Genomic DNA, 57,671 nt, shown 5'->3' on the forward strand with positions numbered 1-57,671 from the left:
GCGAGTTCCGTGCTTGTAGTGAAGTGCCCGAAGTGAACAGGAAACAGGCAGCAGCGCAGAACAGCTGCATCAAGCCAGACTCTGGAAGGGAAGTGGTGCAAGATGGCGACTTACAGAAAACACCGTAAGAGAACAAAGGAGTGAAACGTCAAAAACATCGCTCCACTCCGGAAGGGAAGTAGTGTAGACCACCTGCCTTCAGAAAAGCTCGTCAGAGCGCAGATGTGTACCATCAAGCCTCAGATTATTTCCGAATAAGAGCCTTTGTTAAGTGAACGTAAAAATCCGGGCTGTTTGAGCCGTAGGCGAGTTCCCGGATTTTAGTGAACGAAGCAAAGGCTCCGGAAATAAGCGAAAGCGCAGATGGTACACATCAAGCGATAGGAATAGAAATTTTATGTCAGCAGCAGGAATACACTGCGACCACCCGAGTTCGATGTTTTTAGTGAAACGACTGCAGTGAACAGGCATTTTCTGTCAGGCGCAAGATTGCACCACGACCACCCTGAAACTCTCGTGGCGAAGCAGCGCCCTTCCGCGGCCTTCAGAAAATTCCTTTGAGTGGTAAAGCGCTTTGAAGCGAAGCGTAAATGTTTCAAGCCTCAGCGTTTTTTTGAAAAAAGCCCGAAGACGTGCAGCGTAAAAATTTTTGCTGTCTGAGCCGCAGGCGAGTTCAAAAATTTTAGCGGAACGACTGAGGGCGCAAAAAAACGAGAAAGCGCAGAAACATTAACGCAAGCGCAAGTCATCATCACCAAACAGGAATTTTATGTCCGCCGCAAAATGGCGCTACGAGTAGCGCCATTGACCAGCCGCCTTATACATCGCCATCACATTCTCCACCGGCGTCTCCACCTTAATCTTATGCGAGGGACCCAAAATAAAACCACCACCCGGTGCCATCACCTCCAGCAAATCCTTCACCCCCTGCTCCACACGCCGCGGCGTAGCCTGCCGCAACAACAACTCCTCATCCAAAGCACCACAGAAAGTAATCATCGGACCAAAATCTTTTTTCAGCCCCTCCGGCGCCATACCCGCAGCCCGCGTTTGAATCGGATCCAACACATCCGCCCCCAGGGAAATAAATTCCGGCAGCAACTTACGCACCCCGCCACAAGAATGCAGGTACAAGTGCGTACCATGCTTGCGGGGTATTTCCAGGTAGCGCTCAAAGACCGGCTTCACCACCTCTTCCCAAATCTCATTGCTCACAATCAGTCCATCGTGCCCGCCAAAATCGTCAGCCACCCGAATAAAATCGAGCCGGTCGCCGGCTGCAGCAAAAAAGCGTTCTATAAACTCGAGGTAAAAATCGGCCACCCTTTGCGTCAAAGCCTTGAAAAACTTAGGATGATACATCAACACATCCAAAAAACCTTCACGACCAATCAAACGCTGAACAATACGGAATAAACCCGGGGAAGAAAAACCGGGCGCCGTCATGGTAGCGTGCTCCTTGTATTTGGCAAACTGGGCATCCAGCACCGAGAAGTCAAACAAATCCACCGTAGGCCAGGGGTAATCGTTCAGTACAGCCAAATCCGTTACCCCGTGCAGCGGAAAGTGACAAGCCTCCCAGTACTTGAGGTCGCCATGCCCCACCTGACGATAGCCTACACCCCAAATATCCTTTTTAACGGCTTCGCCATTGGTACCGGTAATTAAGTCGGGACCCACATAAGCGGGTTCTACGGTTCTGAAGTCAACATCCAGATAATCCAAAAGAGCGTCGCGGTCGCTCAGACCAAGATGGTGCATCATTTTTTCGGTAAACTCGGGTACCGCCCAATAGAAAAAAGGAACCCGGTCTACCTGCTCATGATTGAGTGTCTTGAGCACTCTTTCTTTGTTTTGCATCTGTCTACAATTTGATTTAACACAGTACTCTCGTGCCCCAAATTTCCAACAACAAAAACACTCGAATTTAACCAATATTTAAACCGATAAGCAAGTTTTAAACGACAAAAGCGGCCTTATTGTACAATAAGCCGCCTTTGTTCAAAAGGTCCTCAGTCCACCAACATCAATCAACCAACTGTAAATCAATCACTTAATTGTTAAAATCCCAAAACCGTACAGTAAAACACTTTTTAACAATGCTTTACTTTATTTCAATTTCTCGCTGACGCAGAATTTCGTAAACCAAAACGCCGGCGGCCACACTTACATTCAAAGAAGCAATTTCGCCCTTCACCGGCAAGGCCACAAAAGTATCCACCATCTTATGCACCTGTGAAGATATGCCTTTGTCCTCAGCCCCCATCACCAGGGCCACGGGTCCGCGATAATCGCCTTTGTAGTAGGCAGTCTCGCTTTTTTCACTGGCCCCGTAAATGGTAAAACCCTTCTCTTTAAGGTATTTGAGACTGTACCAGATTTTGGGCACGCGACAAACAGGCAGGTTAAACAGCGCCCCTGCGGAGGTCTTGATGGCATCGGCATTGATGGGGGCACTCCCCTTCTCGGGCAACACCAGCGCATCTACCCCGGCACACTCTGCGCTGCGGGCAATGGCGCCCAAATTGCGGACATCGGTAATGCCGTCGAGAATCAGAATCAGGGGCGTACGACCCTCGGCCAGGGCAGCCTCTACCACCGGTTCGAGATCGGTATAGCTGAGGGGCGACACCAGGGCGACGACGCCCTGATGGTTTTTGCCGGCCAGTTTAAAGAGCTTTTCCTGGGGGACTTTCTGCCAGTTGATTTTGTGGGTTTTGAGGGTGGCCATCAGTTCGTTGAACAGCTCTCCCTGCAAACCGGGCTTTATCAGCACCTTGTCGATGTCTTTACCGCTTTCAACGGCTTCAATAACGGCACGTATGCCGTAAATGGTGTCTTTTTCCTGCATAATTTGTGCTTATTATAAGGCCGCTCTACAGCTGATCCTCCAGTTCTTCCATTTCGTTGTGCAGCACCTCCCATTGGTGCATCAGTTCACCGAGACGCTGGTTGGTACTTTCGTATTCTTCAAAGACTTTTTGCATTTGGTCGGCGCTACCGGGCGCGCTCATCAGCTGGTCCATTTCGGTCTTTCGCGCTTCGAGCTCTTCCACTTCCTTTTCGCAAGCCTCCACCTCACGCTGCACCTTTCTGATGCGTTTGTTGATTTCCTTGCGCGCCTCAAAATCCGCCTTGCCCTTTGAAGGGGCCTCCTCCTCGGCCCGCTCCTGTCGCGGCGAACCCGGAGCCTGCTCCAAATCCTGCAGCGATTCCATTTTCTTGGCCTCCAAAAAGCTGTAAATGCCCCCCAGGTGCTCCTTCATCTTACGGTCGCGAAACTCGTAAGTCTTGGTAATGAGCCCGTCCAGAAAATCCCGGTCGTGCGACACCACCAGCACCGTTCCTTCAAAATCGGCCAGGGCCTGCTTGAGCAGCTCCTTGGAGCGGATGTCGAGGTGATTGGTCGGCTCATCGAGGATGAGGAAGTTCACCGGCTCCAGCAGCAGCAACACCATGGCGAGTCGCGTCCGCTCCCCGCCACTGAGCACCGACACCTTTTTATCTACCGCCTCGCCACTAAACAGAAAAGCCCCCAGCAAATCACGTATTTTGGTGCGAATATCGCCCACGGCCACCTGGTCCACAGTATCCAACACGGTCAGGTTGTCGTCGAGCTGATCGGCCTGGTTCTGGGCAAAATACCCGATTTTCACCTGATGCCCCAATTCCAGTTTCCCGCTGTACTCCAGCTCGTTGAGAATCATACGGGCCATGGTGGTCTTACCCTCACCGTTTTTACCCACAAAAGCCACCTTGTCGCCCCGCTCAATCATAAAATCCACATCGCTGAGCACCAGATGATCGCCGTAGCTCTTACTCAGTCCCTGCCCCTTAACGGTAATGGCCCCGCTGTGGGGAGCGGGTGGAAACTTGATGCGCAGGGCACTGTTGTCGAACTCATCGACTTCGATGCGGTCGATTTTTTCGAGCTGTTTGATGCGCGATTGCACCTGAACGGCCTTGGTGGCCTGGTAACGGAAGCGTTCGATGAAGGCTTCGGTATCTTCAATTTTCTTTTGCTGATTGCGATAGGCCGCAAGCTGCTGCTCGCGGCGCTCCTTGCGCAGTTCTACAAAACGGGTGTAGGCCGCTTTGTAATCGTGCAACTGCCCCAGAGACAGTTCGGCGGTGCGATTGGTGATGTGGTCCAGAAAGGCCCTATCGTGCGAAATCAACACGAGGGCGCCGGGATAGTTGCGCAGGTAGTCCTCCAGCCATTGTATGGATTCAATATCGAGGTGGTTGGTAGGTTCATCGAGCAAAAACACATCGGGCTTGCGCAGCAGTATCTTGGCCAGCTCAATGCGCATGCGCCAGCCACCGCTGAACTCCGAAGTGAGCCGCTCAAAATCGCTGCGCTTAAAACCCAGTCCCTTCAGCGTCTGCTCCACCTGCGAATGGTAATTATGTCCCCCCAGCATGTTGTAGCGCTCGGTCAGGTCGGTCAGCTCCTCAATGGTCTTGAGGTAGTGGTCGGACTCGTGATCATTGCGTTCGGCCACTTCGTTGGTGAGGACTTCGATGCGGCGTTCCATAGCAATGAGCTCTGAGAAGGCCGTTTCGGCCTCCTGCCGCACCGTTTGTGTGTCGTCGTACTCGAGGTGCTGGGGCAAATAACCCAGGGTGAGTGCCTTAGGCAGCGAAACAGTGCCTGCCGAGGGCTGAAGCTGACCGGCTATGATTTTGAGCAGGGTCGATTTTCCGGCACCGTTTTTTCCCACCAGACCAATGCGGTCGCGGGGATTGATCAAAAACGATATCTCATCGAACAAACGAAAGCCCCCAAAATCGACGGTGAGCTGGTTGACTGAAATCATGTAAGCATGCTTTTTTTATGGGAGCACCGGCAGGCGCTCCATTTTCCAATCGGGTCGGAAACGGAACATATACAGTCCCGCATTGTAAAATCCGCCCCAGTTCGACACCCTTTCAAACTCAAAACGAAACTGCACCTGATCGGGCTCCAGTTGATCCATACACAGATCAAAGTCGCGACCAAAGGCAGCAATGGCCCCCACAAAGTAATGGGCTACGTCGTAGCCCCAAATGCCGTACCGCGAATAGGAGGCGTTGGCGTCGGAACTTTGGAAAAAGGGCGAAATGGCATGGGGTTCGGTATGGTACCAACGCCGGTACTTGTCGATAAAGGCCTTGGTGTGCGGTGTACTGTAATCGAGTCCAAACGAACGGTAAAAAGTACCGTTGAGTGCATGCACCTGCTCGGGGTCCACCGTCTGAAAACGCAGCACGTCGGAGAGTCCTATAAAGTTGATGCGCGCCTTGGTCTTTTCACGTACCCCGTACAAAATGGGCACCAGACGGGATACGGTTGAGGTCTTGACCGAAGGGACCACCACGTAGTAATCGCCTTCGCCGCTGAGGAGACTCTGCAGCTCCATCAAGTCGTTGGCGGAGGATTTGTACTCCATGTAGCGCAGATTGGCCGTGCGGGCTTCTTCCTTAATCAGAGCCACCAGCTCATCGGCTTGCGGCTCCTCTTCCTCGGGCAGCACCACCAAAAGCCGTCCACCGGAAGCCTGACGCACCACCGAAGCAGCAATCTTATCGAGCACCAGTGCGTCGGGGGTATTCACATGGAAGAGCCAGGGGTTGTACGCCAACTCGGGGTTGGTGTTGGAAAGCGGAAAAACCAAGGGTATGCGGTGCTCGCGACTAAAAGCCGAGACCATGGGCAATTGCCCCGCCAGGGCCGGGCCAATCATCAGGTGGGCCTCCTTCAGCGAAGGATCACGCAGCACCCGTTGCAGAGTCAGGGTGTCGGGCGCAATGTCGTACACCGATAAATCCACACTGATGCCGCGTTGCTTTAAAGTATCCAGGGCCAGCAAAACGCCGCTGTAAAACTCGTTGAACAAACGGGCCCGGTTCGCAACCATACGTGCCTCACGTACCTGCTGAAGAGAGTCCCTGCCGGCAGGAACTACCTGGGCGGCGTTGGCATTAAAAGGCAACAACAAAGCCACCTTAATGGGCTCACTGTAACCCAGGGTGCGGTTGCGACTGCAATCGTACACCGGTTTAAAACGCTCATCCACCCTTCCCCTTGCCGGAGGAACCGCCGATCGCTGCGCCTCCATGGCACGAGCAGTCTCCCGGGCAAACCACTCGTCGGTGGGAATGCGCAGGCGGGTTCCGTTGCTCAAATTTTGAAAATCCACCTCCGGATTTACCCGGCGCAGCACCTCCATGTCGATATGGTACTCCCGCGAAATGCCGTAAAGCGTTTCGCGACGACGAACACGGTGACTGCGAAAAAGTTTGTCCTCATCCACCTCGGCCAGAGCATCCGCCTCATCCATTTGGGGACGAGGCACCCGAAGCATATAACCGACCTTTAAATCGTCCTGCGTTACCCCCGGATTGGCAGCACGCAAATCGTCCAGCTCTACCTGGTAAAGACGACCGATCGAATAGAAAGTTTGTCCCGGTACTATGGCATGATACAAATACTCGCCACTGTCGATGAATCCGGGGGCAACGCCCTGTTTCACCGTGTCCGTTTCCTGCACCTCCTCATCAGAAGCCACTGCCGCACGAGGAATACGTACCTCTGTCCCCACCCGCAACTCGCCGGAGCGCAATGCGGGATTGGCCTCTACCAACTCGTCCTGAGTAATCTCAAAGCTGCGCGAAAGTCCATAAATCGTTTCACCCGGCTTCACCACATGATAGTCGTAACCATCTTCCTGAAGGATGGACGCTGCACCCGAGGCTGCGGCAGGACGACCTGCCGCAGCAGCTGCTGAAGAAGGCGCACTTCCGGCTACCGGAATGCGCAAAATAGCACCTACCACCAGACCGTTCTCCGTACCGGGATTATTCTGGTACAAATCGTCCAGAGCAATGTTGTATTTCCTTGAAATAAAATAAGCTGTTTGTCCCCGCTCCACCGTATGGTACAAAAACTCCCTGGAACGGCCGAGCTCTCCTTCGGTGGTGTTGCGACCGCTGATTACCGGGATGCGCAAAATCTGTCCCACCTTCAAGCTCTCACTGATGTCGTCGTTGGCATCCAAAATCTCCTGTACCGAAACGCCATAATTGAGGCTGATGCGGTACAAACCCTCCCCTTTTTGAATGATGTGCAAATAGTACTCCTTGCCGTTAAGCAAAATCTTTTGCACCTCACGACCGTTGGTCTGCGTCACCTGGGCCTGCGACACACCAACGCCAGCAAACCATACTGCCCATAATACTACAGCAAAAAAACGTAGGTTCATCTAATCAAAATTTTAATTGCCGTCCAATAAACAAACAACGTACCAAAGATATGCTTTTTTCCGCGCACCACCCGCCTCCCCGCACCCTTTTCTACCCCTTCCCCTCCCAACCCTCCCCAGGCACTGCACAGCAGCGACCCTCCGCACAACTCGTCAGAGCGAAGATGCAGCTGTTCAAGCCTCTGAATGTTTCCGTAAGTGAACAAAGAAACGCAGCGTAACAAGCACTCCATAACTCTGGAAGGGAAGTGGTGCAAGATGGCGACCTACAGAAAACAACTCGTCAGAGCGCAGATGCCTGCTGTTAAGCATCTGATTATTTCCGATTAAGAACCATTGAGAAAGACGCGTAAAAATTCTTGCTGTTTGAGCCGAAGGCGAGTTCAAGAATTTTAGCGACTTGAGCGATGGTTCCGGAAATAAGCAGCAGCGCAAACAGCAAGCATCAAGCGAAATGAACAGGTGTTTCCTGTCAGGCGCAAGATTGCACCACGACCACCCGAGTTTCGATGCTTGTAGCGGAGTGAATGAAGTGAACAGGAAACAGGCAGCAGCGACCCTCCGCACAACTCGTCAGAGCGCAGATGCAGCTGTTCAAGCCTCTGAATGTTTCCGTAAATGAACAAAGGAACGCAGCGTGACAAGCATCGCTGTTTGAGCCGCAGGCGAGTTCCGATGCTTGTAGCAGAGTGACTGCAGTGAATAGGAAACAGGCAGCAGCGCAGAACAGCTGCATCAAGCGTAAGGAATAGAAATTTTATCCTTAACTTTGCACAAAACCATACGGTTATGGGCACCACAGAATTAAGACAATCAATACATCGCATCATCGAACAGGCAGATGAGCGCTTCTTACGAATGATTAATTCTTTAGCAGCAGAATATGCTAAAGAAGACACAACAGTCGCCTACCGAGCAGGCACAGCCATCACTAAAGCAGAATTACATCAAGAGTTAAAGGAAGCTGAAGAAGAAATCGAAAGAGGAGGAGGCATGACCATTGAAGATTTTGCCAAAGCATCATCAAAATGGGACTAAAAAACAAAGAAGTTATAATTTCACACCTTGCCAGGAATTCCGTTCGGGAAATCTACGAGTACATTAAGACCAGAGAAAAATCATCAAGCACCGCCCACGCTGTCAGACAAGCAATAATCGAAAAATGTCTTAGCCTCAAAGAATTTTCAGGCTACTCAAAAGAGCCCTATCTGGAGGACTATCCTGAAAACTACCGCTCAGTCAGCTTATGGAGTTATGTCATTATTTTCACGGTCAAAGACAAAAAACAGATACGCGTCTTAAATGTCGTTCATGGCCATCAGCACCCTGAATCCAGAAAACCCACCGAGTAAAGCCTCCGCTCATTCATCCAACAAACAAAAGTACCCAGCACAACACGCACAATTACACTCCGTAAGGGAAGTAGTGTAGAACAGCGGCCTTCAGAAAAACTCGTCAGAGCGCAGATGCAGCTGTTCAAGCCTCTGAATGTTTCCGTAAGTGAACAAAGAAACGCAGCGTAACAAGCATCGCTGTTTGAGCCAAAGGCGAGTTTCGATGCTTGTAGCGGAGTGAATGAAGTGAACAGGAAACAGGCAGCAGCGCAGAACAGCTGCATCAAGCAAAACTCCGGAAGATAGGTGGTGTATAACAGCTGCCTTCAGAAAAACTCGTCAGAGCGCAGATGCCTGCTGTTAAGCATCTGATTATTTCCGATTAAGAACCATTGAGAAAGACGCGTAAAAATTCTTGCTGTTTGAGCCGAAGGCGAGTTCAAGAATTTTAGCGTCTTGAGCCATGGTTCCGGAAATAAGCAGTAGCGCCAACAACAGGCATCAAGCCAGACTCTGGAAGGGAAGTAGTGCAAGATAGCGACCTTCAGAAAAACTCGTCCAAGCGCAGATGCCTGCTGTTAAGCATCTGATTATTTCCGATTAAGAACCATTGAGAAAGACGCGTAAAAATTCTTGCTGTTTGAGCCGAAGGCGAGTTCAAGAATTTTAGCGTCTTGAGCCATGGTTCCGGAAATAAGCAGTAGCGCCAACAACAGGCATCAAGCCAGACTCTGGAAGGGAAGTAGTGCAAGATAGCGACCTTCAGAAAAACTCGTCCAAGCGCAGATGCCTGCTGTTAAGCATCTGATTATTTCCGATTAAGAACCATTGAGAAAGACGCGTAAAAATTCTTGCTGTTTGAGCCGAAGGCGAGTTCAAGAATTTTAGCGACTTGAGCCATGGTTCCGGAAATAAGCAGTAGCGCAAACAGCAGGCATCAAGCGAAATGAACAGGTATTTTCTGTCAGACGCAAAATTGCACTACGACCACCATTAGGACTTCAGCTGCGCCTCAATCTCCCGGATCTGCATCTTAAAATCCCGATCCGTCTCAATCAGATTCGAAATCGTTTTACAAGCATGCAAAACCGTAGCATGATCCTTCTTCCCAATCTTCGCCCCAATCGCCGAGAGACTCGAAGAAGTCATATTCTTAGAGAAATACATCGCAATCTGCCGCGCCTGCACAATCTCCCGCTTCCGCGTTTTAGATTGCAGCGTCTCTATCTCCAGCCCATAGTACTGGCACACCGTCTCCTGAATGTAATCCACCGAAACCTCCCGAACCGTTCGACGCACCAGCTTATCCACCACACTCATCGCCGTTTCCAGCGTAATCTCTCCCTTCTGCACCGTAGATAAAAAGAGCAACGAAATCAAAGCCCCCTCCAACTCACGAACATTGCTGTTGATGTGACTCGCCAGATAGTGAATCACCTCATCCGACACCTTAATGCCGTCCTTACGGATTTTGTGACGCAGAATATCCATTCGGGTTTCAAAATCAGGCGCCTGAATATCGGCAGGCAAGCCCCATTTAAAACGCGACAACAAACGCTCCTCCATCTCCTGCAAATCGGCAGGTGCCTTGTCCGAAGTCAAAATCAACTGCTTACCACTCTGCTGCAAGTGATTAAACAAATGGAAGAAAGTATTTTGCGTACCCACCTTACCGGCCAGTTCCTGAATATCGTCCACAATCAACACATCAATCATCTGATAAAAATTCAGAAAATCGTTCATCGTATTGCTGCGAATCGCCTCCATGTACTGCGTCATGAACTTATTGGTGCTCACGTAAAGGACCGTCTTTTCAGGAAAACTGGTTTTCACCTCAATACCAATGGCCTGCGCCAAATGCGTTTTGCCCAAACCGGAGCCCCCGTACAAAAAGAGGGGATTAAAAGCCGTTTTACCGGGGTTTTTGGCAACGGCCTGACTGGCAGAGCGGGCCAGGCGATTGCAATCGCCCTCTACAAAATTATCAAAAGTATAGGCCGAATTCAGCTGAGGATCAACGTTCAGCTTCTTGATGCCGGGAATAACAAAGGGATTTTTAATGCCTTTCTGATCCTGACCACCCGTTCCCGAAACAGCACGGTTCCGAAGGTCGGTCTTGTTGGCGGTAGGAAAATTCACAGAAAAATCGCCGGCAGCAGGCTTGCGCCCCTTTTCCATCACCACACTGTACTCCAGACGCGCCTGCTCTCCCACATATTTACGCAGGGCGGCACGCAAATGATCAATGTACTGTTCTTCGATGATTTCATAGAAATACAAACTGGGTACCTGGATGGTCAAAACCACCTGCTCCAATTTCAGTGGAACAATGGGTTCGAACCAGGTTTGAAAAGCCATAGGGTCAATGGCTTTTTGAATAAAATCGAGGCAGAGCCGCCAGACTTCTTCGTGATCCAGTTTCATTTTTAAGTTCTTTATAATCAGCTGGTTACGTTTTGAACAGCGACACGTAGACAGGCTTTGCCTTGCCGCAATCTGCTCATTTTCTCCCCTGCTGATAGGCTGTTTGTAATCTAGTATTTGATGGTCGGGAATCCGACAATGACAAAATTTGTGAAAAAATTCTGTATAAAAAAATGGCGGGATGCTTGCAAATGTCCCACCGCAAACAACCCGCTATATTTCAATGACTTAAGATTAAAACCGACAAGTATTTGTAGTCCAAACACTTAATGCTTATCCAAAACTTTCACTCCTTCCCTTAAAGCCCCTGTCATCAAAGTCCTTGCACCCGAATTCAAAAAAAAATAATTTTTTTTTGACCCTCATTTTAGGCCGGTCGCCAACCAAAATTCAACCTTATTCCACCTTTCGCAGAGCCCGCTTGAGCGACACTGCTTCCCCATCTTCCAAAGGGTAGACTTCGGCCGCAGGAAAGTCTTCCAACAAACTCCGACGCAATTCTTCTGCCTGCTGATACGAAGTCGTTTCACCCACCAAATAAAGATAGCTCTTCTCACCCTGTATTTCTTCCACCAACAAACCAGGTCCTACTGCCTGATTACGTATAGCAAGCGGTTCAGCCGACTCGGCCAGCTTCACACGAAAAACGAGGCCCTTTTCCGCAGCGCGACTGCTCTCATCGGTAATATAAACCTTACGGCCAAAGTTAATGGCCGAGAAACTCAGGTACCGCGAAGGATTTTGACGTACATCCACCACCAGACGATCCATATTGGCCACCGCATCGTTCATATTCAGATACAGGGTTTCATCGCGCATAAGCTGCCCCAAAGAACCCTCTCCTTCGTTAAGTGCGCTCAGGAGACTGTCGGCCTTGTTTCCAATAGCACCCAAAGGCAATTGCCCCAATTCCTCACTGAAGGCCGCCAGATTTTCCAGACTTGTTCCTACATTGTCGCCCTGCTGTTGCAGCACCTCCGTAAAGTTCTCGAGGTTAGACAAGCTCCGGTTAATGCTCCCCCCATCGGCCAGTGCCTGATTAATAGCCCCGGTGGTGCGTTGTAAGTTATACATACTCGCATTAAAGTCCTTCACCGCCTGCTCCAGTCCCGCCTTGTTTTCGTCGGTAAAAAGCACCGAAACACCCGCCAATACCGTATCCATGCGGGCCATCAGAAGTTCCGCCTTCTCCTTAAGCGGTATAATCTCCTCGGTCACCTGATCCTTTAAATCACTGGCTGTCCCCGATTTGATCCGACTGCCCGAACTCAGCACTTCACTGTCCTTCCCGGGCATTATTTGAATGGCCTTACTGCCCAAAAGGTCGGTACTGTAAATCTGCGCCACCGCATCCACCGCAACCGGCAAGGCCCGCTGAACACCAAAAGTAACCGCAAAAGCGCCGGGCTCCTCCTCACTCAGCGAAATATCATAAATACTACCCACCTTATAACCCCGGTAAAACACGGGGCCTCCCTCGTTCAACCCTTCCACACTGGAATAAACACCATAATACGTGTTGCCCGAGTTAAAAATATTGGACCCCCGCAAAAAGTTATAGCCCCAAAACAAAAAAACCAGGGCCACAATCACCAGCAACCCAATCTTAACTTCTTTCCTAATTTGCATACCTATATAATTATATACTCAGTTTTCACCTTCAGCGGACCGACGAAACCGGAACACGCTCCCCATTTTCAAAAGCAATAATAAAACTGTCGGGCACCTTCCGCCGAACCTCTTCGAGCAAAACGCTGATTTCCTCGTACGAAGGCGACCGACCCGTGGTATATTTAAACCATTCTCCCTCACGGTACACATCTATTTGGGGGAAGAGGCTATAGGGCCCCTTGCCCTTTTCAATTTCGCGACTTGCCGAAGCAACTTGAATGCGGAATTCGATGTCCTTACCGTGCTGTGTCGCTTCGGGCGCCACAGCCTCACCCTTATCCTCCACCTCCTGCAAGTCCTGAGACCCTGCTGCAGTAAGCGGTTCCACCTCAGGCACCTCAGCCATCTGTAAGTGGTTGCGTACCTCAAAGCGTTCCTTATAATCACGAATGGCCCGAAAGATGGCTGAAGCCAGGTACACCTGTCCCTCCTCCGATGCCATAAAGCGCTCCTCATTGCGGTTACTCATAAAGCCCAATTCCACCAGTACCCCGGGCATAGAAGTCTTACGCAGCACCAAAAAACCAGCCTGCTTCACCCCTCTGTTGCGCCGGCCAACCCGCTGCTCAAACTGATTCTGAATAATCGAAGCAGCAGAAATGCTTTGGTCAAGGTAAACATTCTGCATCAATTCAAAAATGATGTACGACTCCGGGGAGTTGGGATCAAAGCCCTCGTATTTGGTGCTGTAATCATCCTCCAGAATAATCACCGAGTTTTCTTTCTTCGCTACTTCGAGGTTCTCCTGCGAACGGTGCAAACCCAGCACAAAAGTCTCCGCACCATAAATACGCGGATTACTGATGGCGTTGGCGTGAATGGAGACAAAAAGGTCGGCCTTGGCCCTATTGGCTATTTCGGCCCTTTCGTCGAGTGGCACAAAAACATCATTGGTACGGGTATAAACCACATTCAGCTCCGGCAGCTCGCGCTTCAGATATTCGCCAACTTTCAAGGCCACCGCCAATACAATGTCCTTTTCCTTATTATCTGCACCGATGGCACCAGGGTCGCGTCCACCGTGACCGGCATCGAGCACCACGGTGCGAAACCGCGCCTCATTTTTCTCCTGCGCCACCAAAGGCGTCAGCACATAAAACAACAACAACAGTCCGGTACTAAAAATGCGCATATTCCTGAACTTTGGCATAAGTATTGATAATGGCTCCGGGGCTTATCCACCACAAATCCTGCCAAAATTAAGAAATATCTGAGACAAATACCTAAAGACCGAATTTTACCTTATTTTTGTGGCACATCAATTCAAAGCGAGCAGTACCTTGACGAATATAAGACGACGGAAAACCACGGCGCTACTCACCAGGCCCTTATTTTGGGTGATGGCGATTTTGGTGTGGTGTGCGGCAGGAAACACGGCAGGGCAGTCCGCCCCTACAGGGACCAGCACCCAGGCAGCAGCCGACAGTCTGCAGGAAACCCTGACTCCTTTGCCCTTCCAAGGCCGTGCAGCTGGCGACAGCGTAGCTGAGCGCAGTTCTCCCCCGGACTTGGGTCCGGACAGCCTCCCCGAACATGACCACGACCACGAGAACGAAGATCCTGAGCAACAGACGACCGCCGACAGCACCCGCACAAAAAAAGGCTCAGCCCTGCTCGATGCCGAAGTGCAGTACAGCTCCGAAGACTCCACCCTGTTCGACAAAGGCAAGGTTTATCTTTTTGGCAATGCCCGCGTCAGTTACCAGGATGTGGAACTCACCGCCCATTACATTGAGCTGGACATCGACAGCAGTCTGGCCTATGCCCACGGCACCGTCGATTCATTAGGCGTGGAACAAGGTCTGCCGGTATTTAAGGACAAAAGTGGGGAGTACACCATGCGGCGGATGCGTTACAACTTCGAAACCGAAAAAGCCATCATTGAACACGTAGTGACCACCCAGGGCGAAGGCTTTGTGGTAAGCGACCGCGCCAAGAAAAACGCCGACAATACCTATTTTTTGCAGGATGGGCGCTACACCACCTGCGACCACCACGACTGTCCCCACTTTTACATCAACATGACCAAGGCCAAAGTTATGCCGGGCGACAAAATTGTGGCTGGTCCGGCCTATCTCGTCCTCGAAGATGTTAAGATTTTCCCGCTGTTCATTCCTTTTGCCTTTGTACCCACAACCAGCTCTTACAGCTCGGGGATTTTAATGCCCTCCTATGGAGAAGAAAGCAACCGGGGCTTTTTCCTGCGCGACGGGGGCTATTACTGGGCAGCCAGCGACATTTTTGATTTGGCCCTGACGGGCGACATTTACGCCAACGGCTCCTGGGGCGTACGTGCCAGCTCCAACTACCGCAAGCGCTATAAGTACAGCGGAAGTTTCAACGCCCAGCGCATCACCAACCTGACCAGCGAAAGAGACCTGCCCGATTTCAGCAAGAGCAACGACTTCTCACTCACTTGGTCGCACCGTCAGGACGCCAAAGCCAATCCCCTGCAAAACTTTTCGGCCAGCGTCAACTACTCCACCAGCTCGTTCGACCGCAACAACGTGGGCAGCATCATCAATCCCGAAATTTTGGCCACCAACACCAAGCGCTCGAGCATCTCCTATTCGCGCCAGTTTCCGGGTACCCCTTTTAACCTCTCGGCCAACGCCCTGCACTCGCAAAACAGCCGGGACACCACCATCAACTTAACGCTGCCCGACCTAACGGTAACCATGAACCGGATCTACCCGTTCAAAAGAAAAAACCGCATAGGTCGTGAAAAATGGTACGAAACGCTCAGCATGAGCTACACGGGTAACTTTAAAAACGACATTCACACCAAGGAAAGTGATTTAAGCTTCGGTCGCAATGCGCTGGCCAACGACTGGCGCAACGGTGCCCGCCACAGCATTCCCCTTTCCATGAACCTCAAACTCTTCAATTTTTTCACCCTTACGCCCAACTTCAATTACAACGAACGCTGGTATTTTAAATCGATCGAAAAAGACTACGACGAAGAGCAGGGCCGGGTAGTGGTCAGCGATACCATTCAAGGTTTCAACCGGGCATACGAATACAGCATGGGCGTGAGCACCAGCACCAAGGTTTATACCTTTTTCAGACCCAGCCGGGCTTTGTTTGGCGACAAGATTGACGCCATACGCCACGTGATGACCCCCAGTGTAAGTTTCAGTTACAGCCCCGATTTCGGCGCTGAAAAATACGGCTATTACGATTGGGTGGAGTACTACAACGAAACCAGCGACCGCATTGAACGGCACGACTACAGCCGCTTCGAAGGCTCCCTCTACGGAGCCCCCAGTCGTGGAGAATCCGGCTCCCTGGGCTTTGGTCTGGGCAACCAGGTAGAGATGAAGGTGAGGAGTGACCGCGACTCTACCGGCTTCAGAAAAATCCCCATTTTGGAATCGCTCAACTTCAGTTCTTCGTACAACTTTTTGGCCGACGAATTTAAGATGACACCCATCAGCATGAGTGGTCGCACCAAAGTATTGGGGACCAACATCAGCTTCGGTGCCCGTTTCGACCCCTACGCCCTGGATACCTCCTACAATGCCGCCGGCTCAAGAGTGGTAACGCGGGTCGACCGCTTCGAATTGACCGAGAACAAACGCCTGGCCCGTTTGGACAACGCCAACCTCAGCTTTGGCTACAGTTTTGGTTCGGATACTTTCAAAAAGAAGAAGGGTGAAGAAGAGGCGGAAGAGGAAGTACCCCCGGTGGATGAAGAGGAAGACAATCCTTTTCTGGATCCGATGAACGATGTCATGGACGACCGAGATCCGATGAATGAAGAACCCCTGCGCGAGATTGAAGAAGGGGACGACGGCTACGTAAAATTTGACATTCCCTGGAACATCTCCCTCAACTACAATATGCGTCTGGTGCCCGACCAGACCAATTTCAGCGAAGACCGTATGGCTTATGGCCATAAGGTGACGGCCGACATTGGCCTTTCGGGACGCATTTCCCTTACGCAAAAGTGGGATTTGAACATGAGTACCGGCTACAACCTTGAGCGTGGTGAAATTGCCCATACCAACCTGCGGGTAAATCGTAACCTGCACTGCTGGAACATGAGCTTCAACATTTCTCCCTTTGGTCAGTACAAATCCTTCTTTTTCTCCATTGCCATCAACAGCAGCCTGCTGCGCGACCTCAAATACGAGAAAAGGAGTCACCCCCGCGACAACCCAGGCTGGTTTTAATTTAAAACTTAAACACCATGCGTAAAGTCATCAGTACTGCAGCTGCTCCGGCAGCCATCGGCCCCTACAGTCAGGCCATCGAAGCCAACGGTTTTCTCTACATTTCGGGACAGGTACCCCTTGACCCCGCTACCGGTCAACTCGTAGCAGGCGGCATTGCCGAGCAAACCCGGCAGGTTATGAAAAACATCGGTGCCATTCTCGAATCCGCCGGCTACACTTACGCCAACATCGTTAAAACCACCTGCCTGCTGTCGACCATGGACCACTTCAAGGCCATGAACGAGGTTTATGCCACCTTCTTTCCCGAGAACCCTCCGGCCCGTGCCGCCTTCGCCGTACAGGGCCTCCCCCTCTCCGCCCTCATCGAAATCGAGGTCATCGCCAGCCGTTAGGCTGGCGCATAAGGCCACCCAGGACTGAAGTCCTGGGCAATGATTGGGACAGGTCGGAGTGCCCTAAAGGGCACGTATAAAAAAGGGGACTGAAGTCCCCTCGAGGCTACGCCTCGATCTGTCTGGTCATAACCATCTCCTTCTTTGACGCCCCACAGCCCGGGGCACGGGTGCCCCGAGGCCGCGGGTTTCAACCCGCTTTCCAGAACAGCCCGTAGGGCTGACCTATCCCTCCCAATCATAACCCAGGGTTTCAACCCTGGGGGTTGGGGTGGCCACACGGGGCCGCACGGGGCCGCACGGGGCCACACGTGGCAGCACGTGGCCGCACGTGGCAGCGCCCACCCCAACCTAGGCCCCCAAAAAAAAGCGCCCCCATCGGGGCGCTCTCTTCTGTTTGTTTGAAAAACGTAGTATGTTATAAACTTCTTTATTCAGCTACAACCTCAAAGTCGATGCTTACTTTCACATCGCGGTGCAGTTTAACGGTAGCGGTATAGCTGCCCAGTTCTTTAACTGCATCTTTAATAACGATGTTCTTGCGCTCAATTTTGAAACCGTCTTTTTCCAGAGCTTCGGCAATCTGAATGTTGTTCACCGAACCAAAGATTTTACCGGTTGAGCTGGCCTTAGCACCAATGGTCAGCTTCTTGCCTTCCAACTGAGTAGCTACTGCAGCAGCTTCCTGACGCATTTTCTCTTCCTTGTGCGCACGCTGCTTTTGGTTTTCAGCATGTACTTTACGGGCGGAGGCCGTGGCCAAAACTGCAATTCCCTGAGGAATCAGGTAGTTTCTGCCATAACCGGGCTTCACCTTAACGATATCGTCCTTGTGACCCAAATTAGTCACATCTTCTTTCAAGATAATTTCCATCATGGTCTATTCCCTCCTTAATTTATTTCATCAAATCGGTTACATAAGGCAACAAGGCCAAATGACGGGCTCTCTTAATTGCCTGAGCCACTTTACGCTGATACTTCAAAGAGGTACCGGTCAGTCGACGGGGCAAAATTTTTCCCTGCTCGTTCAAAAACTTCTTCAAGAACTCAGGATCTTTGTAATCCACGTACTTGATTTTGTTTTTCTTGAAGCGGCAGTACTTTTTCTTTTTAATCTCTACCGACGGAGGAGTAAGATATCTGATTTCGCTTTGATTCTGTGCCATGGCTTAGTTCTCCTTTTTTTCTTTTTTGTTGGTTCTTCTTTTCTCACTGTACTGAAGCGCGTATTTGTCCAATTTGAAGGTCAGGAAGCGAATCACTCGCTCGTCGCGACGATACATTACTTCCAGCTTCTCAATGAACGAAGGCTCAGCTTTGAACTCCAGCAGGTTGTAAAAACCGGTTGACTTTTTCTGAATCGGATAAGCCAGTTTGCGGAGGCCCCAATTCTCTTCATTGACGATCTCGCCTCCACTCTCCAGGATCAAGTTCCTGAACTTTTCTACCGTCTCCTTCATCTGAACATCAGACAAAACGGGAGTTAAAATGAAAACGGTTTCATAACTGTTCAACATAGAAACTAGTTTTTAATTATAAAAATGTAAATAGCGCCGCAAAAGTAGCACAAATTTTCCGAACAAACAACAGGCATAAGCCCTGTCTTTCACTTCACTTATTCACTAAGCGCTCAAAGGGTCTGAGTGGAAGTCCCCATACATTATAAAGGCGTCCCGGCGGATTATCAAACCAGTTGTAGCGGACGCTGCAAGGCCGCGGCACCCGGGGCGACTCCAGGCGGAGCTGCGCCCCACTGCGCTGCACGCTGGCTGTATGGTAACAGCCATCGGCCCCGGCCAGCTCAAAACCCTCTAGCCTGTCCTCCGGCCTTACCAAAGAACACGCAGATGCTGGCGTCCCCATGCCCTCCAGAGTCAGCTCTACCACCGAACCCTGCACTTCCAATGTGCCTGGTCGCGGTCCACCGGCCTGCAACTCCTCGCCATACAACAATTCTCGCATCTGCAACAACATACGACGGGCCACCTCTTGCTTATTGAGGGGGTGAATGTTATGGGGATTACCGACATCGGTACTGACCACCATTCCGGCAGCGGGCAAGTGCAGAGCGCGTTCCTGGGCGGCCCTCAGGGGCGCCCAGCTGCTCTCGTCAGGCTCTTCCTGTTCAGGCAGGAAGTTGGCCAGTTGCACAAAAACAAAGGGCAGATCGTCCTTCCCAAACAAGGTCCTCCATTGGCTGATGAGCAAGGGAAACAGCTCGGCATAAGCCTCAGGCGACGCCACATTGTCCTCCCCCTGATACCATAAAAATCCGGCCAGCCCGTAAGGCACCAGGGGAGCTATCATTCCATTGTACAAAAAGGCAGGGTAACGATGGTAATTTCGTATCAGTGGCAGACTCGGCTCCAAATCTTCCCGATATTTCCAACGACCACTCAGGGCCAGGGAACCGCTGTTGCCCCGGAGCTGCATGGGACCGTGGCGGGGTGAAAAACCGCCGCCTCCCCACAAAAAGGCCATGCGGACGGTCAGCAAATTTTTTCCGGGAAGCAAAAATTCCGGGGGCAGTGTGTAACGGTGTTGCTCCTCAGCATTCCACACATTGCGTGCCAGCAGGTGACCATTAACAAATACGCTGTAGTTCAGCTCCGGGCGCCCCAACTCCAATTCCAGCGAATCGCTCAGCAAGGACTCCGGCAACACAAAAGTCTTCCGCAACCAAACGATGCCTTCATAGGCGTCCCGGTCCCAATCCGCCATTGTTACAGGCATTTCCACTTCCTCCCAGTGGCTGTCGTCGTAATCCGGAGCACTCAAACGGGCTTCCAGCTGAGTCGGCTCTTGGTAAACCAGTTCCCAAAAGCGGAGGAGGTCCAGACTGTCTTGTTTAAAATGCGCAACGGTGATGCTGTCGGCAGCCTGAGCTGCGGGGGCCGACCACGAATTGGCTAACAGGGCCTCACGGGGCATCCAGGCTTCGACCGGTGTGCCTCCCCAGGTGGCCTGCAATATACCTACCGGAATATTCTTAAGCCTATGCAAATCCCGCGCAAAAAAGTAAGCCAAAGCAGAAAACTCCGCCACTGTGGCGGGAGAGCCTACTTGCCATTGGCCCCCTGCCACATCCTCCTGCACGGCGGGTTGCTTGTTGTGGGGCACTTTAAAAAAACGGACTAAAGGGAAATGGGCGGCGGCGATTTCTTCCTGACCATGGAGGGCTTGCTGTACCTGCCACTCCATATTCGATTGACCGCCTGCCAAAAACACCTCCCCAAACCAGACGTCCTCCAGCAGCAGCGTGTCCTGTTGTGCCCTGACTTCGAGCCGGAAGGGCCCCCCTGCAGCCCGGGCCTGTAATTTCACCCGCCAGCTGCCGTCGTCGGCAGCCGGCACTGCTGTCTGCTCCAGAAGCAAATCCTCCTTGTATAAAGCAATTCGCACCTCCGTTCCCGGCATGGCCCTGCCCCACAATGGCACTGCCATGTTGCGCTGCAGCACCATGTGGGTTCCAAACACTTTGGGCATCCAAAGGGGGCACGGATCAGCTGCAGTCGCCACAAAGCCCAACAACCAGCTGAGCGCAAGCAGCAGCATCGGCATCTGCCCCATGAACTTTCGTCTGTTACACATCTTTTATAATCTTTAGTCCTACCCGCCAGAAGCCTCTTTAAAACCACCAAACGGGAATCGTAATTTTTACTAATTTTACCGGAGCGACACCCCGGCCAGGGATTTTATAAAAATACACAAAATGCCTGGCTGCAGCGCGTGTTGCGCAACAAAAAGCATTTTCACAAGCGCAAAAAACCTTAGGTATGGAAAAACTCTCGGGCATTGTACAAAGGGTCACCTACCACAACAGCGAAAACGGCTGGTCGGTACTCCGGGTGAGTCCCCTCGACAAGCCCTACGAGCTGAAAACCGTAACGGTACACCAGGCCAATGTTTTTGCGGGAGCCACCATGGAATTTGAGGGCGAATGGGTGCAGCATCCCAAATACGGCGAACAATTCAAATCGAGCATTACCACCGAACGCAAACCGGCCAGCGCTTCGGCACTGGAAAAGTATCTGGGGTCGGGACTCATTTATGGGGTGGGACCCAAAATTGCGCGGCGCATAGTCAAACATTTCGGAAAGGATACCCTGGAGGTGTTCGAAAACAACATGGAGCGCCTGAAAGAGGTGAGCGGCATTGCCCAGACCAAGCTCGAGCAGATTGAGGCTTCGTGGACCGAGCACCGGGAGATCAGAAATGTGATGTTGTTTTTGCAGGAGTATGGGGTAAGCACCCTCTTTGCGGTGAAGATTTTCAAGACCTATGGCAATGACGCCATTGCCATAGTCAAAAACAACCCCTACCAGTTGGCCAAAGACATCTACGGCATTGGCTTTTTCTCAGCCGATAAAATTGCGCTGAGCATGGGCATGGAAAAAGACAGCGAGCAACGTTTGCGTGCAGCCGTGGCCCACGTGCTATCGGCTGCGCGGGAACAGGGACATTGCTACCTCGAGCTGGAAAACATCTTAACGGAGGTGGAGGCTTTACTTAAGGAGGAGCATGGCGGGCGACTGGTGGGACTGGTGGCGCTGATGGAGCAGGAGCAGGATTTAAAGGTGCGGTGGCGCAGGGAGGCGGATACTACGGAGCCGGTGAAATGTTATTATTCCAAATCGCTGTATTACGATGAGCAGGAAACGGCGGCCTGCATCTCTGCCTTTTTGCAGCGCAAGGTGAATGTAGACCAGCAGCGGGTACACGACTGGCTGCAGCGCTTTAACCAACAGCAGTCGTACCCCCTGAGTGAAGAACAGTTTGCAGCGGTGGCGGGCATTTGTGGACAGTCGTTTTCGATATTGACGGGGGGACCGGGATGTGGAAAGACGACGACGACGAGGGCGCTGGTGCGTCTCTTGCAGGCTATGAAAAAGCACATTACGCTGGCGGCACCTACAGGCAGAGCCGCCCAGCGCATGGGCGAAGTCATTGGTCGCGAGGCCCAGACCATTCACCGCCTGCTGGTGTGGCAGCCCCACAGCGGACAATTCAAAAAGAACAGAGAGGAGCCTTTGGCGACCGACTTCGTGATCATCGACGAGTGTTCCATGCTGGACATTTCCATTGCGGCCTCCCTGCTGCAGGCCATTCCCCCCACGGCCCAGGTACTGTTCATTGGCGACCCCAACCAGTTGCCGTCGGTGGGCCCCGGCAACGTGCTTAAGGACCTGATCGAAGGGGGTCAGGTGCCCTGCTACCACCTGCGGAAGGTGTTCCGTCAGGCCAGTGAGAGTCACATCATAAAATTTGCCCACCAAATGATTCAACGGCGCATCCCGCCCATCGAATCGCCCCTGCATGTGCCCGACATCTGGGAGAAAAAGGTCGATTGCCTTTTCATCGACTCCGAGGAGGCCACCAAAGAGCAGTCGCTCTTCATTCAAAAAATACGCGGTGCCATGCGCTACGTCATCGACAGTCAGGGCCAGGCTTTTGTCAGAGAACAAGGCCCGGAAGGCGCGAGTGAACAATACAAGTCGGTGGTCCAGGAAGACGACATCTACATTGCCGACACCAGCGAGGCCGAAATTGAAGAACTGCGCAAAACGGGCGCCCGCTCCTATGTCTTCAACATTCCCCGGCACTTTATTCAGGCCGACCTGTCGGCCCTCCTGAAATCAAAAAGCGATGCCGAGGCCCTCCGCAACCTGGTACAGGGCATCCATCCGTGGTCGAGTCTCCACTACGGCCTTACCGCTGCCGAAATGGTGGTGCACCTCTACGTCAAAACCCTGAAAGAAAAAATGGGCACCGGCACCGAAGTCCAGGTGCTGACCCCAATGACCGTAGGCAGCATGGGCACACGCAACCTGAATCTGTTGCTGCAACAAGCCGCCAATCCCGCCCGCATTGACCAACCCGAGGTGCAGGTAGGCGACCGGCTGTTCCGAAAGGACGACCGGGTAATTCAGCGGCGAAACAATTACGACCTGGAGGTGTTTAATGGAGACATCGGTCGCATTTCGGCCATCGACAACCAGTCCATGACCCTCGAAGTGAGTTTTCCCTCCGCGACCGATACCCGTCGCGTACAGTACCGAAAGGAAGACTTGCTGGATTTGGACCTGGCCTACGCCATAACCATTCATAAGTCGCAGGGCAGTGAGTTCGATGCCGTAATCCTACCGGTGGTGATGCAGCACTTTAATATGCTGTTTCAAAACCTGATTTACACCGGCCTTACCCGCGCCAAAAAAATGGCTCTTTTTGTCGGCAGCCGAAAGGCCCTGGGTATTTCCATAAAAAACATCGATATGCGCACACGAAAAACCATGCTGAAAACACTGGTGGGGACAGGCATCCCAAAAATTTAGAACACCCACCTCCCTATCCCCAAAAACAATCTCCTTTCAACAGCACTTTTCAAAATTTGATAAATGAGCAACAGCAAAAAAATTTCCTATTCCCTTTTAGAACTTGCCGTGGCGGCAGAAGGCGAAAACATGACAAGTACCCTGAAAAACGTCCTGGCCCTGGCCCGGGAAGCCGAAGACTGCGGCTACCGCCGCATCTGGCTGGCCGAGCACCACAATGCCGAACACATTGGCAGCAGTGCCACCTCCGTTCTGATGGGCTATGTGGCAGGCAATACCCAACGCATAAGCGTGGGCTCGGGCGGCGTCATGCTCCCCAACCACTCGCCCCTGATCATTGCCGAACAATTCGGCACCCTGGCCCAACTGTATCCGGGACGCATTGAACTGGGACTGGGTAGGGCACCGGGAACCGATCCGCAAACGGCCCAGGCCATCCGTTCCGACTTTATGCAAGCCGCCCACTCCTTTCCCGCCGAAGTCGCCAAAATACAAGCCTACTTCTCGCCCTACAACAAAGAAGCCAAAGTGCGGGCCCCCATTGCCGAAGGCACAGAGGTGCCCCTCTACATCCTGGGCTCGAGTACCGACAGCGCCCACCTGGCCGCAGCAAAGGGCCTCCCCTACGCCTTTGCCAGTCACTTTGCCTCCACCCATCTTCTCCCCGCCCTAAAAATTTACCGCGACGAGTTTCAAGCCTCCGAACAACTGTCTGCCCCCTACACCATGGCCGGGGTAAACATTTGCGTGGCCGACAGCGACGAAGAAGCTGAAGCCCTCTTCACCAGCATCATTCGCATGTTTGTGGGCGTAATAACCGGAGCCCGCACCCCCTTGCAGGCACCAAGCGCAATGACCAACGAGTTGCGCGACCTGCTGCAGCATCCCACCCTGCACCAAATGCTCAAATACTCCTTTGTAGGCAGCAAATCCACCGTTAAAAAACAAGTGCTCGACTTTCTCGCCCAAACCCAGGTCAACGAGCTCATCGTCACCACCCCCCTCTACGCCCTCCAGGCCCGAAAGACCAGCATCCGCCTCTTTTCCGAAATCATGCACGAAATCAACAACGACCAATAAAAAAACCGGAGGCACAGGCCCCCGGTTCCGGACTAAAACCGGTGTTCTCGTCCAACTATTTTTCCAAAGACTTAAATGAAAACCCTGAAGCGCGGTCTGCACTGGCTTCATAAAATCCATCATCGCTAAAGTCGAAGTAGCTGAGCTTACCTTCATAGTGAATGACTACAACCTCTTCCTCTTCAGTTAAGCCTGCAAATTCGATAATGTACTTATCTCCTTCCTTCTCCAGGCTGAGAGTTCCATACATTTCACCTTCTACCCAAGGCCTATCCTCTATATCTACCTCGTCATTATCCCAAGCCTCATAAAACTCTTCGGCAGTTTCCAAATCAATATTCAAGGCGTAAACGGAAGATACATATATCATAGTCTCTGGCTCTAACCAGCTTCCTGAAGTGTATTCACCTGCATCCAAATCGCCTTCAGTCCCCGTATAAAGCTCAAAAGCGACATAATTGCCCTTCCCATAATACTCCTCCATTTCGCTGTTGTAGCGAATACCGGAGGAATGCAACACCAAATCAAGGTTAAAAATACCCTCCTCGCCAATGTTCCCATAATCTTCTAACAGGCCGCCATTAAGCGCATAGGTTTTCTCACCGATCTTAACAAAATTCGGCGATTCATCGTCGTCATCATCACTACAAGACGCAAAGCCCAGACCCAAGACTAAAACAAGGGACAAAAGTTTCCAAAGATTTTTCATAAAAATAAAGGTTAAAATTTATATGTAAAACAAAAAATATACGTCAAAATAACCCGAAAGGTTTCACCGGCCCCACTCCGGAAGGGAAGTAGTGCAAGACAACGGCCTACAAAAAAGGCCGTAAGTGAACAAAGAAACGCAGCGTAACAAGCACAACCCCACTCCGGAAGGGAAGTAGTGCAAGACAACGGCCTACAAAAAATTTTGTAATGAACAAGGATGCGTAACGTAGCAAGCACGGCACCACTCTGGAAGGGAAGTGGTGCAAGATGGCGACCTACAGAAAACACCGTAAGTGAACAAAGAAGTGAAACGTCAAAAACATCGCTGTTTGAGCCGCAGGCGAGTTCGATGTTTTTAGTGAAACGACTGCAGTGAACAGGTGTTTTATGTCAGGCGCAAAATTGCACCACGACCACCCGAGTTCCGTGCTTGTAGTGAAGCATCCGTAGTGAATAGAAATTTTATGTCAGACGCAAGATTGCACCACGACCACCCGAGTTCGATGCTTGTAGCGGAGAGACTGAAGTGAACAGGAAACAGACAGCAGCGCAGAACAGCTGCATCAAGCCAGACTCTGGAAGGGAAGTAGTGCAAGACATCGACCTACAGAAAACAACTCGTCAGAGCGCAGATGCCTGCTGTTAAGCCTCTGATTATTTCCGATTAAGAACCATTGAGAAAGACGCGTAAAAATTCTTGCTGTTTGAGCCGAAGGCGAGTTCAAGAATTTTAGCGACTTGAGCGATGGTTCCGGAAATAAGCAGTAGCGCAAACAGCAGGCATCAAGCGAAATGAACAGCTGTTTTCTGTCAGCCGCAAGACGACACTACACCTCCCCAAAATACTTCATAAACTGCACCCGCTCAAACAACTCCGGATTCTCCGGCATCATAGCCCGGCCATAGGCCCTGAGCGCCGCCATATCCTGAAGGCCCTTCTTATCCATCCACCGATCCAAACCATGCTGCAAATCCAGTAAATAATCCGGTCCGTTCTTATACACCGAAGAAACCACCTGAATGGCAGCAGCACCCGCCACCAACATCTTCAGCGCAGTATCGGCCGTATGCACCCCGTTGCTGGCCGCCAAATCGAGCGCCACCTTCGGCGACAAAATAGAAACCCAACGCAAAGGCCAGGTGTAGTCGTTCGGATTCGAGTAAACCTGTCCCCCCACAACCCGATTGTTCTCCAAATCGATATCGGGCTGGTAAAAACGATTGAACAAAACCAGTCCCTTGACCCCCAACTGCGCATAACGCTGCGCGGTGTAAGCCACATCGGTGGTGTAGGCACTCATTTTCACGGAGACCGGGATGCGTACATGCTTCATCACCTTCTCAACAATGCGCTCATTGCCCTCCGCAATTTCAGCAGCACTCACCTCCAGAGACGAAGGCAAACGATAGATGTTCAGCTCCAAAGCATCGGCACCGGCCTCCTGCAATTTGGCGGCATAAGCAAACCACTCGCCCACCGAGCGACAGTGAATGCTGGCGATCACCTTCAGATCGAAATCGGCCTTTACGCGTCGAATCAATTCCGTGGTTTTGCTCAACACGTCGGCCTTAATCTGATAGTCGAGATAGTCCAGAAAATCGAGGTTGTTGTCTTGAGGCCCCAGTTGATTCTTGAGCGCCTCACGAAATTCCATTTGGATTTCCTCCTCAAAAATGGATTTCAACACCACCGCAGCAGCGCCGTTTTTTGCCAGTCGGGCAATGCCCTCATAAGTAGCCGTTAAACCAGAACTCCCCACAATAAAAGGATTTTTAAGTTCCAGTCCGAGATATGTCGTTGATAAATTAGCCATAACAAAAGGATTTTGGTTGTTGGTAGATCAGCGGGCGTTTTGCAGATGTTGGTGCATGCCGGCGGCAGCCTTGCGGCCGTCGCCCATTGCCAGAATTACGGTAGCGCCACCACGTACAATGTCGCCGCCCGCAAAAATGTCGGGAATGGAGCTTTGCAGGGTTTCGGGATCCACCTCAATGGTTCCCCAGCGGCTCACCTTCAAGTCGGGGAGCGACTGCGGAATAAGGGGATTGGGCGAAACGCCCACACTCACCACCACGGTATCGGCATCGATCAGATACTCCGAGCCTTCAACGGGTTGTGGCGAACGGCGTCCGCTGGCATCGGGTTCGCCCAACTCCATTTTCTGGAGACGGATCTGTTTCACCTTGCCTTTGTCGTCGCCCAAATACTCAATGGGATTATTGAGGGTCAAAAACTCCACGCCTTCTTCCTGGGCGTGCTTTACTTCCTCTACCCGGGCGGGCATTTCTTCCAGCGAACGGCGGTAAATGATGGTGGCCTTTTCGGCCCCCAGACGCAGGGCGGTACGCACGGAGTCCATGGCGGTATTGCCACCACCAATCACCGCTACACGCTTGCCACGCATCACGGGGGTATCCATACCCTGACGAGAGGCGCCCATCAGGTTCACGCGGGTGAGGTACTCGTTGGAGCTCAATATGCCCACCAGGTTTTCACCGGGGATGTTCATGAAACGGGGCAGACCGGCGCCGCTGCTGACGAAGAAACCCTTGAAACCTTCCTCGCGCAAATCGTCGATGGTGGCGGTTTTACCCACAATGAAGTTGGTCTCGAATTGCACCCCCATTTTACGGAGACTCTCAATTTCTACGTCCACCATTTTGTTGGGCAGGCGAAACTCGGGGATGCCGTATTTCAATACACCACCAATCTCGTGCAGGGCTTCGAGTATGTGCACCTCATAACCCAACTTAGCCATATCTCCCGCAAAAGCCAGTCCGGCCGGACCCGAGCCCACTACGGCAATCTTCATGCCGTTGGCGGGGGCTACTTCCGGTATGGAAATGGCGCCGCTGTTCTGCTCATAATCGGCCGCAAAGCGCTCCAGGTAGCCAATGGCTACGGGCTCAGCATTTAGTTTAATGGTGTAAAAACAGTTGGCTTCGCACTGCTTTTCCTGGGGACAAACCCGTCCGCATACGGCGGGCAAGGCGTTGGTTTCTTTGAGGGTACGGGCGGCCTCTAAAAACTCGCCACGCTCAATATTTTTTACAAACTTGGGAATGTTGATGTTGACCGGACAGCCACTGATGCATGTGGGGTCGGGACAGTCGATGCACCGGGAGGCTTCTTTCATGGCGATGGGCGCAGTCAGTCCCGAATTAACCTCGACATAGGAACGGGCACGCTCCTGAGCAGGTGCTTCGGGCATATGAACGCGCAGCTGGGCTGTGCGTTCCTTGTTTTTCATGGTTTTACGCAGGGCTTCACGCCATTCGGCACTTCTTTCTGCTTTCAGATAGTCAGCTCTATTGTCCATACTTTACTTTTTATCAACTTGGCAGGAATACTCCTGATCGGCTTTTTGTTCTTCGTCCTTGTAGCCATTGAGGCGACTCAGCATCTCATCGAAGTCCACCTCATGGGCATCGAACTCGGGTCCGTCCACACACACAAAGCGGGTTTTCCCACCCACGGTAACGCGACAGGCGCCGCACATGCCGGTACCGTCTACCATTATGGTGTTCAGACTGGCAATGGAGGGGATGTTGTGCTTTTTGGTGGTGAGCGAAGCAAACTTCATCATGATACCGGGACCGATGATTACAGCCTGGTCTATTTTCTCCCGCTCAATGATGCTTTCCATGCCTTCGGTTATGAGGCCCTTACGCCCGTAAGAACCGTCGTCGGTCATCACCAGCACCTCATCGGAATGGGCCCTGATTTGGTCTTCGAGTATTACCAGCTCCTTGTTGCGTGCAGCAATCACCGAAATTACCCGGTTGCCGGCTGCCTTCATGGCTTCGACGATGGGCAGAAGGGGCGCAACGCCCACCCCGCCACCGCAACACAACACGGTTCCGTATTTTTTTACTTCAGTAGCATGCCCGAGGGGTCCCACCAGGTCGTGCACCATATCGCCGGGCTCCAGCGCGGTGAGTTTGCGGGAGGTCACCCCCACTTTTTGAATCACCAGGGTAATGGTGCCTCTTTGCACATCGGCCGAAGAGATGGTGAGCGGAATGCGCTCGCCTTTTTCATCGACCCTTACCATTACAAAGTGACCGGCCTTTCGGGCTTTGGCTATGCGTGGCGCCTCTATGTCGAGACCAACCACATTTTCAGAAAACTGGCGTTTGCTTACAACTTTATTCATTACAACCTGGTATTATTGATATTTTATTGCTCTGGCCGCTAAAGTTTCAGATTAACGGTCAAACACAACAAACAATGATAAATTTCACAAAACCCTGCAAAATTAAGGATTATATCACAGCAAGGCGCATGGAAAGCAGCCAATCGCCCTTATTTACAAGCAGTCTAAATAAATAGCTGCAAAGCCCCTTGGTCAAACCCCAACTAAGCCTTATTTTTGGAGCGTAAAACGATAGACAAGTCAACCAACACGCAACACATGGCCAAGAAGAACAACAAAGGCGGCATTATTTTCAGCACCAATCCCGATTTCGAATACGAGGCAGAGGAGGACGAACAGGAAACCCTGGCGCCGGCCCAACAACAACTAAAGGTCTGGCTCGATAAAAAGCAACGCAAGGGCAAGGTCGTGACACTGGTGACCGGCTTTGTGGGCAGCAGTACCGATTTGCGCGAGCTGGAAAAGCAATTGAAGAACCTTTGCGGTACGGGTGGCAGCAGCAAGGATGGGGAGATTCTGATTCAGGGCGACCACCGTGAAAAAATTCTGGCCCACCTGACGGCAAAAAATTACAAGGCCAAAAAGGCCGGGGGATGAGCGCTTTAAGCAGCCGCCCCAAAAATGCCCATTTATGGGGATTTCTCCCCTGAAATAAAAATCCCACTTTTGCTGTGTGAAAAGTTACCAGACTACATCGAAACAGGGTTTGTACCGAACAATTCGGGCAACGGCGCTTCCGCTCGGAGGCTTCCTGTTGTTGCTGCACTTTTTCATCACCCTTTCTTTTACCTTCTTTTTACATACCCATACGCTCGAAAACGGCGAAAAGGTGGTACACTCCCACCCTTTTGGGGCGACCGACCCGGATGGGGACCCGCTGCACCAGCATCCGGGCAGTGTGTATCAATTGGTGCCCGACTTCGAGCACTATCTGCAAACGGCACCGGGGGTAGATGAGGCACACTTGTCTTTTAACCGGATGCTGTACCCCGACACCCGGCACCGGCTTTGTGCCGTGCAGGTGGAACTACCGGGACTACGAGGGCCGCCCCTTTCGGCTTGATTTCCTTTATATCTTACGAATAAACAGCAGACGGATGCCCTGCGGCCCTTACCACAAAGGCCGACAAATGGGGCGTTGCGGTCCGACTGTTTGCCATTGAACCACACAACATTCATAGTTTAAAGACAATGCAAAAACATTTCATACTGACCCTTTTCCTGGGGCTGCTGGCCTTTGGTCTGCCCACCCTGGCCAACAAGCCGCCCATGATTACACTTAACGGCCATGTAAAGGCCAAGGGCGAACCACTGCCCTTTGCCTCCGTACAAATCAAATCGACCTCCATTGGAACGGCCTCCGACGCCGATGGAGATTATCAACTCGAAGTGCCCGAAGGCACGCACCAGTTGCGCATTCAGGCCCTGGGCTACAAACCGGCTGAAATCACCCTCGACGCTGCAGTTTTGGCGGCTGGGAGACTGGTGGTGGAACTGGAGGAGGACGCCCTGCGCCTGGAACAGGTGGTGGTGACGGCCGACCGCGACGCGCGTTCGCGCAAGGGATCGTCGGTTATAGTTAATGCACTGAGTAACGACTTGCTGACCAGTCTGCAGAGCACTTCGCTGAGCGAGGGACTGTCGTACTGTCCGGGACTGCGCATGGAAAACACTTGTGGCAACTGTGGATCGAACCAGTTGCGCATGAACGGACTCGATGGACCTTACTCCCAGGTGCTGATTAATGGTCGCGCGGTATTCAGCGGATTGGCCTCGGTATATGGACTGGAGTTGCTGCCGGCGAATATGATCGACCGGGTGGAGGTGGTGCGTGGCGGAGGCTCGGCGCTTTACGGCAGCAATGCCATTGCGGGGACTGTGAACGTGATTACCCGCGAGCCGGTGAGCAACCGTTACGAGGTGCAGATGCAAACGGCCATGGTGGGCGTGGGCGGGAATGCCCAACCCGACCACACGCTCCAGTTCAATACAACCCTGGCCTCAGAAAACAGCAAACACGGACTGGCCCTCTACGGCTTTCACAGACAAAGGTCGCCCTACGATGCCAACGACGATGGGTTTTCGGAGCTGTCCCAAATCGACAATACCACCATGGGGATGCACTACTCGGTAAAACCGGGCTACAAAAGTAAAATAACGGCCGATTTCTTTCACATCAGCGAACAGCGCAGAGGGGGCGATGCCTTTGACCAGCCCCTGCATGAGAGTCAGATTGCCGAAGCCACCGAACACCTGATCAATTCGGGCAACCTGGCCTGGCACTGGTTTACGGCACCCGACCAGGAACTTTCGGTTTATGCAGCGGGACAGTCGGTGAACCGCGACTCCTACTACGGGGCGTCCAGGGCGCTGGATGCCTACGGACGCACCAGCGACTTTTCGTACTCGGCAGGCAGTCAGTACAAAATACTGCAGGGCAGCAACAACCTGATTTTTGGCGCCGAGGTCAATGGCGGTCGCCTCGAAGATGCCAAATTGGGCTACCGTAATTTTGTGTACGATGCGGCCACCGAAGAGGTGGTGGAAGAGGTGGTGCCCGGCACAGCCGTGTCGGACCAGCTGTCAACGGTGGGGGGACTCTTTGCGCAGTGGGAACGGCGCATGGGTAATTTTTCTTTGTCGGCCGGCTTGCGCGGCGATTATTACAGCATCAGGGACGAGCTGTCGGGTTCGGACCTTAGTAACGGCGTACTGAGTCCCCGTTTAAATCTGCTGTACGGACTCAACAACGATGTGCAGGCGCGCATCTCCTACGCGAAGGGTTACCGGGCGCCGCAGGTCTTTGATGAGGACCTGCATATTGAAACCTCGCAGGCGCGGCAGGTGGTGCACCTCAACGATCCCAATCTGGAGCAGGAAACGAGCCACAGTTACATGGCCTCATTAAGCTACCAGTTGCAGCGGGGGACATCTAGTCTGGAGCTGTTGTCGGAGTTTTTCTACACCGACCTGCAAAACCCCTTTGCCAATGAAATTGGTGCTCCGGATGCCAACGGCCGGGTAGCATATACCAGGGTGAATGAGGAAGAAGGCGCTAAAGTACAGGGGGTCAACCTGGAAGCCACCTGGCTGCCCTCAGCCAAGTGGCGCCTTAACGGCAGCTTTACGCTGCAGCAAAGCACTTACGGAGCGGCGCAGGATTTCGACGAAAAGCGCTTTTTACGGACGCCCGACCACTACGGCTATGCGGCCATACAGTGGAATCCGCTGGAGCAGCTGACGCTGAACACCAACGCCACCTATACCGGCAGTATGCTGGTCCCCTATTTTGGTCCCCTGGCAAGTGAAGATGGGGAGTTGCGCAGCTCGGAAGATTTTTTCGACTGGTCGCTGAACCTCAAGTACCACATCCGCACCAGGGTAGGCAACTTCCACATTTTTGCAGGTGTAAAGAACTTCCTGAACAGCTATCAGAGCGATTTTGACCGGGGTGGCGAACGCGACCCGGGCTACATTTACGGTCCCACCGCCCCGCGTACGATACAGGTGGGCCTCAAAATCAACAATTTTTTGTAAAAGGACTTTTGCTCGGGGACTTTAACCAGGGTTGACGCCCTAGGCACCACCGACCTAAGAAAAACACAGCAGCACCTGTCGGGGAGAGCAAGCCTCTGACCGACAGGTGCTTTGCTTTTTCACCTGCTTTATTCAAGTGGGGCGACTTCGTATAAATACCCATTTTGAGCGTCTTGTTAAGGTTTTTTGGGCAATTTCCTTACTTTTACGCTTCAAGCAAACAAAACAGAATTGGTCTTTTTATGACATCCCTGTTATTCAGTCACTTACTATTGCCCTTTGTCATTGCCATGTTCCTTGCCATTACGATGGGGGGCAGTGGAACAGCACCCTCCTTCTCGGTGGCCTACGGCGCCAATCTCATTCGTAAGAACCTGATTCCCGGATTGTTTGGCCTTATGGTTTTTGCCGGGGCCATTGTGGCCGGTAAAAACACCTCGGTGACCATCGGCAAGGACATTTTGCCGAGCGACATGATGACTTACGGACTGGTATCCATCATTTTATTGTCGGTTACCATCTCCCTGCTCTTTGCCAATATTGTAGGCATACCGCAGTCCACCAGTCAATCCACCATTCTGGCTGTTACGGCACCGGCGCTGTACTTTAATACCCTCAATACCGAAAAACTCTTCATCGACATCATCCCCACCTGGTTTGTACTTCCCCTCATCTCCTTTGCTGTTTGCTTTCTCATTGGTAAGTACATTTACAACCCCATACGAAAAAGGGGCTACTTCCTGTCGGCCAAGACCCACAACCACCCCATCTTGCAAGTGCTGGTAGTGGCCATGTCGCTCTACGTGGCCTTCAGCATAGGCGCCAACAACGTGGCCAATGCGGCGGGGCCCATTGCTTCAATGACCCTCAACGAAATGGACATCAAACCCACCCAGGAAAATTTCACCATCATTCTGCTTTTGTCCACCCTTATTATTGCACCCAATTTTGCCATCGGGGCCTCCGTCTTTGGAAACAAAATCATGCAAAACACCGGAAAGGAGATCATTCTATTTGGTCGCATCGAAGCCATCATCATTGCCTTTGTCACCGCCAGTCTGCTCCTCCTGGCCTCCATTTTTAAAGGCGTCCCCACCTCGCTGGTACAGCTCAACGTGGGCGCCATCCTGGGTATTGGGGTAGCCAAACTGGGGGCTAAAAACATCTTTCGTAAGACCGAGGTCAACAAGTTCTTCATTATCTGGCTCATCGCTCCAATCATTTCCTTCTCCATTTCTTACCTCCTCACCTGGCTGGTGGATACGCAATTCTAAATTCCGCTCCCCGCTAAAACAAATCGTATTTTAAACAGTTATTGTTGGGGAACAAGAACACCGAACAAAAAATGGATGCAAAACCTCCAAGTGCCTCACGCTGGCTTTCGGCATGGATGAAGGAAGCCAGAAAGGCCTATTTGCTGGCGGGAATTTTAACGCTGCTGAGTGCCGGCTGCTTTGTTGTATTCAGCTGGTACCTGTCCCGCTTTGCGGCCGGCTGGCTTGCAAGCAACCAACTGGAGCCCGGCGACTTATGGGTAGCCGTAATTTTTCTGGCGGGCCGTTACCTTCTGGCCCACTTTGCCGCCCTTCTTAACTACAGGGCGGGCGAAAACATTGTTGTCAAAATAAAAAAACAACTGTATCCCAAAATTCTGCATAACAGTCAGACCGACGCCATCTCTGCCACCTTGCTGGTTACCCGGGTGAGCGACGATCTCAAGCCTTATTTTGCCTTTTTTCTGCCCTATGCCACCGCCTCGGTGCTGGTCAGCCTTCTGCTTCTGACCATCAGCTTCTGGTTCGAGGTCTGGGTGGGACTTACCCTGCTCATTTCCTTCCTGGTCATTCCCTTTCAAATGATTATGATTGGCGTGGGCGCCGAATCGCTCCATAAAAAGCACATCGACTTATTTATGAAATATTCGGCCGTTTTTTATAACCGTCTGCACACCGTGGCCGAAATTGTAAACCTGGATAACCTGCTGCCCCAACAGCGTTTTTTAGCAAAGAAGAGTGCCGATCTGAACACCGCCACCATTCAGGTGATGCGGGTGGCCGTCCTTTCGTCGGCCGTATTGGAACTCTTTGTCTCCATAGCCATTGCAGGGGTGGCCATCTATTTGGGGATGAGCCTCATGGGCATAATGCCCGGCGAGAACTACGGCAAGGGCTACGATTTTCATGTGGCCCTCTTCTTATTGATGCTGGCCCCTTACTTTTTCTTCTATCTGAGAAAGTTTGTGAGTGCCTACCACGACCGCAACAAGGCCCTGGCCTCGGCCAAACTGTTGATGCCCTATTGGGAAGAAAGCGAAGAGGCCCCTCTTGAAGTGGCCGACGAAGCGCTGCAAAGCATCGAAATAAAAGGGCTCAGTTTTGCCTACCCCGACTCCCTGCTTAAGGTACTGCACAATATCAATCTGCAGCTGCCGGCTAAGGGACTGGTGCTGATAAAGGGCATCTCGGGTTCGGGCAAATCGACCCTGCTCAAGATTCTTTCGGGCAGTCTGAAGACAGAGGAAGGCCAGCTTTCGGTCAACGGAAAAGACCATAGGTGGTCGACCCGCTGGCTCAGGGAAAACACTTCGTACATGAACCAGTTTCCCTTCCTCTTCGACGGCAGTCTCCACTACAATGTTTTTCTTGACAAGGCAACGGAAACACCGTCGGGCTACCCCGACTTTTTGAATAAACTCCTGGCCAAAAAGGAGGCGGGCTGGCAAACCGAGTTGAGTCACAACGGCAAGCAGCTTTCGGGTGGCGAAAAGCAGTTGCTTACTCTGGCACGTATGATGCTGCACCCCAAGCCGGTGGCGCTGCTCGACGAGCCCACCGCCAATCTTGACCCGGGAACCACCGAAGTCATTTTGAAACAAATACGTCTTTTGTCGCAACGCCAACTGTGCATCGTTGCCTCGCACGAAGAAAAGTTCGATGCCCATGCGGCGGTGGTCCTTAACTTAAACTGGGGAGAACAAATGTAGTATGAACGGATTTATTTATAAACACCTCTTTCGTCCCCTGGCGGGCAGATGGCTGAAAGGCTTTGTCCTCCTGCTGTTCTGGACCATTGCCTTTATCGCTTTGCCGGCCATATCGGGCTGGTTCATTGCCATGTCGAGTGTGGTTTTCCTTACCGCCAACACCACCTTCTCGTACCTGGTGCCCTCGGCAGGAATTCGCTTACTGACCCTCCTGCGCACGGCCATGCGCTATTTTGAGCGACTCGAAAACCACAAATCCACGCTCGATGCACAAAGCAGACTGCAATTAAAAATTTTTCAGTCGGTGGCACGCTTTCCGTTTTTTAAAAAACAAGTCAACAACAACGCCGCCATTCTCGAAAACAGCACCCATGGCATCGACCTGATATTGAATCACATTCTGCTGTGGATCCTGCCTTTAGCGGCCCTGCTGATCGCCTTGGGCCTCTATTTCTTCTTCCTCCAATTATTTTCCCTGGTCGTTGCCCTCGAATTCCTGATTTCTTCGGCCGTCCTGCTCTTTCTCCTGCCCCAGTATCTTTTGCTGAAAAACCGCAGACTTTTTGCACGACTCAAGCAACTGCGGGAGGAGGACAATCAGCTTTTGATTGAGAGTTTCCGGGGACGCATTGAAATTTCGAAGTACCAGCTCGAAGAAAAGGCGATTGAACAGCAGGTGCAGCGATTGACGAAGCTGGAGCAACTGGAGGGGCAACTGCAGAGCAACTCCTTTTCGCTGCAGATGTTGGTGGGACTGGGTTTTGGTCTTTTGGCTGTTTTAATGCTTTGGCAAGCGGGCAGTTACGACTTTACAGCGACGATGGCCATTGGGGTATTCTTTGGCATTATGGCGCAGGCGGAGTTGTCCGAGATGCTCTTTTCGGGGAAATCAGAAAAAAGCTCGGTCTACCATCAAATAAAAGACCTGGATGCAATCATCCGGGCGGGCGACCAGCCCGAAGAGCGCTTGGTAGTGGGCACTCCGCTGGAGCAAGTGGCGTGGAAACAATGGCGGGCACAAATTCCGGAAACCCGCATAAATACCGAGCCCCTCTCCTTTTCCATAAAAAAAGGCGAATGGGTGGCCCTTTACGGGGAAACCGGAAAGGGAAAAACCACCCTGTTGAACAGTCTGTTTTATCCGGAATACCGACTCAGCGGTACTTGCTCCTGGAACGGGGAGGACCTGCCCCGACTGCCCATTCCGGAAGCCATCTACGTAAGTCAAAAAGCCTATTTGCTGACCGGAACCCTGCGCGAAAACTTTGAAGATTTTTCCGATGAGGACATCCTGTCTGCCTTGAAAACGGTCGATCTCGACAGCTGGTACCAAGCCCTTCCCAAGGGACTCGACAGTTGGCTGGGCGAAAATGGCGAAACCCTAAGTGGTGGTCAGCGCAAAAAGCTGTTGCTGGCCCAGGCCCTGCTCAAGAAGCCCCAACTGCTGGTGGTGGATGAACCTACTGCAGGCATCAGTACCGACAATGCCCTGGACATTTTCCGGCGCCTTAAGCAGAAAAACCCCGATCTGAGTCTGCTCATGGCTACGCACCAACCCGCTTTCGAAGCCGAGGTCAACCAAGTCATCCGCATCTGATTTCCGCATCTGAATACACAGATGTAATTTTTTAGCATTTCACAACAAAATTTTAAAGGTATTCCTTACCTTTACAGCGCACGCCTGGTTCAACGCTCCTGGCTATGGATACGCAAACCCTGTATCTGTCCTGTTTTCAGATACATTAGCATCCTATAATAACTACCCTATGAAAAAAAATGCATTGACCCTATTGATTGTGCTCCTGAGCACCTTAAGCCTCAGCGCCCAAAACTGGCGGGCCGGCATTCACGACCCCTCAACCATAGTCAAGTGCAAGGACAAGTACTGGGTATTTGGCACCGGCGATGGCATTCACGCCATGTATTCGTACGACCTGGTAACGTGGACCAATGGGCCTTCTCCTTTTACAAAAACCGATTTTCCTGCATGGATCAATAATTATGTAAAAGGGGGGACCGACAGCAACGGCGATGCGGTATTCCACGGTGGCTTCTGGGCCCCCGACATCATTTATATGAACAACCAATACTACCTCTATTATTCCTGTTCGGAATGGGGAACCATGACCTCAACCATTGGCTGTGTCACCAATAAAACCCTCGACCCCGACGACCCGGATTATGCGTGGAAGGACGTCGGCTTCCTGGGTATTTGGTCGTACCAGCCGGGACTGGCCCTCAACGCCATTGATCCGGCCATTTATCGGGGCACGGACGGCAAAATATGGATGGCCTATGGCTCCTTTAATGAAAGGGGCATTGTGGTTGCCGAGCTCGACTCCGTTTCGGGCAAACCGAAAAACTACACCAACAATCTGCCCGGAACCTCCGTAGCCAACTCGTGGACCGGTCCACGTGCCAGCGACTATGCAGAAGGCGAAGGCGCAACGGTGATTTACCGCGATGGATATTACTATCTTTTTTACAACAAAGGCGGTTGTTGCTCCGGTGTCAACAGCTCCTATTATGTGGTTATGGGCCGCTCGACTTCGCCCAAAGGCCCCTTTGTCGACAAGGCAGGGAAAAACCTGCGGGGACTCCAGACGCCCAGTGGAGGGACGGTGGTTTTCAGACACGACGACAGTCGGGGCTACGACGATCGCTTCTATGGTCCGGGGCACTTTGGCATTTTTCATGAAGACGGGACCGACTATGTTTCCTTCCACTATTACGACCCCAACTGGGGCTACCCCGGTCAACCGGCAGGCGGCCCTACTATGGGACTGGCCAAATTGGTTTGGGGCGAAGACGGTTGGCCTTCGGTGACCATGAATTTTGTGGAAGAGGGCATCTATACCCTGCGCAACAGCAACAGCAACAAAATGATGGACATCCATAACCATCAGGCCATCACCGGTGCAGAAGTCTGGCAGCACACCGAAAACCCCGATTACGACAGTCAAAAATGGATGCTGACCTCCCTGGGTACCGGAGAATATACGCTCCAGAACATGGCCGATCCTACCCTTTATCTGGAGGCAGCCGGAAATGATCATGATGAATTTCTTAGGGTCACCAGTAATTTCACCGGGGCCATCCATCAAAAATTTCGACTGATTGAAGGGACCGACGGCAGAGTGGTCATTTATCCCTCCATCAGCGATAAATTCATCGAAATACCCAATGCCTACACCAGTGACTCCCGGGTCATTCTCTGGCCCAACACCAATCACGCTTGTCAGCGCTGGCAGCTCACCCGCCAGGACGCACCGGTTGCCCTGCCGGAGACCAGCTTAACAGAAAGCTTGAAAATATCGCCCAATCCGGCCAGCACCCACCTTTGGATAGAAGGAGCTGCCCCTGACGCCACGGTGGTTGTACTGACCATGGACGGCAAGGAAGTGCTGCGCCAAAAGCTACAGGGCAGCATTTCAATTGCCCACCTGCCTGCCGGCCCCTACCTGCTTAAAGTCGTGGATCCCGAAGGCAGTCGCACGCAAAAATTTGTGATACAACCCTAACAAAGTCTTCCCCAATAAAGCCCTCCCCTGCAGAGCTACCCAAAGGCGACGTTCCCACCAAGGAGCGTCGCCTTTATCTTCCCCTCCCAACTCGGGAAAGAAAGTGGTGTAGAACAGCTGCCTTAAGAAAATTTCGTTCCAGCGCAGATTCAGTAATTCAAGCCTCTGAATGTTTCCGTAAGTGAGCAAAGGCTCGCAGCGTAACGAGCACGGCTGTCTGAGCCGCAGGCGAGTTCCGTGCTTGTAGCGGAGTGCCTGAAGTGAACAGGAAACAGGCAGCAGCGCAGAATTACTGAATCAAGCGTAAGTGAACCGAAATTTTATGTCAGCAGAAGGAAAACACCACGACCACCATGAAGAAACCACGGCCCGGGAAGCAGTATTTTAAACACATTTTCACACCTAACATTTATGTTCAAAACTCCCCGAAGCCGTGGCTGTATTTTAAAGAGTATAACGCACCCTTACGAACCCAAAGGTAAAACAAATTTCATAAAAAAGAAAAAACTAATCCACCCAAGCTTCATAAGAAGCACTGTGCCAGTAGGCCAAGGTTTCGGAATGGGCATCATTCAAAAGCATACCATACAAGCCGTATACACAACCCACAAAGCCTCCGGCAGTCTCCGTACTCAAGAAGCGGGCATCCATAGCCGCTCCCAAAGGCCGCGGCGCTTCATCATTAACATGGTAAGAAAAATGATAACGATCACGATCGGCCTCAATCAGCAAATGCAATTTACCCAGTCCCTCACCTTTTAGAACATCCTGAGCCAACAACTCCATTGAAAAACCCTCCGAATCGGGCACCGAGCGATACAGCTGCACCACAGGACGATTCGCATCCATAGAACGACAAAGGTAGTAAAAACGTTTCTCGTTCTGAAGAATGGCCAGGCCTGCCTTTTCATCGGCACTGCCCGGAGCAAACTCTAAAACAACCTGCATACGGTCGCGCAATTGCTGCTGGCGACGCCCCAGAAAAGAAGGATTGCTATTCAGCATGTTTTCGGCAGGCAACAATTCCATTTGCAAGACTCCCGCTTCCTGGTCGATGTGAAACCACTCTCGCTGCGGTGCACGAATTTGCACCCAACGCAAGTCCAATTCAGCACTGTTAAAAGAATCGTTCCAATGCAAATGTCCGTTTAAAGCAGGGACACTGTCGCTCTGAGGCAGGGCAGCATGAAAGCGGTATTGATATTGCACCTCTTCCTGTGCAGGATTTATTACCGGCCAGCCATCGGTCCACATTACCGGAGCCATAAAAGTTTCCCGACCGGTGTTGTAATGGTTGCCCTCGTAGGGGCGACAAGCCAGAAATACCGCCCACCAATCCCCGGCCAGATCCTGTATCAGGTCGGCATGCCCAGTACTGGTAATGGGTCGGGATCTGTTGGGATCGAGGTGCATCTGGGTGAGAATGGGATTGTTCTCCCAAGGTTCATAAGGCCCCTGAATATTTTTACTGCGGAAAATGACCTGACGATGATTCACACTGGTTCCGCCTTCGGCAGCACTCAGATAGTACCAGTTGTTGACCTTGTAAAGGTGCGGTCCCTCGATCCATACGGGTTGCTGACTCAAATCCACCCCGCCATTAACCAGGATAACTGGTTCTTCTCCCTTCACTTTCCCGGTCGCCAAATCGAGCTCGAACATCCGAATGGTCCGGTGCCCCTCGTAAAGCGGACTGTTGTCGGGCGCCTCGCTGTTGTAAACCAGATACACCTTCCCGTCCTCGTCAAAAAACAAGGAGGGATCAATGCCCGAAACCTCGGGAAAAAAGATGGGATCGGACCACGGTCCCGCCGGATCTTGCGCAGTGACCACATAATTACCTCTGCCCCACACCTCGGTGCAGGCCACATAATAGGTGCCTTCATGGTATTCAATGGTGGGCGCAAAAGTGGCCTGATTACTCAGTCCCAATCCCTCGAACTGAACTTGCTCGGGACGGTGCAACACATGCCCAATTTGCTCCCAGGAGACCAAATCGGGACTGTAGAAAATGGGAATTCCGGGGAAGTAGCCAAAGGTGGAGTGAACCATATAATAGCCGTCCTCCCCATGTGTAATACTGGGATCGGGATAAAAGCCGGACAATACGGGGTTGTTGATGATCCGGCTTTCGAAGCGACCGGCATCTGGATGAACGCAGCTTCCGGCCAGAAATATAAGAGCCGGCAAACAAAGACTGAGGATTTTTTTAGCGAACATAAGCAGCATATTTCTAATTGTGATGTTTCTTATCGAACTGCAGCTCTTTCAGCTCATCCAAATCGTGAATGGGCCGTTCCAACTCAGCTGGAATGGGCAATCCCGAATAGGTCTGAAAGTAAAGCACCAGGGCGTCACGCCACCAAATGGCTTCACGGGTCTGCACTTTAAAAGTGTACTGAATGTCGCGGAACCGTGGCTCGTCGATGCTGCCTTCAAGACGGTCCCAGGCCTGTTGAAAGTAGCGTGCCTCTTCCACACCATGGTAGTAGCGGTAAACAAGAGCATCCCACAGGGTATGCCCATTTTGAAGACGATAATCCCAGGGCAGATGATGAAACCACAACAAGAGGTTTTCGGGACAGGTAGCGGGATTGTTGTAGATTTCTTTCAGGGGACTGAAGTATTGGCTCACGGCATCGGATCCGCTGGAACTGCGGTCAAAGCCGATACCGTCTTCACTGGCCCGGTGATAGTAACGGGGCAACCAGTCCTCCCGCGCCCACTCGTGGTCGGTCCAGGGTTCTGGTCCATAATGATGGTCCCAGCCCATCAGGTGGTGCAGACCCAGGGGGGTCATGTAATCCACTACGGCCTCACGCGAGCGCATCATTAGGTCGCTAAGAGTGGAGACAAAAGAGGGATCGTGGTTAAAGGTCATTTTGATCCACTCATTGGCTATGCCGTCGCTGCTGAGTTGATGGTCCCAGGCCAGGCGACCAAAAGCATACCAGTTGCTCTGTATCAGATGGTGGCTGGTCCAGTTCTCTACTCTTCCGATGTTGGCAACCCCGGCAATGGCGGTCAGTTTTTGTCCAAACAGGCTCCCGTCGGTTGCTTTGGCCACGGTGGAACCGGGCCCTTTGGCCCAGGTGTCGGCATCGAGCACTTCTTTCCACAAGGTAGAGAGATAGGCCAGGTGGGTGGAGTGTCCAAGGTATTCCTGAGTGATTTGAAATTCAAGCATAACGGGCGACTTTTGCATGGCGCCGAAGAGGGGACTGAAAGGTTCGCGTGGCTGAAAGTCGATCGGACCATTTTTGACCTGTACCACCACATTGTCCTCAAACTTACCGTCAAAGGGCATAAACTCCATATAGGCCTGCTTGGCGCGGTCGTCGTTGTCGGGCTCATACACAAAGGCACGCCACATAACCACGCCATTGTGGGACTGCAGGGCACGGGCCAGCATATTGGCACCGTCCTGATGGGTGCGTCCGTAATCCATGGGGCCCGGCTGCCCTTCAGAGTTGGCCTTCACCAAAAATCCGCCAAAATCAGGAATCATTGAATAAATCTCATCGGCCTTGTCCTTCCACCATTGCTGCACCTCCTCGTTCATAGGATCCGAGTTTTCCAGTCCACCCAGCACCGCCGGAGAAGCAAAGTTGACCGATAAATACACCTTCAGGTTGTAGGGACGAAACAGGTCGGCAAACTGTCTGACTTGCTGAAGGTAATCGGCGCTTAGGACTTCGGGACTGGCATTCACGTTATTAAGCACGGTTCCGTTGATGCCTACGGAAGCATTGGCCCGGGCATAAGTCAGGTAGTGGGCTTTCAGCTCTTCAAACGATTCTTCCCGGTTCCAGAAAATGGAATGCCCGGCATAACCACGCTCTACACTGCCGTTGAGATTGTCCCAATGATTGAGCAAACGCAGTCGAAAAGCGGGCTCCTCCCGAACATCCAGGGCATCAATGGCTGCTCCGCTTTGCATCCGTCGCAACAGGTCGAAGCTGCCGTACAGGGCCCCTGCAGAGGTAGTGCCGACCACTACGGTGGCCTTTCCGCCACGCACAGCCACAGTCCGAAGCACATAGCCCTCCTCATCCAGGTCGTCCAGTCCATCCAGCTTTAAATCGGCAATCACACGATCCTCCGTTGTCCCGATGACGAGCGTACCGTCGCCTATGCGACGGGCAGCACTGAGATTCTGACCGGTGAGTCCACGAAAGCCTTTTTGCACCTCGTTTCCGGCAGCCTGTTGCAGCTCATCGCTGCCTGCTATCAGAATTGTTTTCAAGGCTTGCGTATACTGTTGGGCGGTGGCCTCCGGCAGTGCTTGGTAACGCAACCACAAATCGGCTCCACTTTCTGCCTGCGCCGCTAAAGCGATCCAAAGCAGACCTAAAATACATCCTATCTTACTCTTCTTCATATCCCTGTTTTTTAATCTGTTGCAAATATCCTTCATCTATTCGACAAAATGGCTCTCCTCAGGACCCAGATAGCTCTCCTTTAAACCTCCGGTGTCGATGACCAGGCGCTCCAAAACCAAACCGGGCGATACCATGTGAAAATGCAGTTCCTGCTTGCCGGCACGCTCCACTTCGTGCTCGCTAAGGTGGACCATAATGCTGTTGCCGACCCACTGCTCCCAGGCGCGGTCCGATTCGTCTTCATGCACATTAACCACCACCACTTCCTGGTCGTTCAACGACAAGCCATATTTAAGTCCCTCAGCCCCCGGATAATTGAGGGTGGGCGAAAAATAGGCGTAGACTTTAATCTTGCCGGGTTGACGCAAGTAAACGGGATAAGTCACCGAAGGACCTTCTCCGGGTGTTTGTTCTGCCACACGGTAGGGCTGGGCAACCAGACCGTCGCGCGTACGCCCCAAATCGGGCACTACCTGCCAGTTGATGCCCTCTACGGTGCGGGATGCCGTGAAACCGGAGGCCTCCATGGCGATACAGCCATCACTTTCTACAAAGCCTTTGATCCCGGCTCTTTCTGCCGGGGAAGGATGCCACACGCTGAGTTGTACAGGCATGCGGCGTTTGCCGGCCTTGACTTCGATTTGGGTGCTGTGGGTACCGAAGGGCACCTGGCTCCAATCGATGCTTACCAAAATGCGCTCCTGCTGTTCCACGCTGCCTTTGGCGCTGCTCAAGCGGACCCACTTATCTTTGGCTTTAATGCGGTACTTGAAGGGGGTATCGCCTTGGTTGAAGAGCTCCAGGTAATGACTCTGTTGCTTAAGGACATCGAATTCGGGCAGGCGGTTGTGGTCGGCCGACCAGCTCTGCTCCTGCCCCTCTACATACAGGTCGGGATGGGCACCCAAAAGGGGCGAGAAAGTCTTTACCTCAGGCTGCACATTGTACTCGGGCTGCTGCCAGTAGGTATAGCCAATGCGGGTTTGGGCCATCATGTGGTTCCATTTGCCATCGGCCATCTCCTGATGAAAGTATTGGGTCATCAGCGAATCCTGCACAAAAAAATGCTGTACACTGTCGGCCAGGGCAGTTGTACCGGCCCGTTGCTGACCGGCATACCAGTGGTTGCGGGCTGTGGCAAAATAGAGTTGGTACAAATTGGCCATGGCTTCCACAGGGTAGCGCACCAACTGATGGTAGGCGTCCTGGTACTCAGCCGGCAAGGCCGCTCCTACTTCAGCCACTTCCCGGGCCAGGGCCACATAATCACCGGTCACTCTTTCCATCTCCCGGTAGGCCGTTAAGGAATAGGTGTGTTGGTCGAGCATCTCGGGGGTACGCCGGCCATTAAATTTTCCGTACCGGGCCATGAAACCGGCAATTTCGGTGGCGTACTCCGCACCAAATTGCTGGCGGGCCCACTGCTCGGTGTAGGGCGCGATGTCCTCTGCCTCAAAACGATCGGGGTTCCAGGCCATGTCCAGGTAAAACTGGATGGGAAATTCCATGGGTTTTAAATCGCCCACATTAACGACCCAGAGTTTGTCGATGCCGTACGCGTAGGTCAGTTTGTTCTGCTCCCATACTTTGGGGAGGGGATTGGTGTTGAGCCATTTGTAGTTGCGGGGACCACCTACATAGTCGAAGTGGTAATACATGCCGAGGCCGCCACTGCGGGCACGTTCCTTATCGGTGGGCATACGGCGCACCTGTCCCCAGTTGTCGTCGCAATACAGCAGCATAATGTCGTCGGGCACCCGCATGCCCATGTCGTAATATTCCTGCACCTCTTTGTACAAGGCCCATACTTGCGGCACCTCCTCGGCGGGTTGCTCCATTTCCTCAGCAATTATGCGGCGCTGGTTGTCCACGATATGGGTCAGGAGGTCGATGTTGCGATCGTCGCTCATGGCCTCGTCACCATCTCCACGCATACCAATGGTAATGATGCTTTCGAAGCCTTTGTTGCGTGCAATACCCTCTGCCCAAAAGGCATCCAGCTTCTCCTTGTTTTTGGTATAGTCCCAGGGGCCTTCTCCGTAGCGTGCCCACTCTACGTGGGCCCGCATCATGGGCTCGTGGTGCGAATAATTGATGACAATGCCGTACTCATCGGCCAGAATGGCGTTGTTGATGTCGTCGTCGGCATGGGCCTTGCCCCACATAGCGGGCCACAGGAAATTGCCTTTCATACGCAGGATCAACTCATAGACCTTCTCGTAGAAGGATGCATTAAAACCGCCAAAGGTCTCACGAACCCATCCGCCCAAAGCGGGTTCTTCGTCGTTAAGAAAGATGCCGCGGTATTGGACCTTAGGTGCTCCCAGGTAGTGCATCCCAGCTTTGACATATAAATCGGTTTGCTGCACCACGGGCACATCGGCCCACCAGTGCCAGGGCGACACGCCCATGCGGGCCGACAAATCGAACATGCCGTATATGGTTCCGCGCTTGTCGCTGCCTACAATAACCAGGGCTTGCTCCACGCCATCGAAGGCGTTCTCCACCACCTGGATACTGGAGGCTTCCCATTGTCCCTGCAGGTCGTTTACCTGCAACTTGCCTTCAGCCACCAGATGATCTATGAGTGCACTCTGCCCCAGGGTACCGATAACAACAACCCGGGGTACCGCTTCCTGCTCTCCAAAAAGGAGGCCGGGCCGGGTTCCACTCACCAAAGTCAGGTCGTTTTGAAAGTGCCTGGCTACTCTTTGTACACCGACATGTTCGTTGGCGGCTACCCAAAGCGGGGGCACCTGCCCTGCTTCAATCAGCGGAAAGGCCCCTGGTTCAGTCCAACCGACCAGATAGTCGGGCCCTTCAAAGGTGTGGGCGGGGGGCGCACTGAAACTGGTCAGGGTAAAACTGACCAACAACAAGATCAAAGCGGAGCTACGTGTAATATGATTCATAAGATATGGATTATACTATAATTTATCTTCTTCTCATTTAGTCCAGGGACACAAAGGTGCTGACCGAGGAGGGGGCCAATTCAAGGGCGAAAACTCCGGCCACGGGACTGTGTTGGGCCATGTCCAGACAATCGACCTGGGCGCTGGTCAGATAGGTCTCGAGTCGCTGCACTTCCCTATCCGCAAATTCCAGGTCGAGCTGAACGGCTTTGTCGTTTTCATTAAGGACCACCACAACCATCTGTCCCTCTTGCTCGTAGGCACTCACATGAATGCCGGGAGCAGGGTTGTCGGGGACTTCCACCCGCCGTGCGCCGGGTCGCACAAAGCGGGCAAAATTGGAGACGGCATAGCCTTTCTTGCTGACTTGTCCGTTTTCGTCGATGAGTCCGTAATACCTTCTGATGTACCAGTACACATAGGCACTCATATCGGCCAGCATACAGTCATGAATCTCTTTGGCTGTTTTTAAGGCTTCCTTCCATTCGGTGATGGCCCCCTCTTCATTGACAAAATGCTCGGTCATCCAAAGCTCCTTTCCCTTCTCCAGTGCCAGAGGATAAGGCTCCAGTCCACCCCCGTAAATGTGCCCTCCTACAATATCGAGCCGGGCAGCGGCTGCGTCGTTGTTGAGCAGGGCATCGGAAATCCCTTTTCGAAACTGAAAGGATTCGGGGGCGATGATTTTCACGTCGCCGAGGTCGCCGACGTGCTCGCTCAAAAAGGCAATCATCTCGGCGGAGGTCCAGTCGCAGGACTCATAATCCACCGCTATGTCGGGCTCATTCTGAATGCTGATGGCGTACAAAGGGATGTCCTCACCGGCCAGGTAATCGATAAAACTTTTCAGGTGGGCGGCATAGTCCCCATAGTTTTCGGCTTTGAGCGAACCGCCCACTACGTTGTTGTTGGTCTTCATCCAGGCGGGTGGCGACCAGGGACTGGCAAACAGGGTAACGCCCATGTTGTGGGCTTGTCTGGCCAGGTCCAGAATATCGACGAAACGATTGGCATCGGGGGAAATACGAAGACGAAGAAGCGACAAGCCAACCTGGCCTTCTCCTACCCCGAAGGCCAGATTCGCTTCGGAAGTGGATAAGTGGTTGCCCCAGTCGGGCACCGAAATCCCACCAAAACCCCTGATCAACTGGTACTGCTGATTGGCCTTAACGCTGAGGGCCACCCCTTCAACTTCTTCCTGAAGCTTAAAAATTTGGAGTTCGACTTCCCGCGAGCTGCCTTCCAGGGCACCTTGTACGGAGGCTATGGAGACCACCAAACGTATTGGATCGCTGTTGGTGACCGTGTAAATGCTCAGGGGCAAAACGGCGGACTCCTGACCGGCAGCTATGGTCAGGGAGGAGTATTGCACATAGTAATGACGGTTGAGCTCAGCGGAGCCTTCAAAGGCGAAAGTCAGCGTTACGGTGTGTTTCACCGCTTCGCTGAGGGTGGCGACCAGCTCCACACTGCCCGCCTCGTGCATTTCTGCTACGGAGAGCGACAGGTTGACTTCTGGAACGATGTCTTCGTCTGCTTCCGAACAGGAAAAAAGGCTTAAAGCCAGAAGCAGTAGTAAGTGCCTCCCAATGGTATTCACGATTTTCATAAATCTCGATGTCTAAATTGTATCAATAGCGCTTAAAGCCTTTTTCGGTGAGCACGATGCTGAAAGGCAGGGCCGGGAGTTGCGCGGAATTATAGAGATTGGCTTTGTCGGGATTATCGGCCCAGGCATAGCGCAGGTAAAGGGGGACTTCGATACCGGGGGCCCAAACGTGGACTTTCTTTCCCCTGATTTCGGCCCGGGCGTTGACAAATACTCCGTCGGCTCCGGCCAGGGCGAAGCCGCCCGGCATGCCGTCTTTGGCCAACAACTGCTCACCCACACAAGTATAAGTCAGGACCAAACGATTTTTTTTACGGGCCACCTTTTGTAAGGTGGGGCCGGAATGGAGGACTTCCTCCTTGTAGGCCACTTTGCGGGCGCCCAGGGCCAAACGCTCCGAAACATCGCGCTTGTTCAGCGGATGTATGTCGTTCCATTCGCCCACATCGTAGGCTACGGCCATGGCGGTGTTGGGCAAGGCCAGCGCCGAGGCCTGGGCATCGCGCAAACGGGCCATGCCGCTTTCACAAGGCTCCACACAGGGGGCATTCAGGTTGGCCAGTTGCACAAACAAAAAGGGAAAATCGGCTTCGTCCCAGGCAGAACGCCAATCCTTAATCATAGCCGGGAACAGCTCGTAGTATTCTTCGGCTCTGGACACATTGGATTCCCCTTGGTACCAGATGACCCCTTTGAAGCGATAGGGCTGCAAGGGCGCAATCATGGCATTGTAGAGTCCACCCGGTTTCCAACGGACAAAGATCTCGCCTTTTTTGGGCGGCAGCTGGGCGCCTCTGCGCCACTGCCAATCACCTTCGAGCGAAAGGGTATCGCCTCCGGCCAAAAGGTAGTAGGACTTATCGGCCACAAAGCCGCCGCGACCGCTCTCGTTGATGATGCGCACTACCAGGGTGTTTTGGCCGGCCTGCAATACGCCGGCGGGTACTTCATACCAACGCGGGGGATACTGGTAGCCGGTAGTACCGACAAAATGGCCATTGATCCACACCGAATCGGCGTCCACAATGCGCCCCAAATTGAGCTCGGCGGACTGCGAGGCATCAAAATCGGCCGGCAAAACAAGACTGCGCCGAAACCAGGCCGAACCGTTGGGCAGACCGCCTTCGGGGGCCGACCAGTAGCCGGGCACTTCAAAGCTTGTCCAATCGTCGCCCTGTCCCGTATGCCAGGCAGCTGTACCCTGGAGACCGGGATCTTCCTGGTTGACACGACGGTACCAATCGTCGCGGTTAAACCGATTCTCTGCATCTATGGCGGCAATTTTCCCGGCTTGCTGATATTCTTTTAATTCCTGATGGTGTTTGGGAAAGGACTGCAGGGCCTCCTCGCTCATCCAGGCCTCAACGGGTGAGCCACCCAAACTGGCATTGATGAGTCCAATGGGCACTTGATAATGACGGTACAGGGCTGCGGCGAAAAAATAGGGAACGGCAGCTATTTCCCCAATACTTTGGGCGTCCACTTTTTGCCATTGCCCGCCCTGGAGCAGACTGTCGGGTCCCTCAAAACGATAGGTCTTGGGCACCTCAAAGTAGCGGAGCCCGGGATTGTTGGTGCCGGCCATTTCTTCGGGATAGCGCGGGGCTACCCGGCGCATGGGCAGTTCCATGTTCGACTGGCCCGAGCACAACCACACCTCGCCTACCCAAACCTCCTCTATTTGTTTGTAGTCTGATCCACTCCGGATACTTAAAGTATAAGGCCCGCCGGCGCTGCCGGTGGGCAGCTCCACCTGCCAACGACCGTTGGCTTCGGCATGAGCAGCATAGGCCTGTCCCCGCCAGTCCACTTTTACTTCAGCCCCTGCTTCGGCATAACCCCAAAGGGGGACCTGAGAACTGCGCTGCAGCACCATACCCTCTGAAAAGAAGGACGACATTTGCAGCTGGCCCATTAAGCCCTGACCGAATCCACAAAACAAACAAAATATGATCAGCACAAACCGCAGTAAGCGCTGGTCCAACCAGACTAAAAAGAACTTCTTTGTAGCTATCATACCAAATAATAAAAGTAACGACTGTGCAGCAAGCACTCCTGCCTGCTGCTTCTGTGTGAAATTACGGTAAAATGCGAGCCCCAAAGGGGAAATATCTGTACAATAGGGAGACAAAAGTGTTGGTGGGTCGACAAATCGGGGCGTTTGGGAAACAAAAGAGGCTGCCTGGTTTAAGGCAGCCTCTTGAGCTAAAACAATCGACAAAAGATTAGTTGTAACCGGGGTTTTGATACGCCGATTTTTCCGCCTCTGTCATTTCCAGACCATCGATTTGTCCCTGAGGTATGGGGCGCAAATAATGATGCTTTTCAATAGTACGGGTAATGGTTTGGGCCTCGTTATCGAGACGACCGGCTCCGGCAATCTGATAGCTGCCTGCCAGCTCCTCCCATTTTTGGGTACGAATCAAATCGTACCAGCGATAACCTTCACCAAAATACTCCCGTGAACGCTCTTCCAGAATGTAGTCAATAGTGATTTCAGCCGGGGTTGCAGCCACCATGGCGGCACTGTTGTCCTCCACCTTGGGGGCATTGCCATTGTTGTCCCAATTCCATTTTCCGGCACGGGCACGAATCACGTTGATCAGGTCCCGGGCAGAATAACCGGCTTCGGCTGTTGCACCTTTAACAGCGGCTTCAGCAGCAATGAAGTAGAACTCAGAGAACTTAGCAATGTAGAAGGGACGGGTCAATGCGCCGTTGGGCTGACCCAAACCATCGCCACTGTCGGTACGATAGGTACCCAATTTCCATAAACCAGGGTAACGCAGGCGACTGATGGCACTGGGCTCGATAACAAAATCGGCTCGTCCGGCCAAAGTCCCGGCACCTACATTGCTGTAGTCGAAACCCGGATTGGCCTTATTCTCTGTTTGCGTGGGATAAACCACATTGGCATCATCCTCGTCGAGGAAGGTCAAAATGGCGTCGCCATTTGAAACGGGCAATCCGTTGGCGTTGTACAAAACATCCTCAGCCACGCCACCTTTTTTCCAGTTGCCACGGAAAGCGGTCACAAAAGTGCCGTCGTAACGCGAGTCCAGTGTTTTGTCGGCAAAGGTATTGGTGAACACACCAATGGTGGGTGCCATACGGGTCCAGGGGCGACCGTAAGCCTGAGCGGCCTCACGCTGTACCGAGCTGACTTCCTCAGCCCATGCCGCGTCTTTGGCACTGCGGATGGTGGTGTAGTTCCAGGTAACAAACCATGCAGCAAAGTTCTCGGGCGCAGCGCCGTTGCTCCAGGACAGACTGGAGGCGTTGTAAAACTCACTGTCCTCGGTGTGATCGGCATACAACATCATTTCGTTGTTGCGATCATTGGCGCCCAGATGCAAATCGTAAAAGGTTTCCTGCAAAGCATAGGGACCGGGATTGGTGATGCCGTCCAAAGCGATGTCGTAGGCCTGCTGATGGTACCAGGCTGCATTGTGTCCGTCGGGATCCTGACGGGCTGCCTCGGGATAAGTGGGCACATTATTGGGGTTCTCTAGCCACCAGGCATAGGTCAGGTAGGCCTTAGCCAGGTACAAACGAGCGACATTCTTTGTCACCCCACCGGTAACACGCGGGTTATCGGGCAGGTCGTTAATGGCTTGCAGCAAATCGGGGAAAATGGCTTTGGTATAGACTTCAGGAACGGTGTTTCGAACAGAAGTACGCACCGGAGAATTATTGAACTTCAGCTCACCTGCTCCCAAATCGAGGGGAACACCACCAAAGGTCTGAACCAAAAGGAAATAGTCAAAAGCTCTAAAAAAACGGGCCTCCGCAATCAAAGCATCAGAAACACTTTCTACAGCTTCACCGTTCTCAATAATACCATTCGCGGTATTGATGTTGGGAAAGGCAGCGCCCCATAACACATCGGCACGGCTGCTCGAAGGAGTAATGCTCCCCACCCCGGAAAGGTCCATGTCCTTAAAGTTGGCGTCGGCACTCTGGGCATAAGTATATTCATCGGTACCGGTAAGCGTGGTGTTGTAATAATAGCCTTGACCATAAATATATCGCAAATGCGCGTAAAGCGACGACAATCCGCCATTCACCCCCTTTTCAGTGGTGAAAAAGCCCGGCTCATAAATGCTTCGGGGCTGCTCCTCCAATATGTCAGAGCAGGCCAGAAGGGAGGATGCGAGGAACGCAATTCCCAGATATAATTTAAAATGCTTTCTTTTCATAAAGATAATTTTTAAAGAAATTCAATATTAGAAGGTCAGATTCAAACCAAACAAGAAGTTACGTGTAGCGGGTGAGTTGGTACCGACAGTAAGCAAACGTTGCTTATACTGAGTCGTAACAGCAGCATTTTCGTCTCCATAAGAGTTGGTTTCCGGATCAAGACCCGTTTCATCTTTAAAGGGGCTGAACATCACAAAAGGATTCTGGATGGTCGCATACATACGCAAACGCTCAATGCCAAAATTATCGAGCAGCGATTTGTTGAAGTTGTAACCCAGAGTAATGGTTCTAACCTTCATGTAAGTAGCATCAAAGTAGCCCAAAGTACTGCCGTATTTGGGGTTGTCGTTACTAACAACGCCTCCTGGCTTAGGATACTTGGCTCCAGTGTTTTCGGGGGTCCAATAATCCACCTTCACGTTGTTTCTTCGTCCGCTCATCATATTCAGATAACCCGAAGAAGAGTGCAGGGTGCTGATAAGGACGCCATCCTTTTTGAAGGCACCTACAACGCTCAAGTCCCAATTCTTATAGGCTACACGCGTGTTAAAACCACCTTGAAACTTGGGCTCAAGACTCAGAATCTGACGGTCATCAGGTCCAATGGCACGAACGGGCGTTCCGTCGGCGTTGTACTCTCCGGTATATTTCACCTTAATCATACCGGCATTGCCTCCGGGCTCCAGGATGTCGCGATGTGCATCGTCTTCCTGCCAAAGACCAACCTTCTCGTAATCAAAAATCACATCTATCGGGTGACCAACAAACCACCAGTTGTTCTCATCTCTTTCCTGACCCGAGGCCAGTTTGGTCAGCTTGTTACGGTTGGCATACAGGTTGATGCCGGCATCCCAGCTCCATCCATTACGATCGTCAACAATAACTCCGTTAAGACTTAATTCAAAACCTTTATTTTCAGATTCACCGATATTGGCCATGTAACTTCCTACACCGGAAGTAGACGGCAGGTTAACACGGAACAAAAGGTCTTTGGTCGTTTGTTGATAGTATTCAAAGGTACCGCTCAAACGATGACTCAACAAAGAGAAATCCAAACCATAGTTCATGGTCTCGGTAAACTCCCATCCCAAATTCGGGTTGGGCAACTCAGATACATAAAAGCCTGTTGCAAATGAGTCACCAAAATTATAGGGGCGGGTTGAAAGACGTCCAAGGGTAGAATAAGGATCGATCGACTGGTTAGAAGTCTGACCATAGCCAACACGTAACTTCAACTGATTCAACCAAACCACATTGTCCATAAAAGCTTCGTTCTTTATGTTCCAACCGGCCGATACAGCAGGATAGGTATGCCATTCGTAACCGGGTGCCAAACGGGAAGAACCATCTGAACGCAAAGCCACGGAAAGCATGTACTTGTTATCGTAGGCATACATAACACGTCCCATCCAGGAAGAAAGTCCACTTTTATAATAATCCTGATTATCCGGATTTACACTGAGTTCCCCATCGGCGTGTCCCAGGTTGTAGAACTGCAGGTGATCAGAAGGAACGTCACGTGCGGACAGCTCAGACTTGAAATAGGTAGTTTCTTCGGCCGAATACAAGGCCACCACATTGAAGTTGTGCTTGCCGAAAGCACGATCATAAGTCAACAGGTTTTCAACCACCCAATTGGTCGTATGTGCGTTTGAAATAGCAGCGGTTGAAGGATTGTCCGGAGTTACGTTAAACACTCCCTCACCGGTGTAGCGACCATGATTTTCCTGGCGATAATTCAAACCAAGATTCACACGGTATTTTAAACCTTCTACCCAAGGGGCTTCAACTTCACCATAAAGTGAGTTGTAAGTACCAAAACCACGGGTTTTGTGTGCCCAGCCATCGCCCAAATTCTCAATGCTCTCACGAGTATAAACCCATTGATCATCGGAGGGCATACTGATGATGCGCTTGAGACTGCCATCGGCGTTATAGGGACTGGCTAAAGGAGAAGCACTCAAGGTATTGTACAAGCCCAAATCGGCACCATTGGTGGTGGAGTAACTGGTATTGGTAGTAAAACCAAAATTGAAATATTGTCCCACTTGCTGATCGATAGCGGCCCTAAGCGAGTAACGATCGTAGTTCTGTCCGGGAAGCAGGGACTCATCCTTATAATAACCAATTCCAAAGTTATAATTGGCATTTTCAGTACCTCCCGAAACACCGAGGTCGTGGCTGTTCACGATGCCGTTTTCATACATCAAATCTTGCCAGTTGGTGTTGTTGTCGATGGATTCATCCAGACTGTTGGAGTACAAACCGGCAGCCTCACGCAAATCAGCCAGCTCAACCGAGTTCATCATAGGATACTCATTGAACAAGGTTTTAACTCCGGTGTAAGCATTGTAAGTTACACGGGCCTCTTGGCCCTTTTGCCCCTTGTTGGTAGTGATAAGGATGACCCCGTTGGCACCACGTGATCCGTAAATAGCCGTCGCAGAGGCATCCTTCAGAATATCGAGACTCTTGATGTCACTGGGACTGATGTCGCCAATTTTACCGGCAAAGGGAATCCCATCCAACACAATCAAAGGATCGTTACTGGCGTTCAAAGAACGGGTTCCCCTTACACGAATCTGCATTTCGGCACCAGGCTTTGAAGACACCTGAGACATTTCAACACCTGAAACCCGACCTTGAAGGGCCTGGGTTACGTTTGCAGAGGCAACCTCACGCAGCTGATCCCCACGAACTGTAGCAACAGAGCCGGTCACGGCCTCGCGTCGTTGCGTTCCATAACCAACAACCACCACCTCGCTCAAGCTCAGGAAATCTTCTTCCATAACCACATTAATCAGAGCGCGTCCCTCAACGGGCACATTCTGAGCCTGAAATCCAATAAAATTAAAAACCAGAACAGCATCCGGAGCAACAGTAATGGAATAGTTGCCGTCAAAATCTGAAATGGTTCCGGTAGCAGTACCTTCAACCACAATATTGACTCCGGGAAGTGGCAATCCGGACGAGTCAAGCACCTGACCCGAAACCGCTACATTTTGGGCTCCGACCCCAAAATGTACGCTTAAAAGAAGGAATAGCGTAGCAATTACCCCCTTTTTAAACACATCGATTTTTCTCATAAAACAATTAGATAAGAGTGAATAAGAATTTTGATTAAAACAGATAAATTCTGTTAACGACTGTGAAATTAAGCGCTCCTAAGGGGATAAAAGGAGAAATTTCTGCACAAAAAGAGTAGATTTTTACCAACAAGAGTAGAAAAAGGGAGATTCAGAGGACAATTTAACGGCCTTAAGTCCCACCATGGGGAAGAGCCCCTTAAAAGACCATTAAGCACAAGCATAAAAGAAGGGGAAGAGACTGTTAAACAGCTCCTTCCCCTTCGCCAATCACCCTCCCTTAAAGAGTGAAACCACAATTGGTTTTAATAATAATCTAATCCGTCAAAATCTTCACTTACATCGCGTCCGGCCAGGCCATCGACAAAGTACTTATAAGCGGGTTTCCGCTGGTAATCCTTGTCCCAAATGGGTGCAGCGTCATCGGCGAGCCAATAACCTTCGCCATTAGGATCCTGAATGCCCCACACAGTAATGCCGTATTGTTGCTCGGCAGGAACCAACTCCAGGTACTTTTCAACAATGTACTGGTACATCTCAGCCTGTTGCAGCAATTGCTCCAACGAGGGTGTGGTAGTACCCACCTGCACATCCAGCTCCGACACCTTCACCAGCAGCCCGGTGGCGGCCAGCTTGGTAAACATCTCAGCGATGTTCTCCTTGGAGGTGGAAATGCTCACGTGCATTTGTGTGCCCAATCCATCAATGGGAGCACCCTTTGCGATTTGATCCTGGGCGTAAGCGATAAAACCATCTACTTTGGCAGGATTCTCCAAATTATAATCGTTCATAAACAGAAGCTGATCATCGCCCCCGTGTTCACGTGCAAGCTGAAAGGCCTTTACTGCAAAATCCTCACCCAGGTACTTCACCCAGTAAAACTCATCGTCAGCAGGTTCGGCCACATCGCCGTCGCGCAAAGTGCCGTTCTCCTTCATGGGCTCGTTCAATACGTCCCAGGCTTTAACCTCGTCCTTATAATGCGCCATCATGGCGGTGATCCAGCTTTCCATAGCTTCCCCAATAAGCTGGGTCTTTTCCTCATCGGTTTTCTCAATAATGGTGGCACTCTTCAGCGCGGGAGCGCCTGCGGGAGCCTCTACTGCACTTACCACCACATTATCGATGTAATAAACCCCGGAAACGGCACCCAAATCAAAATTCAGTCCATCAATGGCGCCGTCCGAAGTAATGGTCCACTCGATAAGCTTCCAGGTGCTGTTGGTCGCTTGGTCGCCCTGATACCTTGCGGTACCGGTGGTTGAACAACGTACACTTCCGGGCGCCTCCGAACGAATGTAATACGATACTTTATAATCGCCTTCAGGAAGCACCTCGGTAAAATCGGTGTGGATCTGTACCTGCCACTGGCTGCCTGGATCGTTGAGCTCGTGCTCAACGCGCATGGCCCCTTCGCCCTGAAAGGCGTCGCCGCCGGTGGCAAGAGTGGGCTGCCCATCCGGACCGTTGTATTTACTCCAACCCTCAAGGCCCGACTCAAAATCGCCATTGGCTACCATATTTACCACCGTTGGCTCGGCATCAAGGTCGATTATACTCAGATTATCGATGTCGATGTAGTAAGTCACCCCGGGTAGTTTTCCAAGGTCAAAGGAAAGGAGAAAGGCGTCGGAGCCTTCTGCCATTTCGGTAATATTGAACTGCACCTGTTGCCAGGCGGACGAAGTGGTGAAGGACTCGGTGCCCGAGCCGGTTCCTGTCCAATCGATCCAGGGATACTCATTAACATTACCAGGTAAAGAAATGCGGCCTTGACCGGCATCATCACTTCGGATAAAAAAGGTGACCTGGTAGGTGTGCCCTGCAACAAAAGGAATTTCAGGACTCTTCAACTGAAGATCCCAGTAATTGGCAGAAGTGACACTGGCCACCAACTTCACAGCATTGCTTCCGGTAC

General features: G+C 52.0%; 36 protein-coding genes (1 of these 36 running past the window's edge). 13 read left to right on the forward strand and 23 right to left on the reverse strand.

From position 1 onward, the window contains the following. Nucleotides 1–789: 789 nt before the first annotated feature. The 4 genes from B4W65_RS11960 to B4W65_RS11975 all read right to left on the reverse strand — a co-directional run bounded on the left by B4W65_RS11960 (nucleotide 790) and on the right by B4W65_RS11975 (nucleotide 7,244). The gene (locus B4W65_RS11960) at nucleotides 790–1,860 is read right to left on the reverse strand and encodes a uroporphyrinogen decarboxylase family protein (protein WP_088655401.1); all 1,071 of its coding nucleotides are present in this window, start codon (nucleotides 1,858–1,860) and stop codon (nucleotides 790–792) included. Between the two features lie 244 nt (nucleotides 1,861–2,104). Further along, on the reverse strand, nucleotides 2,105–2,851 hold the full coding sequence (gene rlmB / locus B4W65_RS11965) for a 23S rRNA (guanosine(2251)-2'-O)-methyltransferase RlmB (protein ID WP_088655402.1): 747 nt from the start codon (nucleotides 2,849–2,851) through the stop codon (nucleotides 2,105–2,107). Between the two features lie 25 nt (nucleotides 2,852–2,876). Next, complete coding sequence (locus B4W65_RS11970; RefSeq protein WP_088655403.1) at nucleotides 2,877–4,820, reverse strand: ABC-F family ATP-binding cassette domain-containing protein; 1,944 nt, start codon at nucleotides 4,818–4,820, stop codon at nucleotides 2,877–2,879. A gap of 15 nt (nucleotides 4,821–4,835) precedes the next feature. Continuing rightward, nucleotides 4,836–7,244, reverse strand: a complete 2,409-nt coding sequence (locus B4W65_RS11975) for a LysM peptidoglycan-binding domain-containing protein (protein ID WP_088655404.1) — start codon at nucleotides 7,242–7,244, stop codon at nucleotides 4,836–4,838. Between the two features lie 789 nt (nucleotides 7,245–8,033). Between B4W65_RS11975 and B4W65_RS11980 the strand changes: the two genes are divergently transcribed. Further along, nucleotides 8,034–8,282 (forward strand): hypothetical protein, encoded by a 249-nt coding sequence (locus tag B4W65_RS11980; protein WP_088655405.1) that lies wholly within the window; start codon nucleotides 8,034–8,036, stop codon nucleotides 8,280–8,282. After that, a complete protein-coding gene (locus tag B4W65_RS11985) occupies nucleotides 8,273–8,596 on the forward strand; it encodes a type II toxin-antitoxin system RelE/ParE family toxin (protein ID WP_088655406.1) in 324 nt (107 codons plus the stop codon). Before B4W65_RS11980 ends, B4W65_RS11985 begins: the two co-directional genes overlap by 10 nt. A gap of 975 nt (nucleotides 8,597–9,571) precedes the next feature. On the opposite strand, the gene dnaA is transcribed toward B4W65_RS11985, so the two are convergent. The 3 genes from dnaA to B4W65_RS12000 all read right to left on the reverse strand — a co-directional run bounded on the left by dnaA (nucleotide 9,572) and on the right by B4W65_RS12000 (nucleotide 13,805). Further along, nucleotides 9,572–11,002 (reverse strand): chromosomal replication initiator protein DnaA, encoded by a 1,431-nt coding sequence (gene dnaA / locus B4W65_RS11990; protein ID WP_088655407.1) that lies wholly within the window; start codon nucleotides 11,000–11,002, stop codon nucleotides 9,572–9,574. Between the two features lie 396 nt (nucleotides 11,003–11,398). Further along, nucleotides 11,399–12,631 (reverse strand): MlaD family protein, encoded by a 1,233-nt coding sequence (locus tag B4W65_RS11995; RefSeq protein ID WP_088655408.1) that lies wholly within the window; start codon nucleotides 12,629–12,631, stop codon nucleotides 11,399–11,401. 31 nt (nucleotides 12,632–12,662) lie between these two features. Continuing rightward, the gene (locus B4W65_RS12000) at nucleotides 12,663–13,805 is read right to left on the reverse strand and encodes an N-acetylmuramoyl-L-alanine amidase family protein (protein ID WP_088655409.1); all 1,143 of its coding nucleotides are present in this window, start codon (nucleotides 13,803–13,805) and stop codon (nucleotides 12,663–12,665) included. A gap of 148 nt (nucleotides 13,806–13,953) precedes the next feature. Between B4W65_RS12000 and B4W65_RS12005 the strand changes: the two genes are divergently transcribed. After that, entirely contained in the window at nucleotides 13,954–16,848 is a 2,895-nt protein-coding gene (locus B4W65_RS12005) for a putative LPS assembly protein LptD (RefSeq protein ID WP_146697780.1), read from the forward strand. A 17-nt stretch (nucleotides 16,849–16,865) separates the two neighbouring features. Further along, complete coding sequence (locus tag B4W65_RS12010) at nucleotides 16,866–17,243, forward strand: RidA family protein (RefSeq protein WP_088655411.1); 378 nt, start codon at nucleotides 16,866–16,868, stop codon at nucleotides 17,241–17,243. Between the two features lie 430 nt (nucleotides 17,244–17,673). On the opposite strand, the gene rplI is transcribed toward B4W65_RS12010, so the two are convergent. The 4 genes from rplI to B4W65_RS12035 all read right to left on the reverse strand — a co-directional run bounded on the left by rplI (nucleotide 17,674) and on the right by B4W65_RS12035 (nucleotide 20,834). After that, nucleotides 17,674–18,120 carry a 50S ribosomal protein L9 gene (rplI, locus tag B4W65_RS12020; RefSeq protein WP_262487815.1) on the reverse strand — a complete coding sequence of 149 codons (447 nt, stop codon included), beginning with the start codon at nucleotides 18,118–18,120 and terminating at the stop codon, nucleotides 17,674–17,676. Between the two features lie 19 nt (nucleotides 18,121–18,139). Beyond that, a complete protein-coding gene (gene rpsR / locus B4W65_RS12025; RefSeq protein ID WP_088655413.1) occupies nucleotides 18,140–18,409 on the reverse strand; it encodes a 30S ribosomal protein S18 in 270 nt (89 codons plus the stop codon). A gap of 3 nt (nucleotides 18,410–18,412) precedes the next feature. After that, nucleotides 18,413–18,760 (reverse strand): 30S ribosomal protein S6, encoded by a 348-nt coding sequence (gene rpsF, locus B4W65_RS12030; protein WP_088655414.1) that lies wholly within the window; start codon nucleotides 18,758–18,760, stop codon nucleotides 18,413–18,415. 94 nt (nucleotides 18,761–18,854) lie between these two features. Then, nucleotides 18,855–20,834: a sialate O-acetylesterase gene (locus B4W65_RS12035; RefSeq protein WP_088655415.1), complete on the reverse strand. Its 1,980-nt coding sequence runs from the start codon at nucleotides 20,832–20,834 to the stop codon at nucleotides 18,855–18,857. Nucleotides 20,835–21,019: 185 nt separating this feature from the next. Between B4W65_RS12035 and recD2 the strand changes: the two genes are divergently transcribed. Both recD2 and B4W65_RS12045 read left to right on the forward strand, forming a co-directional pair. Continuing rightward, on the forward strand, nucleotides 21,020–23,575 hold the full coding sequence (recD2, locus tag B4W65_RS12040) for an SF1B family DNA helicase RecD2 (RefSeq protein ID WP_088655416.1): 2,556 nt from the start codon (nucleotides 21,020–21,022) through the stop codon (nucleotides 23,573–23,575). Between the two features lie 63 nt (nucleotides 23,576–23,638). After that, nucleotides 23,639–24,655, forward strand: coding sequence for an LLM class flavin-dependent oxidoreductase (locus B4W65_RS12045; protein ID WP_088655417.1), 1,017 nt, complete (start codon nucleotides 23,639–23,641; stop codon nucleotides 24,653–24,655). A 55-nt stretch (nucleotides 24,656–24,710) separates the two neighbouring features. Here the strand turns inward: B4W65_RS12045 and B4W65_RS12050 are convergent, their stop codons facing one another. From B4W65_RS12050 to B4W65_RS12065, 4 genes are all read right to left on the reverse strand, one after another. Beyond that, the gene (locus B4W65_RS12050; protein WP_146697781.1) at nucleotides 24,711–25,364 is read right to left on the reverse strand and encodes a hypothetical protein; all 654 of its coding nucleotides are present in this window, start codon (nucleotides 25,362–25,364) and stop codon (nucleotides 24,711–24,713) included. A gap of 829 nt (nucleotides 25,365–26,193) precedes the next feature. Continuing rightward, a complete protein-coding gene (locus B4W65_RS12055) occupies nucleotides 26,194–27,180 on the reverse strand; it encodes a dihydroorotate dehydrogenase-like protein (protein WP_088655419.1) in 987 nt (328 codons plus the stop codon). A gap of 27 nt (nucleotides 27,181–27,207) precedes the next feature. Then, nucleotides 27,208–28,686 (reverse strand): NADPH-dependent glutamate synthase, encoded by a 1,479-nt coding sequence (gltA, locus tag B4W65_RS12060; RefSeq protein WP_088655420.1) that lies wholly within the window; start codon nucleotides 28,684–28,686, stop codon nucleotides 27,208–27,210. A 3-nt stretch (nucleotides 28,687–28,689) separates the two neighbouring features. Continuing rightward, nucleotides 28,690–29,523 carry a sulfide/dihydroorotate dehydrogenase-like FAD/NAD-binding protein gene (locus tag B4W65_RS12065; protein ID WP_088655421.1) on the reverse strand — a complete coding sequence of 278 codons (834 nt, stop codon included), beginning with the start codon at nucleotides 29,521–29,523 and terminating at the stop codon, nucleotides 28,690–28,692. A gap of 258 nt (nucleotides 29,524–29,781) precedes the next feature. Here B4W65_RS12065 and B4W65_RS12070 point away from each other — a divergent pair, with 258 nt between their 5' ends. The 7 genes from B4W65_RS12070 to B4W65_RS12100 all read left to right on the forward strand — a co-directional run bounded on the left by B4W65_RS12070 (nucleotide 29,782) and on the right by B4W65_RS12100 (nucleotide 39,564). Beyond that, on the forward strand, nucleotides 29,782–30,120 hold the full coding sequence (locus B4W65_RS12070; protein ID WP_088655422.1) for a translation initiation factor: 339 nt from the start codon (nucleotides 29,782–29,784) through the stop codon (nucleotides 30,118–30,120). A 76-nt stretch (nucleotides 30,121–30,196) separates the two neighbouring features. Next, nucleotides 30,197–30,586, forward strand: coding sequence for a hypothetical protein (locus tag B4W65_RS12075; RefSeq protein WP_088655423.1), 390 nt, complete (start codon nucleotides 30,197–30,199; stop codon nucleotides 30,584–30,586). Nucleotides 30,587–30,714: 128 nt separating this feature from the next. Continuing rightward, a complete protein-coding gene (locus B4W65_RS12080) occupies nucleotides 30,715–33,060 on the forward strand; it encodes a TonB-dependent receptor (RefSeq protein ID WP_088655424.1) in 2,346 nt (781 codons plus the stop codon). Between the two features lie 242 nt (nucleotides 33,061–33,302). Beyond that, nucleotides 33,303–34,334: an inorganic phosphate transporter gene (locus B4W65_RS12085; RefSeq protein ID WP_088655425.1), complete on the forward strand. Its 1,032-nt coding sequence runs from the start codon at nucleotides 33,303–33,305 to the stop codon at nucleotides 34,332–34,334. 71 nt (nucleotides 34,335–34,405) lie between these two features. After that, nucleotides 34,406–36,043: an ATP-binding cassette domain-containing protein gene (locus B4W65_RS12090; protein ID WP_088655472.1), complete on the forward strand. Its 1,638-nt coding sequence runs from the start codon at nucleotides 34,406–34,408 to the stop codon at nucleotides 36,041–36,043. Between the two features lies 1 nt (nucleotide 36,044). Further along, nucleotides 36,045–37,640: an ATP-binding cassette domain-containing protein gene (locus B4W65_RS12095; RefSeq protein ID WP_088655426.1), complete on the forward strand. Its 1,596-nt coding sequence runs from the start codon at nucleotides 36,045–36,047 to the stop codon at nucleotides 37,638–37,640. A gap of 169 nt (nucleotides 37,641–37,809) precedes the next feature. Continuing rightward, nucleotides 37,810–39,564, forward strand: coding sequence for a family 43 glycosylhydrolase (locus B4W65_RS12100; protein ID WP_088655427.1), 1,755 nt, complete (start codon nucleotides 37,810–37,812; stop codon nucleotides 39,562–39,564). Nucleotides 39,565–40,071: 507 nt separating this feature from the next. Here B4W65_RS12100 and B4W65_RS12105 read toward each other — a convergent pair. From B4W65_RS12105 to B4W65_RS12140, 8 genes are all read right to left on the reverse strand, one after another. After that, nucleotides 40,072–41,784 carry a glycoside hydrolase family 43 protein gene (locus B4W65_RS12105; protein WP_158522845.1) on the reverse strand — a complete coding sequence of 571 codons (1,713 nt, stop codon included), beginning with the start codon at nucleotides 41,782–41,784 and terminating at the stop codon, nucleotides 40,072–40,074. A gap of 13 nt (nucleotides 41,785–41,797) precedes the next feature. After that, nucleotides 41,798–43,945, reverse strand: coding sequence for an alpha-glucuronidase family glycosyl hydrolase (locus B4W65_RS12110; RefSeq protein WP_088655429.1), 2,148 nt, complete (start codon nucleotides 43,943–43,945; stop codon nucleotides 41,798–41,800). Nucleotides 43,946–43,981: 36 nt separating this feature from the next. Then, nucleotides 43,982–46,858: a glycosyl hydrolase 115 family protein gene (locus B4W65_RS12115; protein WP_088655430.1), complete on the reverse strand. Its 2,877-nt coding sequence runs from the start codon at nucleotides 46,856–46,858 to the stop codon at nucleotides 43,982–43,984. 37 nt (nucleotides 46,859–46,895) lie between these two features. Then, on the reverse strand, nucleotides 46,896–48,467 hold the full coding sequence (locus B4W65_RS12120; protein ID WP_088655431.1) for a glycoside hydrolase family 30 beta sandwich domain-containing protein: 1,572 nt from the start codon (nucleotides 48,465–48,467) through the stop codon (nucleotides 46,896–46,898). Between the two features lie 22 nt (nucleotides 48,468–48,489). Beyond that, nucleotides 48,490–50,484: a sialate O-acetylesterase gene (locus B4W65_RS12125; RefSeq protein WP_205741266.1), complete on the reverse strand. Its 1,995-nt coding sequence runs from the start codon at nucleotides 50,482–50,484 to the stop codon at nucleotides 48,490–48,492. Nucleotides 50,485–50,692: 208 nt separating this feature from the next. Then, on the reverse strand, nucleotides 50,693–52,666 hold the full coding sequence (locus B4W65_RS12130) for a RagB/SusD family nutrient uptake outer membrane protein (protein ID WP_088655432.1): 1,974 nt from the start codon (nucleotides 52,664–52,666) through the stop codon (nucleotides 50,693–50,695). A gap of 27 nt (nucleotides 52,667–52,693) precedes the next feature. Continuing rightward, nucleotides 52,694–55,753 carry a SusC/RagA family TonB-linked outer membrane protein gene (locus B4W65_RS12135; RefSeq protein WP_088655433.1) on the reverse strand — a complete coding sequence of 1,020 codons (3,060 nt, stop codon included), beginning with the start codon at nucleotides 55,751–55,753 and terminating at the stop codon, nucleotides 52,694–52,696. Nucleotides 55,754–56,058: 305 nt separating this feature from the next. Next, on the reverse strand, nucleotides 56,059–57,671 hold the 3' portion of the coding sequence (locus tag B4W65_RS12140) for an endo-1,4-beta-xylanase (RefSeq protein WP_088655434.1). The gene runs 571 nt beyond the window's last position; 1,613 of the gene's 2,184 nt are visible here — the last part of the coding sequence; its start codon lies off the right edge, out of view; its stop codon occupies nucleotides 56,059–56,061.

This window comes from Geofilum rhodophaeum, assembly GCF_002210225.1.
GTDB classification, from domain to species: Bacteria; Bacteroidota; Bacteroidia; order Bacteroidales; family Marinilabiliaceae; genus Geofilum; species Geofilum rhodophaeum.

Excerpts from the sequence above, each read along its gene's own strand:
- B4W65_RS11970 (WP_088655403.1), bottom strand. The coding sequence starts at position 4,820 with ATGATTTCAGTCAACCAGCTCACCGTCGATTTTGGGGGCTTTCGTTTG.
- B4W65_RS12010 (WP_088655411.1), top strand. The coding sequence starts at position 16,866 with ATGCGTAAAGTCATCAGTACTGCAGCTGCTCCGGCAGCCATCGGCCCC.
- B4W65_RS12100 (WP_088655427.1), top strand. The coding sequence starts at position 37,810 with ATGAAAAAAAATGCATTGACCCTATTGATTGTGCTCCTGAGCACCTTA.
- B4W65_RS12070 (WP_088655422.1), top strand. The coding sequence starts at position 29,782 with ATGGCCAAGAAGAACAACAAAGGCGGCATTATTTTCAGCACCAATCCC.
- B4W65_RS11960 (WP_088655401.1), bottom strand. The coding sequence starts at position 1,860 with ATGCAAAACAAAGAAAGAGTGCTCAAGACACTCAATCATGAGCAGGTA.
- B4W65_RS12115 (WP_088655430.1), bottom strand. The coding sequence starts at position 46,858 with ATGAATCATATTACACGTAGCTCCGCTTTGATCTTGTTGTTGGTCAGT.
- recD2 (WP_088655416.1), top strand. The coding sequence starts at position 21,020 with ATGGAAAAACTCTCGGGCATTGTACAAAGGGTCACCTACCACAACAGC.
- B4W65_RS12120 (WP_088655431.1), bottom strand. The coding sequence starts at position 48,467 with ATGAAAATCGTGAATACCATTGGGAGGCACTTACTACTGCTTCTGGCT.
- B4W65_RS11980 (WP_088655405.1), top strand. The coding sequence starts at position 8,034 with ATGGGCACCACAGAATTAAGACAATCAATACATCGCATCATCGAACAG.
- B4W65_RS12055 (WP_088655419.1), bottom strand. The coding sequence starts at position 27,180 with ATGGCTAATTTATCAACGACATATCTCGGACTGGAACTTAAAAATCCT.
- B4W65_RS12035 (WP_088655415.1), bottom strand. The coding sequence starts at position 20,834 with ATGTGTAACAGACGAAAGTTCATGGGGCAGATGCCGATGCTGCTGCTT.
- B4W65_RS12065 (WP_088655421.1), bottom strand. The coding sequence starts at position 29,523 with ATGAATAAAGTTGTAAGCAAACGCCAGTTTTCTGAAAATGTGGTTGGT.
- rpsR (WP_088655413.1), bottom strand. The coding sequence starts at position 18,409 with ATGGCACAGAATCAAAGCGAAATCAGATATCTTACTCCTCCGTCGGTA.
- gltA (WP_088655420.1), bottom strand. The coding sequence starts at position 28,686 with ATGGACAATAGAGCTGACTATCTGAAAGCAGAAAGAAGTGCCGAATGG.
- B4W65_RS12095 (WP_088655426.1), top strand. The coding sequence starts at position 36,045 with ATGAACGGATTTATTTATAAACACCTCTTTCGTCCCCTGGCGGGCAGA.
- B4W65_RS12105 (WP_158522845.1), bottom strand. The coding sequence starts at position 41,784 with ATGTTCGCTAAAAAAATCCTCAGTCTTTGTTTGCCGGCTCTTATATTT.
- B4W65_RS12125 (WP_205741266.1), bottom strand. The coding sequence starts at position 50,484 with ATGATAGCTACAAAGAAGTTCTTTTTAGTCTGGTTGGACCAGCGCTTA.
- B4W65_RS12130 (WP_088655432.1), bottom strand. The coding sequence starts at position 52,666 with ATGAAAAGAAAGCATTTTAAATTATATCTGGGAATTGCGTTCCTCGCA.
- B4W65_RS12090 (WP_088655472.1), top strand. The coding sequence starts at position 34,406 with ATGGATGCAAAACCTCCAAGTGCCTCACGCTGGCTTTCGGCATGGATG.
- B4W65_RS12045 (WP_088655417.1), top strand. The coding sequence starts at position 23,639 with ATGAGCAACAGCAAAAAAATTTCCTATTCCCTTTTAGAACTTGCCGTG.
- B4W65_RS12080 (WP_088655424.1), top strand. The coding sequence starts at position 30,715 with ATGCAAAAACATTTCATACTGACCCTTTTCCTGGGGCTGCTGGCCTTT.
- rlmB (WP_088655402.1), bottom strand. The coding sequence starts at position 2,851 with ATGCAGGAAAAAGACACCATTTACGGCATACGTGCCGTTATTGAAGCC.
- B4W65_RS11975 (WP_088655404.1), bottom strand. The coding sequence starts at position 7,244 with ATGAACCTACGTTTTTTTGCTGTAGTATTATGGGCAGTATGGTTTGCT.
- B4W65_RS12085 (WP_088655425.1), top strand. The coding sequence starts at position 33,303 with ATGACATCCCTGTTATTCAGTCACTTACTATTGCCCTTTGTCATTGCC.
- B4W65_RS12135 (WP_088655433.1), bottom strand. The coding sequence starts at position 55,753 with ATGAGAAAAATCGATGTGTTTAAAAAGGGGGTAATTGCTACGCTATTC.
- rplI (WP_262487815.1), bottom strand. The coding sequence starts at position 18,120 with ATGATGGAAATTATCTTGAAAGAAGATGTGACTAATTTGGGTCACAAG.
- B4W65_RS12050 (WP_146697781.1), bottom strand. The coding sequence starts at position 25,364 with ATGAAAAATCTTTGGAAACTTTTGTCCCTTGTTTTAGTCTTGGGTCTG.
- B4W65_RS12000 (WP_088655409.1), bottom strand. The coding sequence starts at position 13,805 with ATGCGCATTTTTAGTACCGGACTGTTGTTGTTGTTTTATGTGCTGACG.
- B4W65_RS11995 (WP_088655408.1), bottom strand. The coding sequence starts at position 12,631 with ATGCAAATTAGGAAAGAAGTTAAGATTGGGTTGCTGGTGATTGTGGCC.
- B4W65_RS11985 (WP_088655406.1), top strand. The coding sequence starts at position 8,273 with ATGGGACTAAAAAACAAAGAAGTTATAATTTCACACCTTGCCAGGAAT.
- rpsF (WP_088655414.1), bottom strand. The coding sequence starts at position 18,760 with ATGTTGAACAGTTATGAAACCGTTTTCATTTTAACTCCCGTTTTGTCT.
- B4W65_RS12110 (WP_088655429.1), bottom strand. The coding sequence starts at position 43,945 with ATGAAGAAGAGTAAGATAGGATGTATTTTAGGTCTGCTTTGGATCGCT.
- dnaA (WP_088655407.1), bottom strand. The coding sequence starts at position 11,002 with ATGAAACTGGATCACGAAGAAGTCTGGCGGCTCTGCCTCGATTTTATT.